This window comes from Acidovorax sp. DMC1 (genome assembly GCF_056314325.1).
The window spans coordinates 112960-170630 of the sequence record NZ_JBQUYO010000007.1 but is presented as its reverse complement, the minus strand read 5'-3'; the positions used below and the strand labels follow the sequence as shown (position 1 = coordinate 170630).

At 66.9% G+C, this 57671-nt stretch carries 47 protein-coding genes (2 of these 47 only partly in view); 23 read left to right on the top strand and 24 right to left on the bottom strand.

The window, feature by feature from the left end; translation table 11 throughout:
* Window positions 1-187, bottom strand: partial view of a sigma-54-dependent Fis family transcriptional regulator gene (locus ACT531_RS15625; protein ID WP_476017992.1) — the 5' end (the start) only. It extends 1772 nt beyond the left edge of the window; only the first 187 of its 1959 coding nucleotides appear in the window; the start codon lies at window positions 185-187; its stop codon lies beyond the left edge, outside the window.
* A 313-nt stretch (window positions 188-500) separates the two neighbouring features.
* Between ACT531_RS15625 and exaC the strand changes: the two genes are divergently transcribed.
* Together exaC and ACT531_RS15615 are read left to right on the top strand one after the other, a co-directional pair.
* Window positions 501-2024, top strand: a complete 1524-nt coding sequence (exaC, locus tag ACT531_RS15620) for an acetaldehyde dehydrogenase ExaC (RefSeq protein ID WP_476017991.1) — start codon at window positions 501-503, stop codon at window positions 2022-2024.
* 171 nt (window positions 2025-2195) lie between these two features.
* The gene (locus ACT531_RS15615) at window positions 2196-2573 is read left to right on the top strand and encodes a DUF779 domain-containing protein (protein ID WP_476017990.1); all 378 of its coding nucleotides are present in this window, start codon (window positions 2196-2198) and stop codon (window positions 2571-2573) included.
* A gap of 94 nt (window positions 2574-2667) precedes the next feature.
* Here the strand turns inward: ACT531_RS15615 and ACT531_RS15610 are convergent, their stop codons facing one another.
* Window positions 2668-4638, bottom strand: coding sequence for a methyl-accepting chemotaxis protein (locus tag ACT531_RS15610; RefSeq protein ID WP_476017989.1), 1971 nt, complete (start codon window positions 4636-4638; stop codon window positions 2668-2670).
* A 320-nt stretch (window positions 4639-4958) separates the two neighbouring features.
* Here ACT531_RS15610 and ACT531_RS15605 point away from each other — a divergent pair, with 320 nt between their 5' ends.
* Window positions 4959-5399, top strand: a complete 441-nt coding sequence (locus ACT531_RS15605; RefSeq protein ID WP_110960816.1) for an acyl-CoA thioesterase — start codon at window positions 4959-4961, stop codon at window positions 5397-5399.
* Complete coding sequence (locus tag ACT531_RS15600; protein WP_476017988.1) at window positions 5396-6367, top strand: EamA family transporter; 972 nt, start codon at window positions 5396-5398, stop codon at window positions 6365-6367. The genes ACT531_RS15605 and ACT531_RS15600 overlap by 4 nt, the downstream gene beginning before the upstream one ends.
* A 48-nt stretch (window positions 6368-6415) precedes the next feature.
* Here the strand turns inward: ACT531_RS15600 and ACT531_RS15595 are convergent, their stop codons facing one another.
* The 12 genes from ACT531_RS15595 to def all read right to left on the bottom strand — a co-directional run bounded on the left by ACT531_RS15595 (window position 6416) and on the right by def (window position 16511).
* Window positions 6416-7408 (bottom strand): M14 family metallopeptidase, encoded by a 993-nt coding sequence (locus ACT531_RS15595; RefSeq protein WP_476017987.1) that lies wholly within the window; start codon window positions 7406-7408, stop codon window positions 6416-6418.
* Complete coding sequence (locus tag ACT531_RS15590; protein WP_422848078.1) at window positions 7405-8379, bottom strand: Bug family tripartite tricarboxylate transporter substrate binding protein; 975 nt, start codon at window positions 8377-8379, stop codon at window positions 7405-7407. The genes ACT531_RS15595 and ACT531_RS15590 overlap by 4 nt, the downstream gene beginning before the upstream one ends.
* A gap of 166 nt (window positions 8380-8545) precedes the next feature.
* The gene (locus ACT531_RS15585) at window positions 8546-9442 is read right to left on the bottom strand and encodes a LysR family transcriptional regulator (RefSeq protein ID WP_015016230.1); all 897 of its coding nucleotides are present in this window, start codon (window positions 9440-9442) and stop codon (window positions 8546-8548) included.
* Between the two features lie 111 nt (window positions 9443-9553).
* Entirely contained in the window at window positions 9554-10378 is an 825-nt protein-coding gene (gene pyrF, locus ACT531_RS15580; RefSeq protein WP_015016231.1) for an orotidine-5'-phosphate decarboxylase, read from the bottom strand.
* Window positions 10379-10565: 187 nt separating this feature from the next.
* Window positions 10566-11123 carry a FlgO family outer membrane protein gene (locus ACT531_RS15575; RefSeq protein WP_209816857.1) on the bottom strand — a complete coding sequence of 186 codons (558 nt, stop codon included), beginning with the start codon at window positions 11121-11123 and terminating at the stop codon, window positions 10566-10568.
* Window positions 11120-11806: a hypothetical protein gene (locus ACT531_RS15570; protein WP_056742898.1), complete on the bottom strand. Its 687-nt coding sequence runs from the start codon at window positions 11804-11806 to the stop codon at window positions 11120-11122. Before ACT531_RS15570 ends, ACT531_RS15575 begins: the two co-directional genes overlap by 4 nt.
* Window positions 11807-12022: 216 nt before the next feature.
* On the bottom strand, window positions 12023-13222 hold the full coding sequence (locus ACT531_RS15565) for a phosphoglycerate kinase (protein ID WP_476017986.1): 1200 nt from the start codon (window positions 13220-13222) through the stop codon (window positions 12023-12025).
* 83 nt (window positions 13223-13305) lie between these two features.
* Window positions 13306-13641, bottom strand: coding sequence for an AzlD domain-containing protein (locus ACT531_RS15560; RefSeq protein ID WP_015016233.1), 336 nt, complete (start codon window positions 13639-13641; stop codon window positions 13306-13308).
* Window positions 13638-14411 (bottom strand): AzlC family ABC transporter permease, encoded by a 774-nt coding sequence (locus tag ACT531_RS15555; protein WP_476018073.1) that lies wholly within the window; start codon window positions 14409-14411, stop codon window positions 13638-13640. The genes ACT531_RS15560 and ACT531_RS15555 overlap by 4 nt, the downstream gene beginning before the upstream one ends.
* A 47-nt stretch (window positions 14412-14458) precedes the next feature.
* On the bottom strand, window positions 14459-15433 hold the full coding sequence (gene fmt, locus ACT531_RS15550) for a methionyl-tRNA formyltransferase (protein WP_476017985.1): 975 nt from the start codon (window positions 15431-15433) through the stop codon (window positions 14459-14461).
* A 62-nt stretch (window positions 15434-15495) separates the two neighbouring features.
* Complete coding sequence (locus tag ACT531_RS15545) at window positions 15496-16002, bottom strand: hypothetical protein (protein WP_476017984.1); 507 nt, start codon at window positions 16000-16002, stop codon at window positions 15496-15498.
* A complete protein-coding gene (gene def, locus ACT531_RS15540; protein ID WP_056067873.1) occupies window positions 16002-16511 on the bottom strand; it encodes a peptide deformylase in 510 nt (169 codons plus the stop codon). The genes ACT531_RS15545 and def overlap by 1 nt, the downstream gene beginning before the upstream one ends.
* A gap of 199 nt (window positions 16512-16710) precedes the next feature.
* On the opposite strand from def, the gene ACT531_RS15535 reads away from it, so the two are divergent.
* Window positions 16711-17913 (top strand): LysM peptidoglycan-binding domain-containing protein, encoded by a 1203-nt coding sequence (locus ACT531_RS15535; protein WP_476017983.1) that lies wholly within the window; start codon window positions 16711-16713, stop codon window positions 17911-17913.
* Window positions 17914-17992: 79 nt separating this feature from the next.
* Window positions 17993-19159, top strand: coding sequence for a DNA-processing protein DprA (gene dprA / locus ACT531_RS15530; RefSeq protein ID WP_476017982.1), 1167 nt, complete (start codon window positions 17993-17995; stop codon window positions 19157-19159).
* A gap of 127 nt (window positions 19160-19286) precedes the next feature.
* Here the strand turns inward: dprA and ACT531_RS15525 are convergent, their stop codons facing one another.
* From ACT531_RS15525 to ACT531_RS15505, 5 genes are all read right to left on the bottom strand, one after another.
* Complete coding sequence (locus ACT531_RS15525) at window positions 19287-21686, bottom strand: DUF1631 domain-containing protein (protein WP_476017981.1); 2400 nt, start codon at window positions 21684-21686, stop codon at window positions 19287-19289.
* A 17-nt stretch (window positions 21687-21703) separates the two neighbouring features.
* Window positions 21704-22654, bottom strand: a complete 951-nt coding sequence (secF, locus tag ACT531_RS15520) for a protein translocase subunit SecF (protein ID WP_056742880.1) — start codon at window positions 22652-22654, stop codon at window positions 21704-21706.
* Window positions 22655-22666: 12 nt separating this feature from the next.
* The gene (gene secD / locus ACT531_RS15515) at window positions 22667-24550 is read right to left on the bottom strand and encodes a protein translocase subunit SecD (protein WP_099731794.1); all 1884 of its coding nucleotides are present in this window, start codon (window positions 24548-24550) and stop codon (window positions 22667-22669) included.
* 106 nt (window positions 24551-24656) lie between these two features.
* Complete coding sequence (gene yajC, locus ACT531_RS15510; protein ID WP_015016243.1) at window positions 24657-24992, bottom strand: preprotein translocase subunit YajC; 336 nt, start codon at window positions 24990-24992, stop codon at window positions 24657-24659.
* Between the two features lie 299 nt (window positions 24993-25291).
* Window positions 25292-28861 carry an indolepyruvate ferredoxin oxidoreductase family protein gene (locus ACT531_RS15505; protein ID WP_476017980.1) on the bottom strand — a complete coding sequence of 1190 codons (3570 nt, stop codon included), beginning with the start codon at window positions 28859-28861 and terminating at the stop codon, window positions 25292-25294.
* A 188-nt stretch (window positions 28862-29049) separates the two neighbouring features.
* Here ACT531_RS15505 and ACT531_RS15500 point away from each other — a divergent pair, with 188 nt between their 5' ends.
* Window positions 29050-29532 (top strand): Lrp/AsnC family transcriptional regulator, encoded by a 483-nt coding sequence (locus ACT531_RS15500; RefSeq protein ID WP_015016245.1) that lies wholly within the window; start codon window positions 29050-29052, stop codon window positions 29530-29532.
* A gap of 80 nt (window positions 29533-29612) precedes the next feature.
* On the opposite strand, the gene mltA is transcribed toward ACT531_RS15500, so the two are convergent.
* A complete protein-coding gene (mltA, locus tag ACT531_RS15495; protein ID WP_476017979.1) occupies window positions 29613-30836 on the bottom strand; it encodes a murein transglycosylase A in 1224 nt (407 codons plus the stop codon).
* Here mltA and ACT531_RS15490 point away from each other — a divergent pair.
* Both ACT531_RS15490 and ACT531_RS15485 read left to right on the top strand, forming a co-directional pair.
* Window positions 30769-30915, top strand: coding sequence for a hypothetical protein (locus ACT531_RS15490; RefSeq protein ID WP_172727543.1), 147 nt, complete (start codon window positions 30769-30771; stop codon window positions 30913-30915). The two genes, mltA and ACT531_RS15490, sit on opposite strands and share 68 nt — an antisense overlap.
* 204 nt (window positions 30916-31119) lie before the next feature.
* A complete protein-coding gene (locus ACT531_RS15485) occupies window positions 31120-31770 on the top strand; it encodes a YiaD family glycine zipper/OmpA-like lipoprotein (RefSeq protein ID WP_015016248.1) in 651 nt (216 codons plus the stop codon).
* Window positions 31771-31805: 35 nt separating this feature from the next.
* Here the strand turns inward: ACT531_RS15485 and ACT531_RS15480 are convergent, their stop codons facing one another.
* From ACT531_RS15480 to ACT531_RS15465, 4 genes are all read right to left on the bottom strand, one after another.
* Window positions 31806-32435, bottom strand: coding sequence for a response regulator transcription factor (locus ACT531_RS15480; protein WP_110960800.1), 630 nt, complete (start codon window positions 32433-32435; stop codon window positions 31806-31808).
* An 85-nt stretch (window positions 32436-32520) separates the two neighbouring features.
* On the bottom strand, window positions 32521-34587 hold the full coding sequence (locus ACT531_RS15475; protein ID WP_476017978.1) for a two-component system sensor histidine kinase NtrB: 2067 nt from the start codon (window positions 34585-34587) through the stop codon (window positions 32521-32523).
* Window positions 34584-35399 (bottom strand): carbon-nitrogen hydrolase family protein, encoded by an 816-nt coding sequence (locus ACT531_RS15470; protein ID WP_476017977.1) that lies wholly within the window; start codon window positions 35397-35399, stop codon window positions 34584-34586. The genes ACT531_RS15475 and ACT531_RS15470 overlap by 4 nt, the downstream gene beginning before the upstream one ends.
* The gene (locus tag ACT531_RS15465) at window positions 35396-39553 is read right to left on the bottom strand and encodes a YhdP family protein (RefSeq protein ID WP_476017976.1); all 4158 of its coding nucleotides are present in this window, start codon (window positions 39551-39553) and stop codon (window positions 35396-35398) included. Before ACT531_RS15465 ends, ACT531_RS15470 begins: the two co-directional genes overlap by 4 nt.
* Window positions 39554-39696: 143 nt before the next feature.
* On the opposite strand from ACT531_RS15465, the gene glnE reads away from it, so the two are divergent.
* The 14 genes from glnE to ACT531_RS15395 all read left to right on the top strand — a co-directional run.
* A complete protein-coding gene (gene glnE, locus ACT531_RS15460; protein WP_476017975.1) occupies window positions 39697-42462 on the top strand; it encodes a bifunctional [glutamate--ammonia ligase]-adenylyl-L-tyrosine phosphorylase/[glutamate--ammonia-ligase] adenylyltransferase in 2766 nt (921 codons plus the stop codon).
* A 256-nt stretch (window positions 42463-42718) separates the two neighbouring features.
* A complete protein-coding gene (locus ACT531_RS15455; RefSeq protein WP_238990828.1) occupies window positions 42719-43402 on the top strand; it encodes a CerR family C-terminal domain-containing protein in 684 nt (227 codons plus the stop codon).
* Between the two features lie 7 nt (window positions 43403-43409).
* On the top strand, window positions 43410-44792 hold the full coding sequence (locus ACT531_RS15450) for an efflux transporter outer membrane subunit (RefSeq protein WP_476017974.1): 1383 nt from the start codon (window positions 43410-43412) through the stop codon (window positions 44790-44792).
* 110 nt (window positions 44793-44902) lie between these two features.
* A complete protein-coding gene (locus tag ACT531_RS15445; protein ID WP_476017973.1) occupies window positions 44903-46117 on the top strand; it encodes an efflux RND transporter periplasmic adaptor subunit in 1215 nt (404 codons plus the stop codon).
* 12 nt (window positions 46118-46129) lie between these two features.
* Window positions 46130-49264: an efflux RND transporter permease subunit gene (locus ACT531_RS15440; RefSeq protein WP_476017972.1), complete on the top strand. Its 3135-nt coding sequence runs from the start codon at window positions 46130-46132 to the stop codon at window positions 49262-49264.
* A 103-nt stretch (window positions 49265-49367) separates the two neighbouring features.
* On the top strand, window positions 49368-50579 hold the full coding sequence (locus ACT531_RS15435) for an HD-GYP domain-containing protein (RefSeq protein ID WP_209816838.1): 1212 nt from the start codon (window positions 49368-49370) through the stop codon (window positions 50577-50579).
* 333 nt (window positions 50580-50912) lie between these two features.
* A complete protein-coding gene (locus ACT531_RS15430; RefSeq protein WP_043565794.1) occupies window positions 50913-51497 on the top strand; it encodes a glutathione peroxidase in 585 nt (194 codons plus the stop codon).
* A gap of 244 nt (window positions 51498-51741) precedes the next feature.
* Window positions 51742-53052, top strand: coding sequence for an NAD(P)/FAD-dependent oxidoreductase (locus ACT531_RS15425; protein WP_476017971.1), 1311 nt, complete (start codon window positions 51742-51744; stop codon window positions 53050-53052).
* Window positions 53049-53852 (top strand): DUF1365 domain-containing protein, encoded by an 804-nt coding sequence (locus ACT531_RS15420; protein ID WP_476017970.1) that lies wholly within the window; start codon window positions 53049-53051, stop codon window positions 53850-53852. The genes ACT531_RS15425 and ACT531_RS15420 overlap by 4 nt, the downstream gene beginning before the upstream one ends.
* Before the next feature lie 23 nt (window positions 53853-53875).
* Window positions 53876-55099, top strand: a complete 1224-nt coding sequence (locus tag ACT531_RS15415) for a class I SAM-dependent methyltransferase (protein WP_476017969.1) — start codon at window positions 53876-53878, stop codon at window positions 55097-55099.
* Between the two features lie 50 nt (window positions 55100-55149).
* A complete protein-coding gene (locus ACT531_RS15410) occupies window positions 55150-55683 on the top strand; it encodes a chalcone isomerase family protein (protein WP_476018072.1) in 534 nt (177 codons plus the stop codon).
* On the top strand, window positions 55680-56972 hold the full coding sequence (locus ACT531_RS15405; RefSeq protein ID WP_476017968.1) for an MFS transporter: 1293 nt from the start codon (window positions 55680-55682) through the stop codon (window positions 56970-56972). Before ACT531_RS15410 ends, ACT531_RS15405 begins: the two co-directional genes overlap by 4 nt.
* Before the next feature lie 20 nt (window positions 56973-56992).
* Window positions 56993-57532, top strand: a complete 540-nt coding sequence (locus ACT531_RS15400; protein ID WP_210436207.1) for a DUF3833 domain-containing protein — start codon at window positions 56993-56995, stop codon at window positions 57530-57532.
* Window positions 57529-57671 carry the 5' portion of an SDR family NAD(P)-dependent oxidoreductase gene (locus tag ACT531_RS15395; protein WP_309828060.1) on the top strand. 640 nt of this gene lie beyond the right edge of the window, so 143 of the gene's 783 nt are visible here — the first part of the coding sequence; its start codon is at window positions 57529-57531; the stop codon falls past the right edge of the window. Before ACT531_RS15400 ends, ACT531_RS15395 begins: the two co-directional genes overlap by 4 nt.

Below are 57671 nucleotides of genomic sequence, written 5' to 3'. Positions count from 1 at the left end.
GGCGCAGCGTGCCGCTGCTGGGGTGGTCGATGGCGGGGGGCCGCCCGGTGGGCAGCAGGCCGGCCGCCATGCTGCGCGACCAGGAGCGCGCCAGGCGCTCGTCCACCAGGCCGCTGGGGCACTGGCCAGAGTCCAGCAGATGCTGGCGAGCCTGTCGCAGGGCGACGGGGGAGGTGTTGGGGCGCACGCTTTGTCTCCGTGCGGGCTCAGGGCGGCCCGCTTGTGGTGTGTGGACCAGTATGGCGGGCTCGACGGCGCGGGGCAAGGGTGTGGGCGCAAGCGGGGCGCCAACTGTTCCATTTCGTGACAGGTGTCGCGGCCCGGGACACCCGGGCGCGGGCGGTTGCGACAGGTATCCGCACTGGGCGGCCGAAAAAATCCAATGAAATCAACACTTCGCGCGCCGTGGCCTGCTGGCATGTGTTTTGAGTAAGGGGTTGGCATCGGACAGGCGCTACAGAGCCCGCCCGATGCACACAACCATCGCAGGAGACAACACCATGACCGTTTACGCAGCCCCCGGCGCCGCTGGCGCGAAGATCACCTACAAGCCCCATTACGACAACTTCATCGGCGGCAAATTCGTGCCGCCCGTCAAGGGCCAGTACTTTGATGTCATCACGCCCGTGAGCGGCAAGGTCTACACCCAGGCCGCGCGCTCCACGGCCGAAGACATCGAGCTGGCCCTGGACGCCGCCCACGCCGCCGCCGACAGCTGGGGCAAGACCGATGCCGCCACGCGCGCCAACATCCTGCTCAAGATCGCCAACCGCATCGAAGAAAACCTGGAGCGCCTGGCCTACGCCGAAACCGTGGACAACGGCAAGGCCATCCGCGAGACGCTGAACGCCGACATTCCGCTCACCGTGGACCACTTCCGCTACTTTGCGGGCTGCGTGCGGGCGCAAGAAGGCGCCCTCTCCAACATCGACGAGAACACCGTGGCGTATCACATCCAGGAGCCGCTGGGCGTGGTGGGCCAGATCATTCCGTGGAACTTCCCCATCCTGATGGCCGCGTGGAAGCTGGCGCCCGCGCTGGGTGCTGGCAACTGCGTGGTGCTCAAGCCCGCAGAGTCCACCCCCATCTCCATCCTCATCCTGGTGGAGCTGATTGCCGACCTGCTGCCGCCCGGCGTGCTCAACATCATCAACGGCTTTGGCCGCGAGGCAGGCATGCCGCTCGCGCAGAGCAAGCGCATTGCAAAAATAGCGTTCACCGGCTCCACCAGCACCGGCCGCGTGATCGCGCAGGCCGCTGCCAACAACCTGATCCCGGCCACGCTGGAGCTGGGCGGCAAGAGCCCCAACATCTTCTTTGCCGACGTGATGGACAAGGACGATGCGTTTCTGGACAAGGCGATTGAAGGCCTGGTGCTGTTTGCATTCAACCAAGGCGAGGTCTGCACCTGCCCTTCGCGCGCGCTGATCCAGGAAAGCATCTACGACAAGTTCATGGAGCGTGTGCTCAAGCGCGTGGCCGCCATCAAGCACCAGAACCCGCTGGATACCGACAGCATGATGGGCGCGCAGGCCAGCAAGGAGCAGCTCACCAAGATCCTGAGCTACCTGGACCTGGGCAAGCAGGAAGGCGCCGAGGTGCTGGCCGGTGGCGGCCAGGCCCACCTGGGTGGCGACCTGGAAGGCGGCTACTACGTGCAGCCCACGCTGTTCAAGGGCCACAACAAGATGCGCATCTTCCAGGAAGAAATCTTCGGCCCCGTGCTGGCCGTGACCACCTTCAAGGACGAAGCCGAAGCCCTGGCCATTGCCAACGACACGCTGTATGGCCTGGGTGCCGGCGTGTGGAGCCGCAACGGCAACGTGGCCTACCGCATGGGCCGCGCCATCAAGGCAGGCCGCGTGTGGACCAACTGCTACCACGCCTACCCGGCGCACGCAGCGTTTGGTGGCTACAAGGAATCGGGCATTGGTCGTGAGACGCACAAGATGATGCTGGACCACTACCAGCAAACGAAAAATCTGCTGGTTTCGTATTCGGAAAACAAGCTCGGATTCTTCTGATGCAGGTCTGCGCACGTTGGCAGCCCCGAACCGTTCGGGCTGAGCCTGTCGAAGCCCTGCGCCGCGCTTCGACAGGCTCAGCGTGAACGGGCGGGATGATGGAGACAGGAAGGCAAAGGGGGCTGGCGACAGATCCCCTTTTTGCCTCCTGCCGAGACAAGGAGACACCCCATGGTCCAAAAAGTCATCGCCACCCCCGCCGCGCTGGAGTTGGTGGCCTTTCTGCAAGCAAAGCATGGCCCTGCGCTCATGTTCCACCAGAGTGGCGGCTGCTGCGACAACAGCGCCGCCAACTGCTACCTGCCCGGCGAGATCACCATGGGCGCAGGCGACGTGTACCTGGGCGACATCGGTGGCTGCCCGTTCTACATCGGGCGCGCGCAGTACGAGACCTGGAAGCACACGCAGCTCATCATCGATGTGATCGAGGGCACGGGCGGCACGTTTTCGCTGGAGGGACCGGAGGGCAAGGCCTTCCACACACGCTCGCGGGTGTTCACCGACGCCGAGCTGGACGAACTGGGCATTGCGCACGGGCCTGCGGCCTGAACGCCCCGGGGGTTCTGCATCGACCCTTGAGCCCCCTTGATGACCTTTTCGAGGCTCCAGGGGCAGGGAGCGATAGTGCAACATGCCGTTTCAGCTATTGAATTCGCAGCATTCCTGCTGCGCTACGTCCACCCGCTTCGTCGCCCAGGCGGAACACCGACACCACCTGCACCAGGTCTTCGGCCTGGTTCTTGAGGCTGCTGGCGGCGGCGGCCATCTCTTCGACCAGCGCCGCGTTCTGCTGGGTCACCTGGTCCATCTGCGTGACGGCCTCGCCCACCTGGGCCACGCCCAGCGATTGCTCGTGGCTCGCGGCGCTGATCTCGCCCACGATGTCGGTCACGCGGCGGATGGCGCCCACCACCTCGCTCATCGTGGCGCCGGCGCGGTCCACCAGGGCGCTGCCCTGGGCCACGCGCTCCACGCTGGCGCTGATGAGCGTCTTGATCTCGCGCGCGGCCTCGGCACTGCGCCCGGCCAGGCTGCGCACCTCGCTCGCCACCACCGCAAAGCCCCGGCCTTGCTCGCCCGCGCGGGCCGCCTCCACCGCGGCGTTCAGCGCGAGGATGTTGGTCTGGAACGCGATGGAGTCGATCACGCCGATGATGTCGGAGATCTTCTGCGACGAGGCGTTGATGCCGTGCATGGTGTCCACTACCTGCGCCACCACTTCTCCGCCCTGCACGGCCACGGTGCTGGCATTGGCGGCCAGCTGGCTGGCCTGCTGGGCACTGTCGGCGTTCTGGCGCACGGTGGCGTTGAGCTGCTCCATGGACGCGGCGGTTTCTTCCAGCGCGCTGGCCTGGCTTTCGGTGCGGGCCGACAGGTCGGTGTTGCCCTGGGCAATCTGCACGCTGGCGGTGGCCACACTTTCTGACCCGCTGCGCACGTTGCGCACCACCTGCGTGAGTTGTGTGCGCATCTGCTGCAACGCCTCCAGCAACTGGCCCACCTCGTTGGTGCCATGGGCAATGGGGGCGCCGCTCAGGTCGCCCTGCGCCACGGCGCGTGACAGCGCCACGGCCTGCGACAGCGGCCCGGTCATGGAGCGCACGAACACCAGCGCCATCGCACTGGTGGCCGACAGCGTGAGCACCAGGGCCAGCGCCACCCACAGCAGGTTGCGCTGCAGCCCTGCCACGCGCGCCTGCAGCGCCTGGTCCAGGCTCGCCATCGACAGGTTGTTGAGTGCGTTCAGCGCCTCGATGGTGCGGGTGAACGCGTCAAAGTAATCCTTGGACGGCAGCTGCAGCTCCGTGGCGTTGAGGATGTCGCGCTCCACCATCTGTAGCGACTGCTGGATCTGCCCTTGCACGGCCTGCGCGCTGCTGCCCAGCGCGCGCTGCAGCTCGGCATTGCCCTGCAAGGCGCGGTCCAGCCCCCGGAAGGTGTCGCCCTGCAGCTCGGCCACGCGCTGCTGCAGCACCAGCAGCTGGCCCTTGCCCTGGGGCGTCAACTCGCGCTTGCCCAAGGCGCTGGCGCCCTGGGCGCGCAGCATGCCCAGCTTTTCGCCCAGCATGGGTGCCTGCGCCAGCGAGGCCTGCACCAGCGCGTGGGTGTCGGCCTTGGGGTCGATCTGCAGGCCATAGGCATGCACCAGCGACTCATTGAGCTGCAGCAGCGTTGCGATGAGCTGGGTATGCTGCGCGGTGCTTTGCGCCTGTTCGATGCTGCGCGCGGCCACGGCCTGCTCCAGCGTGCGCCAGGTCTGCTGCGCCTGGGTCCAGGCCGCCATCTGCGCGGCGGGCACCTTGGCGGCGGCAAAGCGGGTGCTCACGTCGTCCAGCGCGGTGTTGACCGCATCGCGCGCGGCAGGGCGGCGCGCGGCCAGCGACTCGTCGCCGCCCAGCATGCCCACTGACAAGCCCCGGTGCACCTGCATGCGCTGCACCAGCAGCGTGAGCGCCTGGGCGGGGGCCACGCCCTGCGCCTCCAGGCGCGCGTGGTCGATGGCGTGGAGGGAGTCGCGCACCACCAGATACGTGGGCAGGGCGCTCATCATGAGCCCGATGGTCCCCAGGATGAGGAATTTTTCGAGCAGGTTCAACCGGTGAAGCAATGACATGGCAATGGACGCAGGCCACACGGCGTGCGCTTTAGAGTAGGCCCCAGGGGCGGGTGTCGGCACCGCCGACTGGAGGGCGGCCCCTGTGAACCTGAGGACGATCGCATGGGGAAATCGTCCACCGGCACCGAGGGCCAAACGGAATGGTTCTCAATGTAGGGACGCGTTTGCAGTAGGGTTTTGACTCAGGTCAAGTGACGCAGAGCTTCGCCCACGCGGCCGCATCGCGAGCGCTGGGCTGCGTTCGGAGGCGGGTGGAGGCTGCGGCAGCCGGGGCGCTGGAGAATAATGAACGCATCCCCTTCCTTTGGAGCCCCGGCATGCACTCAACCACCCTGCGCTTCCTGGCGTCCCAGACCACGCTGCCCCAGGCAGGCCGCATCCCCGGCGGCACGGTGCTGCGCTGGGTGGACGAAGCCGGGTTTGCCTGCGCCAGCGCCTGGGCCAAGGGCGCCTGCATCACCGAGTTTGTAGGCGGCGCCCACTTTGTGCGCGCCATCCGCCCAGGGGACCTGGTGGAGGTGCACGCGCGCCTGGCCTACACCACCGACACCAGCATGTGCCTGGCCGTGGAGGTGCGCAGCGGCGCCGTACACGGCGCACCGCTGGAGGACGTGGTGCACTGCGTGGCCGTGTACACCGCCGTGGATGCCAGCGACCAGCCGCGCACCGTGGACAAATGGAGCCCCGAGACCCCCGGTGACATTGCGCTGGCCCAGCGCGTGAAGGCGCACATCGACGCAGCGCGCGCGGCGCAATGAGCGACGCTGCACAGGCCGCATCCGCCACCAGCCCGCTGCGTGCGCGCGACCTGCTCGCAGCGCTGGTGGTGGTGATCCTCTGGGGTGTGAACTTTGTGGCGATGAAGTGGGGGCTGCGCAGCTTCAGCCCCTTCCAGCTGGGCGCCGCGCGCTACCTGTGTGCAGCGCTGCCGCTGGTGCTGCTGGTGCGCCCGCCGCGCATGCACTGGCGCTGGGTGCTGCTGTTCGGCTTGTTCCAGGGCGTGGGGCAGTTCGGCTTTTTGTTCATGGGGCTCAAGGTGGGCATGACGGCCGGGCTGGCCAGCGTGCTGCTGCAAACCCAGGTGTTCTTCACGGCGCTGCTGGGCTTTGCGCTGTTGCGCGAGCGGCCGGGGCTGCCGCTGCGCGTGGGCATGGGGCTGGCCGCGCTGGGGCTGGTGTGTTTTGCGATGAACTATGTGGGCCCGGGCTCCGGCGTGGGGGTCGCGGCGGCCACCACGCTGGCGGGCCTGCTGCTCACGCTATGTGGCGCGGCGATGTGGGCGTCGTCCAACATCGTGGCGCGGCTGGCACAGCAGCACAGCCCGGGGTTTGATCCGTTGGCCTTTGTGATCTGGAGCAGCCTGGTGCCGGTGCTGCCCTTCGTGGCACTGTCTGCCCTGTTCGACCCCGACGCCGCACGCTGGCTGCAGTGGCAGACGCTGGCCAACGTGCCGCTGCTGTCGTGGGCCGCCGTGGCCTACCTGGGCTGGGCGGCCACCATCGTGGGCTACGCGCTGTGGACCAACCTGCTGCAGCGCTACCCCGCCAACCGCGTTGCGCCCTTCAGTCTGGCGGTGCCGGTGGTGGGCCTCACCGCAGGCTGGCTGCTGCTGGACGAGGGCGTGGCGCCCTGGCAGTGGGCAGGCATTGCGCTGGTGGTGGCCGCGCTGGCCTGTGTGGTGCTGGGGCCCCGGCTACAAGCCAAAATGGCCAGTAGCGCTAGTTGAATATGCTTTAGCAGCTATCGACTAGATAGCAAACAACGACAGCACTGCCTACAGCAGCCGGCGCCGCGCAAAGCGCACCACGGTCACCCCGGCACGTGCCTGGCGCACCGAGGGCATCACCAGCACGCAGTCGTCGTACGGAGTGACCACCGGCACGCCGTCGTTGTCACCAATCACCGTGCCCGCCTTCTCGAACACTTCGAGGCCCGTGTACGGCGCCACAAACCGGAAGGCGCTGCTGGTGGCGACCACGGGGCCGGTCACCTCCAGCGCCCACTGGTGCGGTGCGTCGGGCAGGCGCCAGCCAGGCAGCTGCTGCGCCAGCGCGTCGGCGCTCAGAGCGCCAGATTGTTCGATGAAGCGCACGCACTGGTCCTGCGCCACGGCGCGGCTGGCCGGGTCGCCATGGAAGCCACATTCGATGAGCAGCGAGCGGGTGCCGTTGTCGTCCAGGTCGCCAAACCGGCCGTAGTCGCGCATGCGCACGCCGTCCTTGTGGCCGGCGTCCACCACGATGTGCTCGGGCGAGCGCATGGCACGCGCCAGCGCCAGGTTGCGCGGCTGGATGCCGGTGAGCAGCAGCGGCGCCGAGGGCTCGTGCATGGAATGGATGTCGAGCAGCCAGTCGGCCTGCGCCACCCACGGGCGCAGCGCGGCGGCGCGGCGGCGCTCGTTGGTGTCTGCCGCGTCGATGCGCTCGTCCAGCCACTGTCGGTTGAGGTCTTCGTCGGTGAAGCGCGAGGCGTCGTGGTTGCCAGGGTCAAAGCGGTCGAAGGCATCCAGGTTGCAGAACGCGAGCGTGAGCGTGCCCTGCTGCGGGCGCACACCGGCGTCGAGCAGGCCTTTGAGCGCCCAGGCACCGCACAGCTCGTTGCCGTGCACCAGGGCGCTGACCATCACGCGGCGGCCGGGTCGGCCTGAGTCGAAGTGCCACACGCCTTCGGTGCCGGTGTTGCCGGCACGCCAGGCGCTGATGTCGGGGGCAGGCAGCGCAAACACCAGGGGTTGCAAGGACGTGGGAGAGAGGGGGCTGCTGCTCATTCTTCGATCTTGGCGAATTCAACAATCTTTTTGTATTTGGCCACTTCCGTGACCAGGAACTGGTCGATGTTCACGGTGGGCGAGGCCACGGTGGAGCCACTGGCTTCCATCTTCTTGCGGAAGTCCGGCGATTGCAGGCTATCGGCCAGCGCCTTCTTGAGCTTGTCGGTCACGGGCTTGGGCAGGTTGGCAGGCCCCATGAGCGCAAACCACACGCTGATGTCCACGTTCTTGTACTGCGGCGACTCGGCCAGCGCCGGGATGTCGGGCGTGGTGGCCGAGCGCTTGGCCTCGGTGGTGCCCAGCGCAATCACCTTGCCGCTCTTGATGTGCGGCAGGCCGCTGGAGAGCACGAACACGCCGTACTCCAGGTTGTTGCCCATGAGGTCGCTGGTGAGCGGCGCCACGCCCCGGTAGGGGATGTGCGTCATGAACAGCTTGCCCTGCTCCTTCACGGCCTCGCCCGCCAGGTGCAGCGCCGTGCCCACGCCCGAGCTGCCGTAGCTGAACTTGCCGGGGTTCTTGGATACCTTCTGCGTGAACTCCGCCATGTTCTTGACGCCCGCACCGGTGGAGGCCACCAGCACCAGCGGCTGGGAGGCAATGAGACCGATGGCGGTGAAGTCCTTGATGTCGTACTTGACCTTCTTGGTCACGAGTTTGTTGATCGCGATCTCGTTGTTGGCGCCCACCAGCAGGGTGTAGCCGTCGGGCGCCGCGTTGGCCACCTTCTGCGCACCGATCGCGCCACCGGCGCCACCCAGGTTCTCGATCACCACCGGCACGCCGAGCTTGTTGCCCAGCTCGGTGGCCACGGTGCGTGCGGTCAGGTCGGTACTGCCGCCGGGCGGGTAGCCCACCACGATGGTGATGGGCTTGCTGGGGTAGGCGTCTTGCGCGATGGCAGGGGCAGCAAGGACGGCCAGGCCGCACAGCAGTGCAACACGGCGCAGGGGATGGACGGTGGTCATGGCGGGACTCCTTGGCAAAGGCGGGGGTGGTTGGAGGCGATTGGTATGAACTGGATTGTGAAAAGCCAGCCCCAGGCTGTTGGTGCCAAAACGGCACCAGGCCGTGCCGATTCACAATATCCGACACGGGGAAACCCGCAGGCCAGCCACAGCGGACGCAGGCGTATCAGCGCTGCGCCAGCGCCTTCCACAGCGCCTCGGCCAGCGGCCCCAGGCGGCGCTTGGGGCGGTACAGGCGCACGTCAAACCGCACCTCCATGCGGGCGTCTCCCGCGAGTGCCAGCCGCTGGGCCTTGCAGTCGGCAAACACCATGGACCAGGGCAGCCACGCAACGCCCAGGCCTTTTTGCACGTATTCGTAGTGGGCGTCGGCCGAGTCGCACTCCACCACGCGCTGCAGCCGGGGCGCATGGGGGTTGTGCGCCAGGTGGTCTTCCACCAGCCGCCCCAGGGCCAGCTGGGGGGCGTAGGCCAGGTAGGGCACCCGCGTGGCATCCGGCCCGAACCGGTGCAACGCCTGCCCCTGCGCCGTGGCGCGCGACACAGGCACCAGCCGGTCGGAGGCCACCGTGAGGTGCGTGAACTGGCGCGCATCGAGCCGGATGGCGAGAGTGGGGTGGTGGTACACGAGCGAGAAGTCGGCCTCGTTGCGCTCCAGCATGCCCACGGTGTCGGCCAGGGCCCGGGTGCGGATGCACAGCTCTCCGCCCTGCAAAATGGGCTGCAGGCGCACCAGCCAGTCGGCCACCACGGTGCGCGCCAAGGTGCGGCCCGTGGCCAGGGTCACGGTGCGGGCCTGGCGCCCAGCCAAACTTTGCAGCTCTTCGTGCGACTGCGTGAGGTTGCGCACCATTTGCCCGGCGGTGTCCAGAAAACTTTGACCGGCGGGTGTGAGGGTGACGGGGCCTCCGCCCCGCTCCACCAGCGGCGTGCCCGCCCAGGCCTCCAGCGCGCGGATGCGGCGGCCAAACGCGGGGTGAGTGACATGCCGCAGCTCGGCGGCACGAGTGAAGCTGCGCTCCTGCGCCAGCACGATGAAGTCTTCCAGCCATTTCAACTGCATCGTCGGCTCCTGGAGGGACGGCTGTCAGGCGGGTGGCAATCGGTGGTGCCGAGGTCGCGCCAGCACTGTACTGTCAGGGGGCTGCGCGCGAGGGCTGGAGTGGTGGGGAACTCAGCCCCGGGCAGCTTCCAGAACGCCCCGGGTGCGTGTGGCTTCGGCACGCGCAGCCGCAGCAAAGTCCTCGCCTTTAGACGCGTAAAGAATGGCCCGCGACGAGTTCACGATGATCGGCCCGTCGTTGCGCAGCCCGGCGCGCACGGTAGCGGCGGCGTCACCGCCCTGGGCTCCCACGCCCGGGATCAGCAGCGGCAGCGTGGGCGCGATGGCGCGCACGCGCTCGATCTCTTGTGGGTAGGTGGCGCCCACCACCAGGCCGAGCTGGCCGTTCTTGTTCCAGGGGCCTTGCGCCAGGCGCGCCACATGTTCGTACAGAAGCGGCTGGCCCTCGACGCTGGCCAGGCGCTGGGTCTGCAGATCGTCACCACCAGGGTTGGACGTGCGGCAGAGCAAAAACGCGCCCTTGCCGTGGTACGCCAGATAGGGCTCGATGGAGTCGAAGCCCATGAAGGGCGACAGCGTGACGGCATCAGCGCCGTAGCGCTCGAAGGCCTCCTTGGCGTACTGCTCGGCGGTGGAGCCGATGTCGCCGCGCTTGGCGTCCAGGATCACCGGCACCTGCGGCGCGTTGGCGCGCATGTGCTGCATCAGGCGTTCGAGCTGGTCCTCGGCACCGTGCGCGGCAAAGTAGGCGATCTGCGGCTTGAAGGCACACACCAGGTCGGCCGTGGCGTCCACGATGGCGGCGCAAAAGTCATAGATCTTGCGCGGGTCGCCCTGCATGCCCGCAGGGAAGCGGGTGGGTTCGGGGTCCAGGCCCACGCACAGCAGGGAGTTGTTCTGCGCCGTGGCGTCGCGCAGCATGTCGGTGAAGTTCATGGGGCGTGATTTTAGGTGGGTGGGCGCGGAAGGCCTCTGCCCATGGCCGCGATCATCTGGCGGAGGCAGCATGAGACGCAGGCTGTGGCCGACCTGACCGGTTGCAGCGGGCAATAAAAAAGGCCGTCGAGACGGCCTTTTTGGGTTGGCTTGGAGACTTCAGCAAGCCTCTGGCGACAACGAGCGATTAGCGTGGCACAGCCAGCAGGCGTTGCACGTCGCGGTCGTTGGGCAGCGCGTAGTCGTAGCCGCGCACGATGCGGCTGTCTTCCGTGCGCACCAGCTTCAGGCTCACGTAGGTGTAGTTGGCAGCCGCCGAGTAGGTACCCACCAGCACCAGCGAGGCGTTGTGGTTGCGGGCAATGTCCTTGATCTCGCGCGACAGCAGCAGTTCGCCCTGGCCTTCGCGCACAAACACGTCGCCGCGCAGCTTGATTTCCTTCACGTTGAAACCGCTGGCCGCCATGCTGGTGGCGTACTGCTCGGACAGCGTGCGGCCCAGGGGGGCAGCGCGGCTCAAGTCGTTCACATTGACCACGGTCGCCACGAGCACAGGGCCTGCGCCCAGCGCGTTCATGTCAAAGCCGGTGGTCAGCTTGGCCACCGCATCGCGGCTGGTCTGGATGAACTGGCTGCTGGCGGCTTCCTGGTAGGTGGGCTCGACGCGCACAGGCGCGGCGTTGTTGGCGCAACCGGCCAGCACGGCACCGGCCAGCACCGTCAGAAGAAGTGCAGGGGTTTTCATTGCGAGACAACCTTCATGTTGACGTTCTTGTACGAGGGGCGCGTGAACAATGGGGTGTCAGCGTTTTCCAGGTAGTACACGTCGGTCTTGCGAGCCAGGTACTGGCCGCCGCGCGTGACGGTGGTGGTCAGGATCAGCTCGGTGTTGGTCGGGCCGCCGGAGTTGATGCTGTTGGCGTAATCAGCAGCGAGGGTCAGACCGAGGCCTGCAGCCAGCTGGGCGTCGATGTGCTCATGGCGCAGGCCGTAGGCAGCAAACAGGCCAGCAGCCAGCATGGTGAACTGGCCAGGGATGAAGTGCGGACGGTCGCTGTTGTGGCGCACGACCTGGATACCGTAGGAGACTTCCAGCGCCTGGCCCAGGTTCTGCTGCACCACGGCGCCGTTCTGGACCAGCTTGGTGATCAGGAACTCGCGGAAGGCGGTTTCAAACTGCGTAGCGTTGGCAGGCAGGGAAACGTGCAGAGGGGTGTTGGGGGCCACGCCGGCTTTGTCCAGGGTGCTCAGCGTCTGGTTGACCACATCGCGCGACACCAGATCCCAGTGGCCAGCGGAGCGGACTTTGGGCTGCGAGGTGTACTCGAAATTTTCCGCGACGGGAATAGGCGCCCTCTGTGCGCACCCCACCAAAGTTGCCACAGCGCCAGCCAGCACGGCCAAGCTGATTGCCTTTGAAAACGACATGATTCCCTCCTACGGACTGAATTTGCGAGGATCCGAACAGATGCGACCCGCACGATTGAAAAATAATTCTGGGCGGTATCCTCAACAAAAACAAGAAAAAATTACGCTAACTACGCTCCGGCGTACACAGTTCGTTGTTTTTGGTCACAGTTGTGTGCCGATGCAAGGCGTGTAAGCAGGCAGAGCCACCTGTGCAGCGGCCCGCCTTGCATTTGCTTACACGGAAACGGCTGCGCGCTGCTCCAGGATGTCGAAAGCGGGCAGCTTTTTGCCTTCCAGCACTTCCAGGAAAGCGCCGCCGCCGGTGGAGATGTAACCCACCTGTTTGTCGATGCCGTACTTGGCAATGGCGGCCAGCGTGTCGCCGCCACCCGCGATGCTGAAGGCCGAGGATTCAGCAATCGCCTTGGCGAGTTGCTTGGTCCCGTTTTCAAAGGCGGCAAACTCGAACACGCCCACGGGGCCATTCCAGACAATGGTGCCTGCAGACTTGAGCTGGGCGGCGAGGCGGGCTGCCGTCTCGGGGCCGATGTCCAGGATCATGTCGTCAGCCGCCACATCGGTGGCCGCCTTCACGGTGGCGGGCGCATCGGCGGCAAAGGTCTTGGCCACGACCACGTCGGTAGGAATCGGCACCTCGGCGCCCCGCGCCTTCATGGCAGCCATCACGGCCTTGGCGGCGTCCAGCAGGTCGGGCTCGGCCAGGCTCTTGCCGATGGGCAGACCCGCCGCCAGCATGAAGGTGTTGGCAATGCCGCCCCCCACGATGAGCTGGTCCACCTTGTCGGCCAGGCTTTGCAGGATGGTGAGCTTGGTGGACACCTTGGAGCCCGCCACGATGGCGGCCAGGGGGCGCTGGGGCTGGGCCAGCGCCTTGGTCAGGGCATCAATCTCGGCCGACAGCAACGGGCCGGCGCAGGCGATGGGCGCAAACTGGGCGATGCCGTAGGTCGTGCCTTCGGCGCGGTGGGCGGTGCCAAATGCGTCGTTCACGAAGATGTCGCACAGCGCGGCCATCTTGCGGGCCAGCTCTTCCTTGTTCTTCTTCTCGCCCACGTTCAGGCGGCAGTTTTCCAGCAGCACGATCTGGCCGGGGGTCACTTGCACGCCGTCCACCCAGTTGGCAACCAGCGGAACATCACGGCCCATCAGCTCGGCCATGCGCTTTGCAACAGGGGCCAACGAATCTTCGGGCTTGAACTCGCCTTCGGTCGGGCGGCCCAGGTGGCTGGTCACCATGACAGCGGCACCGGCGTCCAGGGCCATGCGGATGGCGGGAATGGAGGCGCGGATGCGGGTGTCTTCGGTGATGTTGCCGGCATCGTCTTGCGGCACGTTCAGGTCGGCGCGGATGAAAACGCGCTGGTTACGGGCCTTGCCCTGGGCGCACAGATCGGAAAAGCGAAGGATGTTCATGGAGGGAGGTTTCCTGGAGGGGCCGGTGGATCAGGGGCGCCATTTTAGGCGGCCGTGCTGACGCGGCCCGGCGCCGCCAGCACCTACCAGCCCCAGCCGATGTGCAGTGGCAGGTATACCGCCATACCCACCAAAATGGTGCCCAGAATGCCCCGGCGCCAGAAGTAATACGCGCTGGCGAACAGCACGGCTGGCAGGCGGGCGTCCATGAAGGTGTCGATCAACTCACCCTGCACCATGAGGATCTCGGGCGCGATGACGGCGGTGAGCGCGGCCAGCGGGGCATATTTGAGGCCCCGCTTGAGCCAGTCGGGCAGGGGCAGCTCACGCTCAGGGATCATGAAGAAAGAGCGCGACACCACCGTGATCACTGCCAGACCCACAGTGGCCAGCACGGGATAGATCCAGGACCAGCTCATGGATGGCGCTCCTCGCGCAGCGGCACCACGTCGCCCGCCTCGACATGCTCGCGCTCTTCCGGCGGCATGACGCTGTCGGCAGGCACCAGCAGCAGCTCAGGCTGGCGACGGCGGCGGTCCACCGCCTCCATCAGCAGTCCCGCCGCCACGGCGGCAGCCAGCGCCACCAGGATGTTGAGCTTGAGCGGCAAGGCAAACGCGGCAATCGCGGCAGTGGCCGCAACGCCCGTGGCGAGCCAGGTGGCCCGGTCGAACAGCAGGGACAACAACACGCCCAGCAATGCCAGCACCCCCGCAAAACCCAGTCCCCAGGACAGGGGCACGGCGTTGGCCAGCAGGATGCCGGCGATGGACGGCACCTGCCATGCCAGCCAGTTGGTGGAGGCAGCGCCCCAGAAGTACGGCACCTGCTCCGGCGCCGGTCGGGGTTCCGGGAAGCGCTTCATGAACGCCACGTAGATCACATCCCCGCTGAAATACCCCACGGCCAGGCGCTGGCGCAGCGGCAGGTGCGCAAAGTAGCTGCGCCACATGCTGCTGAAGATCACAAACCGCAGGTTGACGCAAGCGGCCGTGAGCCATACCACCCACAGCGGCGCGCCCACGGAGAGCAGCGGAATCACGGCAAGCTGAGCACTGCCGGCGTACACCAGCACCGACATGAACACCGCCATGCCGACCGACATGCCACTCTTGACCATGGCCACCCCGGTGACCAACCCCCAGGCGGCGATGCCCAGCGACGTGCCCGCCATGTCGATGGCTGCCATGCGGAAGGAGGGGTGGCGCAGTGTCCAGCCCAGGGCAGCAGACACGCTCATGCAGGGTTGGCGCCCAGCACCATGCCTGGCTGCAGGTCAAAACCGCGCAAGAAATCAGCGGCCGCCAGCCGCTTGCCACCCGCTCGCTGCAAGGTGGTCAGGCGCAAGGCCGTGCCGCCACCGCATGCGACAGTCACTCCGGCGCCATCTGCAGCCAAAATCTGCCCGGGGCGCTGGTCGGATATGCCTTGAATGCTATCAATTGCATAGCTCCAGATTTTAATCGTCTCGCCCTTGCATTCGGTACTGGCCCCGGGGAAGGGATCGAACGCGCGAATGCGCTGGCCAATGACTGCGGCGGGCAGTGTCCAGTCGATGGTGCTCTCGGCCTTTTCGATCTTGTGGGCATAGGTGATGCCGTCCGCCGGTTGCGGCACGGCAGTGAGGCCCCCACAGGCGGCCAGCTCCAGGGCCTCGACGATTATGCGTCCGCCCAGCGTGGCCAGGCGGTCGTGCAAGGTGGCCGTGGTGTCGCCCGGGGCGATGGGCAGGCGCTCGGTGAGCAGCATGTCGCCCGTGTCCAGCCCGGCGTCCATCTGCATGATGGTGACGCCTGTTTCCGCATCGCCTGCCTCGATGGCGCGGTGGATGGGGGCGGCGCCACGCCAGCGCGGCAGCAGGCTCGCGTGGATGTTCAGGCAGCCCAGACGGGGCAGATCCAGGGTCCACTGCGGCAGGATCAGTCCGTAGGCGGCCACGACCATCACATCGGCCTGCGCGGCCAGCAGGGCTTCGCGCGCAGCGGCGGCATCGTCGGGGTACTTGCCATCCAGGCGCAGGCTGCGGGGCTGGGCGACGGCAATGCCATGCTCCAGCGCGCATTGTTTGACGGGCGACGCCTGCAGCTTCATGCCACGGCCTGCAGGGCGATCCGGTTGCGTCAGGACCAGTGGAACGGTGAAGCCTGCAGACAACAGCCGCTCCAGGGCCACACGGGCGAATTCGGGGGTACCAGCAAAAATGACTCTCATGAAAGCAGATAGCGGCTCAGGTGAGCGCGGGACTCAGTGGCCCAGCGGGACCACCCATCCAGTCAATCGCGCGCGTTGTCAAAATTCGGCAGTTCATCGGTGAACAACACCTGGCGCACCACCCCTTGGCGATCCAGGTGCACATGGGCCTGTCGCAGGTCCGAGTTCTGCCGGAAGCGGTAGGTCCAGATATCACCATCAAAGCGCGCCACCTGCTCGACACGCAAGGGCATTCCGAAGGTGTTTTGCAAGTCGGCACGGGTCCAGGTGCCCACGGGCAGGTTCTCGAATCGCTGCTGCGTGAGCACCTGCTCGTTGCGCACCAGCCGGCCGCTGGCGTCAAAGTCGAGGTTGTAGGCAGCAAACCCGGCGGGAAGTTCCGAATACAGCAAGCGCTCGCCAGAGGGCAGCGCAATCGTGGCCGTGGGCGGGCCCAAGCGGGCGACCACTTCGGCCCGCAATGCGCCCGGCTGTTCACGGGCCGGTAATGCGCAGGCCACCAACTGACCAACCAGCGCAGCCAGCGCCAGCACTCTGACGCCCCGGCGGACGCAGAGCGCTGCACGCATCACCCGCGCGCCTCCCGCTGCTGCTTGACCATCTTGGTTTTGATGCGGTTGCGCTTGAGGGGGGAGAGGTATTCCACAAACACCTTGCCCATGAGGTGGTCCATCTCGTGCTGAATACAGACCGCCAGCAGTCCATCGGCCTCGATCACACGGGACTGGCCCTGGGCGTCCAGCGCCCGCACATGCACGGCATCAAACCGCTCCACCCCGTCATAAATGCCAGGCACCGACAGGCAGCCTTCTTCGTTCAGGTGCTTTTCGGCGCTGGTCCAGACCAGCTCGGGGTTGATCAGCACCAGGGGCTGATCGCGCTCCTCCGACACATCGATGACCACCAGCCGCTCATGCACGTCCACCTGGGTGGCCGCCAGGCCAATACCGTGCGCGTCGTACATCGTGGCCAGCATGTCGGCCACCAGCGTGCGGATGCGGTCGTCCACCGCCTGGACGGGGCGGGCGACCTTGTGAAGCCGGGGGTCCGGGTAACAGAGAATGGGAAGGATTGCCATGGCTGCAGGTAAGAGATGTCGCTATTTTCGCCACTTTTGCGGCCTACTGCCGCCCTGCGAGCCAATAATCGTTGCCGAATCAAGGGCTTGAGCAGAGAATCTAAGAAGCTTTGTAACGTATTTGCCCGGCCGCACGCCTGCTTTGTGCGCCGAGGTGCCAGCGAGGGGGCGTTTCCCAATGCATGAGAAAAGGAACAACATGACGGCATTCACCAGCGTGCGGCGGACCGCCCTGGGCGCGCTCACCATCATTGCTGGCGCCCTGCTGGTCATGCCGGCCCAGGCGCAAAACTACCCCATCTCCAGCGGCCAGCGCGCCACGGCCCAGCAAGTGTCCGAGCGGGGAGTTCCCCTGGAAGAGCTTGCCCCCAACGCCCCCGACACCTACACCGTCAAGCGGGGCGACACGCTGTGGGGCATATCGGGCATGTACCTCAAGCGCCCCTGGCGTTGGCCCGAGCTCTGGGGCATGAACCTCAAGGCCATCCCCAACCCGCACCTGATCTTCCCGGGCCAGACGCTGTACCTCATCAAGGAAGGCGGCTACGCCCGCCTGAGCACCAGCCGCTCGAACGAACCCGAAACCGTGCGCATCTCGCCCCGTACGCGCAGCGACAGTCTGGCCGATTCCGCGCTGCCCACACTCAAGCAGCACCTCATCGAGCCGTTCCTGGTCGAGCCGCTCGTGGTGGACGAACAAGTGCTGCTGAGCGCCCCACGCGTGATCGCAACCACGGAAGAGCGCGTGCTGATGGCAGCGGGTGACCGTGTTTATGTGCGCGGAGACGCCGCGTCGCCCATGCTGGCAGAGGCGGGCGAACCCCGGTACTACCGCGTGTTCCGCAATGCCGTGGCGCTCAAGGACCCCGTCACGGCCGAAGTGCTGGGATACGAAGCCCAGTACCTGGGCAAAGCGGAACTGGTGCGTGGCGAGTCGTTCGAAGAAATTCCAAACGGCAAGGGTGGATACACAGCGGAATACATCCCCGCCACCGTGGATCTGTCGGCCACCAAGGAGGAAGTCCGCGCGGGCGACCGCCTGCTGCCCGCACCCGCCCGCCCGTTCCTGAGCTACACCCCCCGCGCCCCCGGGGTGGAGGTGGATGCCCGTGTGGTATCCATTTATGGCAGCTCGGCGGTGGCCTACGCGGCCCAGAATCAGGTGGTGGCCATCAACATGGGTTCGCAGGACGGACTGGAGCCCGGCCATGTGCTCAGCCTACTCACCAAGGGCGACCGCATCAAGGACATGACCGACAGCAACAAGGCGATGGTCAAGCTGCCCAGTGAAGTCAACGGCACCGCCATGGTGTTCCGCACCTTCGAGCGCGTGTCCTATGTGCTGCTGCTGGAAATCCGCAACGGCGTGCGCGTCGGCGACCGCTTGGTCAACCCCAAGTAACGCGGAGGGCCGGCAGCACGTATCGCCGCGCGGGGTTCCTGCGCTGCGGTAGTCACGTTGCCGCGCCGTACTGGCATCCATGGACCACGACGAGCTCGGCGCCTGGCTGCGGCTGACCTTGACACCGGGCATCGGCAACGGTGCTGCACGGCGCCTCTTGGCACGCTTTGGCTTGCCCCAAGCCATCTTTCAGCAGACTGAAGCTGCGCTGCAACTCTGCGTGCCCGCCGCGCAGGCCAAGGCGTTGCGCGAGATTCCGCAGGGTTGGGAAGCCCTGTGGCAAACCACCGCCCAATGGCTTGCCAACGCTGCGCCACAAGGTCCGGCACGCGCCATCGTGAGCCTGGGCGACCTGCGCTATCCCCAGGCCCTGCTGGACACGGAAGACCCGCCGCTGCTGCTGTACCTCATGGGCCCGGCGTCGCTGCTGGAGCACCAGCCCTTTCCCAGTGACCGCTGCCTCGCCATGGTTGGCAGCCGCAACCCCACGGCCCAAGGCGCAGAAAACGCCCGCCTTTTTGCCCGCGCGTTGTGTGGCGCTGGCTTGACCATCGTGTCGGGGCTGGCGCTGGGTGTGGACGCAGCGGCGCATGAAGGGGCACTGGAAGCGGCGACCAGCGCTGGCACCATGGCGGCCACCATCGCCGTGGTGGGCACCGGGCTTGACCGCGTGTATCCGCGAAAGAACCTGGACTTGGCCCATCGCATTGCCGCGCACGGACTGATCGTCAGCGAATACCCCCTGGGCACGCCGCCGCTGCCTGGCAATTTCCCCAAACGCAACCGCATCATTTCGGGCCTCTCGCAGGGCACGCTGGTCGTGGAAGCCGCCCTGGCATCGGGCTCCCTGATCACTGCCCGCATGGCCGCCGAACAGGGTCGCGAAGTGTTTGCCATCCCAGGCTCCATCCACGCACCACAGTCGCGCGGCTGCCATGCGCTGATCCGTCAAGGCGCCAAGCTGGTGGAGTCGGCCCAGGACGTGCTGGAAGAGCTCAAAATCCCCGCCACCACCGTGCCCGGTCTAGCCCACGAAGGCGTAAACGCCCCGGGAGCAGCCGCATCGGATGAGACAGAAGACCCCGTGCTGGCCGCCTTGGGCTATGACCCCATGGGGCTGGATGCTCTGATCGCCCGCACGGGCATGGACGCATCGACGTTGCAGGTGGCCCTGCTGGAACTGGAGCTCGACGGTCGCATTGCACGGTTGCCTGGCGGCTTGTTCCAGCGGGTCGGCCGGGGCTAACCGATCGGGCCCGGGATCACCGGCAGCCAAACCGGCGCAAACGATGCCGGCGCACGTCCCGGTTGCGCTCCCACGCGATCCCCAGCGAGATCGTCAGCAGGCTCCAAGCACTTGCCTGTAGGGCTCATCAGTCCAGCAATCGTTCCGGGTTGGCATCCAGCTTAGCCAGGGCATCGCGCGTGGCGCGCAAGGTGAGGCCTTCCTCATCCTGCGCCACCAGCAGACCGGCCTGCAGGTACGCGGCCAGGCGGCGCAACTGGATCAGGTAGCTGCTGCCATCCACGGCGGCAAAAAGATGCAACTGCTTGCGCTGACTTTGCCAAGCGTATTGCACCTGAGCCGATGCACCGTTGTGGTCCAGGGTGTACCAGGTGCCCGGCTGCAAGTCCTGCGCCCAGGCCACCATTGCATCGTCCACCGGAGCACCGTTGTCGGCAATCACGTGGATGGACGAGGCATCGATGCCCAGCATCATCTCGATGTTGTCCGCATTGAGCGGCATGTCACCCAGCGTGGCGTCACTGATGAAATCTTCCAGGTTGGCCAGGCGCTTGGCCATGGCGTCGATGTGGGCCTGCGGGATGGATGCGGTCTTGGACAGGAAGGCGTCGGCCAGGGTGTCCGTCAACACCTTGACCTGCGCATCCTGCGCCTCGCCATTCACCCCCAGCAGGGACAGGCCCTGCCGCAGGCGCTGCAGCAGCGCGGGCAGGTTCTGGATGACCTGGGCCCGGTCGCTGCGATTGGGTTTGGCGCTGGCGGCCCAGACGAGGTCTGCTGCCGTGCGCTTGAAGGCCACCGTGTCGGCATGTTGAGGGCCATCGCGCACGGCCGACAGCGCCAGCACCTCGGCCCAGGTCTTGAACAGGAACTCGCGGATCTCGTCGCGCACTGGCATGTCGCGCAACATGGTGCGCAGCTCGATGGTGTACTGGATCGCCAGCGTTTCCCGTTGCTCGACCTGCTGGGCGACGCTCACCAGGCGCGAGGTGACCTGCTTTTCGGTCAGGAACTTGGCCAGGAATTTCTCGAACTCGTCATAGACGAGCTGGAAGACGCGGCGTCCGGTCTCGGGGTACTGCTCGATCACCTGCACCACACGGCGAATCTCGGCTTCCAACGCGCTGCCATTGATGCTGGTCGCGTCAAACCCGAGTACACAGGCACCCATGCGGTCGATCAGCTTGCGGGCGGGATGGTCGAGATTGCTGAAAAATTCGGGCTCAGCCAAGGCCACACGCAGCACCGGCACCTGCAGCCGGGCAAACCACACCCGCACGGCGGGCGGTATCCGGTCCTCTGCGAGGATGCTCTGGAACATCAACGCCACCACCTCGATGATGGCCTTTTCGCCCGAAGTGGTCGCTTTCTTCTTGAGTTCGGTGGAGCGCTCCCGCACGGCGCCCACCAACTGGACCACGGCTGCAGGGCTGTAGTCTTCCATCAGCGTGGCCACGCCACTGTAGTAGGTGTCCGCATGCACGCGGTGCGCCGTGAGTGCATGGGCCAGCGCGGCCGAAGCGGGCGGCGCATTCACCATGTCAAAGCCGGTGGCGGGCTGCGTGAGCAGCCGTCGCAACTGCCCCATCACACCCTGCGCACGCTGGCGTGCCCGGGCGAGCGGCGTCATGCCCGTGGCAAAGGCCGTGGGCATTCCGTGTTGTGGCCGGGGGTAGCCGCCATGTCCGGGGGGCGGCATCTGCGTGCCCGGTGGCCCCATCGGCCGAGCCCCAGCGGGCATGCCGGGAGGCTGCTGCACTCCTCCGCGCGCGGCCATCATGGCCTGGCGGGTCTGCGCCAGGGCCTGCGAAGCCAGGCCCCCGGAGCCCGAATCGCCCCCGCCACTGCCCGTGGCGGTGCCCCCCTGCGTGCGGCGCACCTTGGATTTGAGATCGACCTGCGGCGTGATGCCCTGCTCTACGTAGAACACGTTGACCGCCTGGTAGTGCTTCTGAAGCAGGTTGGCCAGCTCGCGCTGCAGGGGGTCCACCACGGTTTGCAGGTCCGTGCGGGGTAGCCCTGCCTCCACCCATTGTTCCACCAGCAACAGGCATACGGTGTCGGGTCGCAGGATGTCGCTACTGTCCAGCTCCTGCCCTTCCAGCGACTGGGTGCGCTGGCGCAAGGTGTCGAACTGATGGCTGACCTGCTCATTCACCGTCAACGCCATGCGCGAGGCGAGGATCTTGTTCTCGACCACATCGTCGCTGAGCAGCTCGAACTGACTGAGCCCACCACCACCAGCCGCCAGCTGGCCACGTGTAGAGCTGACGTGGGGAGCCAGCGCCTCTTGCCAGGCCTTGCCGGCGCGCTCCGTCCATGCGGAATGTTTTTGCTGGTACTGCAGCCACGCATCCCGGCGCGACTGCATCTCGCGGGCTGTACCCGTCTGGTTCATCAACGCGGTGAGGAAGTCCTGGACGGTCTTGTCCAGATCCACCAACCCTCCACAGATCCCCTCTACAAACCGCTGGCGCGCCTGGCGGGCCAGGCGGCGTTGCGGAACAGAAGGGGGCGTGGTGTGCATGAACAGATATTAGCGGGTCAGACGGTAGCTCCGGCATGGGGATCATTGGGATCCCCCTCCTTTTTGGCGGGCTTGACGAGGTCTTCGCGCTTGACGCCCAGCCACATGGCAATAGCCGCCGCCACGAACACCGAGGAATAGATACCGAACAGGATACCGATGGTCAGCGCCAATGCAAAGTAGTGCAAGCTCGGGCCGCCAAAGAAGAACATCGACAGCACCATCGCCTCGGTGGAGGCGTGGGTGATGATGGTTCGGCTCATCGTGCTGGTGATGGCGTGGTCGATCACCTCGTGCGTGGTCATCTTGCGGTACTTGCGGAAGGCCTCGCGGATCCGGTCGAAGATCACGACCGATTCGTTCACCGAGTAACCCAGCACTGCGAGCACGCCGGCGAGCACCGACAGCGAGAACTCCCACTGGAAGAACGCAAAGAAGCCCAGGATGATCACCACGTCGTGCAGGTTGGCAATGATTGCAGCGACGCCGAATTTCCACTCAAAGCGGAAGGCCAGGTAGATCACGATGCCCACGACCACCATGGCCAGCGCCATCAGGCCGCCGTGCACCAGTTCCTCGCCCACCTGCGGGCCTACAAACTCGGTGCGACGCAAGGTCACTGCGGGGTCTGCAGCCTTCAAGGCGCCCAGCACCTGCTCGCTCTGCTGTGCGGACGTCACGCCCTTTTGCACGGGCAGGCGGATCATCACGTCACGCGAGGTGCCGAAATTCTGCACCTGCACGTCGGGGTAGCCCAGTGCGGCCACGGTGTCGCGGACCTTGGCCAGTTCGGCCGGCTGGCTGTAGGCCACTTCCATCACGGTGCCGCCCGTGAACTCCACCGACAGGTGCAGCCCACGCGTAAGCAGGAAGAACACCGCCAGAGCGAAAGTGATGAAGGAGATCGCGTTGAAGACCAACGCGTGCTTCATGAAAGGGATGTCTTTGCGGATACGGAAGAATTCCATGGTCTTCCTCCTTTAGTTCGTCTTGGCCACAGCACTATCGGACTCAGGCTTCCACACCTGACCGATGGCCACGCTCTTGAGCTTCTTCTTGCGGCCGTACCACAGGTTCACCAGGCCACGCGAGAAGAACACGGCCGAGAACATGCTGGTCAGGATGCCGATGCAGTGCACCACAGCAAAGCCACGCACCGGGCCGGAGCCAAACGCCAGCAGCGCCAGGCCCGCGATCAAGGTGGTCACGTTCGAGTCCAGGATGGTGGCCCAGGCACGCTCATACCCCGCGTGGATGGCCGCCTGGGGCGACACACCCTCGCGCAGCTCTTCGCGGATGCGCTCGTTGATCAGCACGTTGGAGTCAATCGCCACCCCCAGCGCCAGCGCCATGGCAGCAATGCCGGGCAGCGTGAGCGTGGCCTGCAGCATGGACAAGATGGCCAGCAGCAGCAGCACGTTCACCGCCAGCGAGACGGTGGAGAAAATGCCGAACAGTGCGTAGTAGATGCACATGAACACCGCAATGGCCACCATGCCCCAGACCACGCTGTGGATGCCGCGCTCGATGTTGTCGGCGCCCAGGCTCGGGCCGATGGTGTATTCCTCGATGATTTCCATGGGCGCGGCCAGCGAGCCGGCGCGCAGCAGCAGGGCGGTGTCATTGGCCTCGGCCGTGGTCATGCGGCCCGAGATCTGCACGCGGCCGCCACCGATTTCGGAGCGGATCACAGGTGCCGTAACCACCTCGCCCTTGCCCTTTTCGAACAGCACGATGGCCATGCGCTTGCCCACGTTTTCGCGCGTGATGTCCTTGAAGATGCGGGAGCCCTTGGCGTCCAGCGTCAGATTGACGGTGGGCTCTTGGGTCTGGCCGTCAAAGCCCGGCTGCGCATCGGTCAGGTTTTCGCCGGTCAGGATGACCTGCTTCTTGACGATGACGGGCTGGCCGTTGCGTTCCAGGTAGCGCTCGGAGCCGAAGGGCACGGGGCCACGGCCTGTCTCTGCCGAGCGGGCTTCGGTGCCTTCGTCCACCATGCGCACTTCCAGCGTGGCCGTGCGGCCCAGGATGTCCTTGGCCTTGGCGGTGTCCTGCACGCCGGGCAGCTGCACCACGATGCGGTCTAGGCCCTGCTGCTGGATCACGGGCTCGGCCACGCCCAGCTCGTTAATGCGATTGTGCAGCGTGACCATGTTCTGCTTGAGCGCCTGCTCCTGCACCCGGCGCGTGGCTTCGGGCTTGATCGATGCACGCAGCTTGAATTCGGTGCCTTCGGGCGTGGTAGTGACCTGCAGATCGGCGAACTGGTCGGCGATCAGGTTGCGCGCGGCCGTGGCCGTGGCTTCATCGCGCACCTTGATGTCGATGGATTGGCCGTCGCGGCTGATGCCGCCATGGCGGATGTTCTTGTCGCGCAGTGCCGTGCGGATGTCACCCGCATAGGACTCGGCCTTCTTGGTCAGCGCCGCCTGCATGTCCACCTGCAGCATGAAGTGCACGCCGCCGCGCAGGTCCAGCCCCAGGTACATCGGATTGGCGTGCAGGGCCTTGAGCCACAACGGCGAGCGCGACACCAGATTGAGGGCCACGATGTAGGAAGGATCGTTGGCGTCAGGCACCAGCGCCTTCTGGATGGCGTCCTTCGCCTTGAGCTGGGTGTCGGGCGTGTCGAAACGCGCGCGCACCGAGTTGCCCTCCAGCGCCACAAAGTCGGGCGTCACGCCAGCGGCCTTGAGGGCTTCTTCCACCCGCTGCTGCACGGCGGTGTCCACCTTGATGGTGGCCTTGGCCGACGACACCTGCACGGCAGGCGCCTCGCCAAAGAAATTGGGCAGGGTGTACAAGGCCCCTACCAGCAGCACGATCACCAGGATCGCGTACTTCCAGACCGGATAACGGTTCATGATCGCGCTCTCACCTCGGTTGTGCTGACGCCCTACGCGCCAGCGCCCCCTGCCCCCGCGCCCGGCCCAGCCGGGGCGCGCAGCGCCTCAGGGGGATGTTCACGGATTACTTGACGGAGCCCTTGGGCAACACCTGCACCACAGCGCTGCGCTGCATTTGCACTTCCACGCCGCTGGCGATCTCGATGTGCAGGAAACCTTCGGACAGGCGAGTGACCTTGCCGACGATGCCGCCGGCGGTCGCCACTTCATCACCCTTGGCGATGGCGTCGATCATGGCGCGGTGTTCTTTCTGACGCTTCATCTGGGGGCGGATCATGACGAAGTACAGCACCACAAACATGAGCACCAGGGGCAGCATGCCGGTCAGGGAGGACATGATGTCACCGCCGCCAGCGGCTGCGGCAGGTGCGGTTTGGGCGAAAGCGGAAGAAATAAACACGGACTGGACTCCACAACGGATGGTCAAAATTCACACAACCCGCCCACACCACACGCCAAAGCGCCTGCGGGGGCAGAACAGGGCATTGTATGCGGCGCCTTGAGCGCCGCCCAAGGGGGAAGACCCAAGCGCGCAGCGGGTGTTTGCCACCTGCGGGCCCCACAAGGGCCTGCCAGCGGAAATACAGGCCAAAACCGGGTGATGCGCTAGGGATTCATGCCTCGATAGCTACACTATTAATAGCAAAAGCCCGCACAGCGGCGGGCTTTTGTGGGAGACACTGACGGCAGAAGGACCTATCAGGCGACCTGACGCTGGGCCGGGGCGCCCGTGCGCCACTGGGCCATCAGGCCGTCCCACTTGGGACGCGCCGCCTTCAGGTGCCGTTCCTTCACGTGGCCGTAACCACGGATCTCTTCGGGAATGCGGGCAATTTCCACCGCCAAGGCCAGGTTGTCAGCGTTCAGGCGGGCCAGCAGCTCGTCGACGCAGGCACGGTATTCGCCGATCAGTGCACGCTCCATGCGGCGCTCCTCGGTCTTGCCGAAGATGTCCAGTGCCGTGCCGCGCAGGCCTTTCATCTTGGCCAGCAGGCCGAAGGCGCTGCGCATCCAAGGGCCAAACGGCTGCTTCACCAGCTCGCCCTTGTCGTTCTTCTTGGCGGTCAGGGGCGGTGCCAGGTGGTGCACCAGCTTGTAATCGCCTTCGAACATGTTCGCGATCTTGTCCGTGAAGGCCTTGTCGGTGTGCAGGCGCGCCACTTCGTACTCGTCCTTGTAGGCCATGAGCTTGAACAGGTAGCGGGCCACGGCCTCGGACAACTTCGTGCTGGTGCCCAGCTTCGCTTCCGCTGCCTTCACCTTTTCGACGAAGGCCTGGTACTCAGAGGCGTAGGCCGCGTTCTGGTAACCGGTCAGGAACTCCACACGCTTAGCCACCATCTCGGCCAGCGAAGGCTTCTTGACGAACTGAATCACTTGCGCGGCCTGGAACAGCGCCTGCACGGCCGCGAGGTCGTGCGCGCAGCGGCGGCCCCATTCAAAGGCGGCCTTGTTGTTCTCGACCTGCACGCCGTTCAATTCCATGGCGCGCATCAGCGATGCGTAGGTGAGCGGCACGCGGCCCTTTTGCCAGGCGTAGCCCAGCATCAGCGGGTTGGTGTAGATGCTGTCGCCCAGCAACTGGGTGGCCACCTGCTCGGCATCAAAGCTGCCCACACCGCCTGCGCCCACGGCCGCGCTGATGGCCGCATCGCAGTTGCCGCCGGGGAACTGCCAGTCGGGGTTGTTCACAAACGCCGCCGTGGGCGTGCCGTGCGTGTTCAGCGCCACAAAAGTGCGGCCGGGCTGCATGACGGCCAGGGTGTACTTGTGCGCAGCCACGATGGAATCGCAGCCGATCACCAGGTCGGCCTTGGCGGTATCGACCTTGGTGGTGTAGATGGCGTCGGGCCGGTTGGCGATCTGGATATGGCTCCAGGTGGCGCCGCCCTTCTGGGCCAAACCACCGGCGTCTTGCGTGATCACGCCCTTGCCGTCCAGGTGCGCGGCCATGCCCAGCAGCGAGCCGATGGTGATCACGCCCGTGCCGCCCACGCCCCCCACCACGATGCCCCAGGCGGTTTCGGCCACAGGCAGCACAGGCTCAGGAATGGACGGCAGCGCCGACAGGTCGCCCTTCTTTTCCTTCTTGGGCTTTTTCAGCTGGCCGCCTTCCACCGTTACAAAGCTGGGGCAGAAGCCGTTGACGCACGAGTAGTCCTTGTTGCAGGTGCTCTGGTTGATGCGGCGCTTGCGGCCGAATTCCGTCTCCACCGGCTCCACGCTCAGGCAGTTCGACTTGGTCGAGCAGTCGCCGCAGCCCTCGCACACCAACTCGTTGATCACCACGGTCTTGTCGGGCGTGGCCAGCTTGCCGCGCTTGCGACGGCGGCGCTTTTCCGTCGCGCAGGTCTGGTCGTAAATGATGGCCGTGCAGCCCTTGATCTCGCGGAACTGGCGCTGGATGGTGTCCAGCTCGTCGCGGTGGTGCACCGTCACGCCGTCGGCCAGCGCAACGCCGTCGTACTTGTGCGGCTCGTCCGTCACGATCACGAGCTTGGCCACGCCTTCGGCCTTCAGGCTGTTCATGATCTGCAGCACGCTGTGCCCCTCGGGCCGCTCACCCACGGTCTGGCCGCCAGTCATGGCCACCGCATCGTTGTAGAGCACCTTGTAGGTGATGTTCACCCCCGCCGCAATGCTCTGGCGGATGGCCAGCAGGCCGCTGTGGAAGTAGGTGCCGTCGCCCAGGTTGGCAAAGATGTGCGCGTCGGTGGTAAAGGGCTGCTGACCGACCCAGGTCACGCCCTCGCCACCCATCTGCGTGAAGGTGCTGGTGCGGCGGTCGGGCATCCAGTTGACCATGTAGTGGCAGCCAATGCCCGCCACAGCGCGCGAGCCCTCGGGCACGCGGGTGCTGGTGTTGTGGGGGCAGCCGCTGCAGAACCAGGGGGCGCGTTCGCCCGTGTCCACCTTCAGCTCCGCCATCGCGCGCTCGCTGGCCTCGATGATGGCCAGGCGCGCTTCCATGCGGGCCACGATGTCAGAGGGTACGCCCAGCTTCTTCAGGCGCTTGGCAATGGCCTTGGCGATGATGGCAGGAGTGAGGTCGGCCTTGGCGCGCAGCAACCAGTTCTGGCTGGGGTTGGGCATGCTCCATTCGCCGCCCGTGGCGTCGCCTTCGGGCTCGTCGAATTTGCCCAGCACGTTGGGGCGCACATCGGGGCGCCAGTTGTACAGCTCTTCCTTGAGCTGGTATTCGATGACCTGGCGTTTCTCTTCCACCACCAGAATCTCTTGCAGGCCTTGCGCAAAGTCGCGGGTGATGGTGGCTTCGAGCGGCCACACCACATTGACCTTGTGCACGCGGATGCCCAGCTGGCGGCAAGTGTCGTCATCGAGGCCCAGATCCACCAGCGCCTGCCGGGTGTCGTTGTAGGCCTTGCCGCTGGCGATGATGCCGAAGCGGTCTTGCTTGCCTTCGATGACGTTGTAATTGAGCTTGTTGGCGCGGATGTACGCCAGGGCCGCGTACCACTTGTAGTCCATCAGGCGCGCTTCCTGCTCCAGCGGCGCGTCGGGCCAGCGGATGTGCAGGCCGCCGGGCGGCATCACAAAGTCCTCGGGCAGGATGATCTTCACGCGATCGGGGTCGATGTTGATGCTGCTGGACGACTCCACCACCTCCTGGATGGTCTTCATGCCCGACCACACGCCCGAAAAGCGGCTCATGGCAAACGCGTGCAAGCCCATGTCCAAAATTTCTTGCACGCTGCTCGGGAAGAACACCGGTGTGCCGCAGGCCTTGAAGATGTGGTCGCTCTGGTGCGCGGCCGTGCTGCTCTTGCTGATGTGGTCGTCGCCGGCAATGGCGATCACGCCGCCGTGTTTGGCGGTGCCGGCCATGTTGGCATGCTTGAACACGTCGGAGCAGCGATCCACACCCGGGCCCTTGCCGTACCAGATGCCGAAGACGCCGTCGAACTTCTTGCTTTGCGGGTACAGATCGAGCTGCTGCGTGCCCCACACCGCGGTGGCGCCCAGTTCTTCGTTCACACCGGGCTGGAAGACGATGTTGTTGGCTGCCAGGTGCTTCTTGGCCGCCCACAGTGCCTGGTCATACGTGCCCAGGGGCGAGCCCCGGTAGCCGCTGATGAAGCCCGCCGTGTTGAGCCCCGCCGCCGCATCGCGCTGGCGCTGCAGCATGGGCAGGCGCACCAGGGCTTGCACACCGCTCATGAAGGCGCGGCCTTCGCCCAGGGTGTATTTGTCGTCCAGAGTGACCGTCTCTAGCGCTTTGCGGATGGACTCGGGCAGGGGGGCGTTCATGGCTATGTCTCCAATGGCTTTTGTGGGGTCCGCGCCTTGTGGGCACGCTGGGGGAGCACCATGCAGCCCGTTTAGGGCTGCGGCACTAATCTGCGGATAAGTGTATGTCTGCGCCGCTGATATGTCTTTGCGTTCTGTGCCGTGTTTAGGCTATTCTGAGAAAGAATCTTTCTCTTTTCAGCCGCTTTGTGAACACTCTCGACAAATTCGATATCGCCATCCTCAACGAGCTGCAGGCTGACGCCCGACTGACGAATGCCGAGCTGGCCCAGCGGGTGGGCCTGTCGGCCGCGCCCTGCTGGCGCCGCGTGCGGGCGCTGGAGGAGCAGGGCTTCATCAAGGGCTACCGCGCCGAGATCGACAGGCACAAGATCGGCCTCGGGGTGCTGGCCTTTGTGCGGCTGGATGCGGACCGCAGCACCGGCAACCTCACACGCAAGATGGAGGAGGCCATCCGCCAGATCCCCGAGGTTGTGTCCTGCCACTACATCAGCGGCACCGGCACCTTTGAGCTGCAGGTGGTGGCACGCGACCTGGACAGCTTCTCGCAATTTGCGCGCGACGTGCTGCTGAACCTGCCCAATGTGAAAGACATGCACACCAGCTTCTCACTGGGCGAGGTCAAGGCCAGCGGGGCGCTGCCGCTGACGCACCTGAGCCGCCCTCGCTGAGCGGCCTGCGCGCCGGATCACCTGGCGCGCTCAGCACGCTCCCATGGCAACGGCGGCGCCGCGCCGAAACCGCCTCGCAGTCAACGCGGCCACAACGCCCACAGGCGCAGGTTCTGCTTGAGCCGGCCTGCGATGTCGCCCGCCTCGGGCCCCCAGCCGGTGAAATAGTCCGCACGCACTGCGCCGAGGATGGCGCTGCCCGTGTCCTGCGCCAGCACCAGGCGGTTGAGCTGCACCTGCGGGCCGGACGAGGCCAGCCACACAGGGGTGCCGTAGGGAATGCTCTGCCGGTCCACCGCAATCGATCGGCCCGGCGTCAAAGGCACGCCCTGCGCACCACGCGGGCCAAAACCGGCGTCCAGCGGGTTCAGGGGTTCTTCGCGGAAGAACACGTAGCGAGGATTGCTCCACAGCAGCTCATTGGTGCGCTGAGGGTTGGCAGCCACCCAGGCGCGGATGCCGGGCCAGGTCGCATCGCGCGTCAGGCCCTGGTCCAGCAGCCAGCGGCCTACGCTCTGGTAAGGCTGGTCATTGGTGCCTGCGTAGGCCACCCGCACCAGCGAGACCGAGCCATCGGGCTCGGTGATGCGCAGACGGCCCGAGCCCTGGATGTGCAGCACCATGGACTCGATGGGATCACGCAGCCACGCAATGGCCCGGCCCGCCAGCGCGGCCTGGGCCTCGGGCAGCGTATCGATCTGCTGGCGCGTGTACCAGGGCTTGCGCGTCCCAAGGCTGGCGGGCACCCGGTAGATCGGCACCGTGAAGCCGTTGCCGGGCTGGCGGGCCGCATCCATCATGGGCTCGTAATAGGCCGTCAGCAGGCCATCGGGGTTGCCATCGGTGGCCTCGACGCGGTAGGGCTGCAGGCGCGCAATGAGCCAGGCGCGCTGCTCATCGGCCGTGGCAATGCTGAGTTGCCGCACCTCGCTGCATAGCGCCGTGAAAGGCGGCTGCGGCCGCTCGCAGCTCTTGATCCACGCGTTCCAGGCTTCGTGCAGCGCATCTTCGGTGAAGCCCGGCAGTTCGGCCCAGCGCACCGGAATCCATCGGCTTTTGGGTTGCGCCATGGGCGGTGGCAGGGGGCCGGTGTCCCCCGGCAGCACCACTGCACTTGGCGGCAGCGGCGCGGGAGTGCCCCCAGATCGTGCGGGGGCGGGGGCAGGGGGCGTGGAGCAGGCAGCCAGCGTTCCTACAATCAGCGCGGTCAATGCAACGCGCAGGAGTGTCAATTTCATGGGGCTGATTTTGCTTGAAGCGCTGCTGGCGCTGGTGGTCCTGGTGGCCATCGTGTGGTGGACCATGTTCTCGGGCCGCAAGGGGGGCGAACTCCAGGCTCCGCAGTCCTCGGACGACGACAAGCAGCCTCCCCCATCGCCTTGAGCCGCCGCTGAGCCCCCAGCGGGGACGACTCCGTCCTACAAGCGATGGGCCAGCGGGCTGATGGTGCACGCGCACCCCGGGCCCGACGATGGCGTGAGCCGGGTGATGGCACCGCGCCAATGCGCGGAACAGGGCAACACCCCGACAAGGCTGCGGGCGCGAAGCCCTCCCACCCGGTGCCACCGACCTTCAAGGAGCACACACATGCGCACACACATTCAACTTCTCGGCGCGGCTGCCGCCATCGTTCTGGTCACCGGATGCGCCAACATGGACGACACACAACGCCGCACGGCCACAGGCGCCGGCATCGGCGCCCTGGCGGGTGCGGTGATCGGTTCGGCCACTGGCGGCAGTGCCGGGACGGGCGCCGTGGTGGGTGCCGGGGTCGGGGCACTGGGCACCTACATCTGGTCTCAGAACATGGAGCGCCAGAAGCGCGAAATGGAACAAGCCACACAAGGCACCGGCATCGCCGTGACGCAGACGGCGGACAACCAGCTCAAGCTCAATATCCCCAGCGATATTTCTTTTGCTGTGGGCCGTTCGGACATCCAGCCCAACTTCGCGCCGGTGCTGGACCAGTTTGCTGCCGGCCTACGCAACAACCCCAACACCGACGTGCGCATCGTGGGGCACACGGACAGCACGGGCAGCGACGCCATCAACAACCCGCTGTCGATGGACCGCGCTGCGAGCACCCGCAGCTACCTCACGGCACGCGGCGTGGACGGCCGCCGCATCGTGATCGAAGGCATGGGCGAGCGCTACCCCATTGCCACCAACGACACTGCCGAAGGCCGTGCGCGCAACCGGCGGGTCGAGATTTTTGTGGGCGAGCGACCACGGGGTTGATCACCCCGGCACGAAACCTCGCCAAAGGGACGGGCTCACTGCCCCGCGCGCAGCAGGTTCGCCAGTTCCACGGCGGACTTGACCTGCATCTTGTCGAACACCCGTGAGCGGTGAACCTCGACCGTGCGCACGCTGATATCGAGCTGGTCAGCGATGAGCTTGTTGGGAAGACCGGCGACCACTAGGTCCATCACATCGCGCTCCCGCTCGGTCAACTCGCTCAGCCGCACCTGCAGGTCACTGCGCTCGCGCACCTGAGCCAGCCGCTCGGACGATTGGGCCAGCGCCTGTTCGATGCGGTCCACCAGCGCGTTGTCGGAGAACGGTTTCTCGCAAAAATCGAACGCCCCCCGCTTGACGGTGTCCACGGCGGTAGGCACGTCCGCATGGCCGGTGAGAAAGATCACCGGCATGGTGGCCAGGTCACCGCGCGCGGCCAGCACGTCAAACAGTGCCAGCCCGCTCATGCCAGGCATGCGCACATCCAGCAGCAGGCAACAGGGCTGGCGCTGGGGCGGCCGCTTTTGCAGCATGGCATCGAAGGCCTCGGCCGAATCAAAAGACTCGCTCGGCAGCCTGCGCGAGCGCAGCAGCCAGGCCAGCGCCTCGCGCACGCTGGCGTCATCGTCCACGATGTACACGGTGGCGTTGGTGATGGGCTCCATAAATCAGTTCTGTGGTCCATTGCAATATCTGTCACGCGCACACGATGAAACCGCCAGGGCTCGGCACAGTCCCATGCCATATGCCTCAGGACGTGGCGCCATTGTTCACAGGCAGCGTGAAGGTAAATACCGTACCACGGGGCTCATTCGGCGCAAATCCGAGGAAACCGCCGTGTTGTTCGATGACGGTGCGGCACATGCTCAGCCCCAGGCCCATGCCCTCGGGGCGGGTGGTGAAGAACGGGGTGAACAGCTTTTCTGCGACTTCGGGAGGAATCCCGGTTCCCACATCGGTGACGGCAAATTCAATCCAGCCATTGTGCGGGTTGGAGGCTGCGCGCCGCACCCGGATATCCAGCACACGATTGCGCACCCCAGGGTCATCCATGGCTTGCATGGCATTGCGCGCGAGGTTCAGAAGCACCTGCTCCACCATGGTGCGGTCGCACAGCGCGGGCGCCAGGCCGGGCTCGATGGATGTGTTCACGCGCACCCCCAGCTTGCGGGCCTGCAGGCTCACCAGCGGCAGGATGGCATCAAGCAATTGCTGCGCATGCACGGCCTCGCGGGCCTGGTCGCGGCGCCGCACAAAGTCGTGCACGCTCTTGATCACGCGGCCCGCCCGCTCGGCCTGTCGGGCGATCTGGCGCATGGCCATGCGCACATCCTCCAGGGCATCGTGTTCGGGGGTGGACGCACCGGCACTGGCTCCGACACTGGCGGGCGTGGCATGTTCCAGCAGGTTGATAGAGCCGTTGGCGTAGCTGGAGATGGCGGCCAGCGGCTGGTTGAGTTCGTGGCTGAGCAACGAGGCCATCTCGCCGACCGTGGCCAGCCGTGCCGTGGCCTGCAGACGCTCCTGCGAGGCACGGGACAGCTCCTCGACCCGGCGCTGCTCGCTGATGTCCAGGAACGCGCTCATCCAGCCCGTGTGCTGGCCTTGGGCATTGATGAGCGGCGCCTCGATGATCAGCACGGGAAACCGCGTGCCGTCCTTGCGCATGAACTCGGACTCGAAGCCCTCGCGCGGCGGCATGGTGCCTGCAAAGCGGATGGCCTGGCGCTGGCGGTATTCCTCCACACGCTCGGGTGGCCAGTAGGGTGCAGACATGCTCAGACCCAGCAGCTCCTGCGGGCTGAAACCCACCATCTCGCAAAAGGCCGGGTTGACGTAGGTGATGCGCCCCTCCAGGTCGCGCGCGCGCAGCCCGGTCACCAGCGAGTCCTCCATCGCCTTGCGAAAAGCCAGCGCATCGGCCAGGTCGCGCTCCGCGCGCAGGCGGCGGCGGTTGTCGCGCACCAGCACCACCATCACCGTCACCAGCGCAATCGACATGGCCGTCACCAGGGCCGTCAGCACATTGGGAAACAGGCTGGGAGCGCTGTGCCAGCTGTCCATGCGCAGCACCAGCGTGCTGCCCGGCAAGTCCAGCAGGTGCTGCGCCGAAAACATGCGCGACCCCCGGCGCGCCGCGCCCAGCACCGCCAGCCGGGTGCCGTCGGCCTCGGTGAAGGAGGCTTCCTGGCTGCGCGTGAGGTTGTGCCCCACCAGATTCGCCAGGATGTCCTGCAGCGCATAGGTCGCGACGAGATACCCCAGGGTGCGGCCGCTGGCCGATAGCGGAACACACAGCTCCATCATCTCCGAGCCCAGGCCGTCGCCATGGGGTTGGAAGTAGCTGCTGGAATACGCCGGCCCCCCCAGGCGACGCGCGTTGGCGCAGGCGATGGTGAGATCCGACTGGCCGCTGTCGCGCAGCCGCATGTCCCAGGCCACCGGGCGGTAGGGCGACTGCACGTGGGTGCGCATGCGCAGGTTGGCATCGCGCAACTCAATGCGCACCAGCTCGCGCCGGTTGCGCAGCAGGTCGGACGCCTCGACCTCCCAGGCGAGGTGGCTCGGGTTGTCACTGGGCAGGGCCTGCAGGCTTTGCAGGTTGTGCGTCAGCGCGGTGCGGATGTCCGAGACTGCATCGGCCGTGTCGCGCTCCAGGCGCGTCTGCACCTGGCTGGCTTCGTACCGCCCGGCCAGCCACACCATGGTGGCCAGCATGGAGACCACGAGCAGCACCAGCGCGGTCCATAACGACCAGCGCCGCCAGGCGCCGCGCCAGCGCTGCAGCAGGGTGCGTTTGACGGGGGTGGGTTTCACAGCACGCGGTGGGTCAATGCGGGCAGCTGGGCGCGCACGGCACTCAGGCGCTGCGCGTCCAACTCACCGGCCACCACGCCAGCACCCTGATCGCGCTGCGCGAGGATGCTGCCCCAGGGGTCCACCAGCATGCTGTGGCCCCAGGTGTGGCGACCGTTGGCGTGCACGCCGCCTTGGGCGGGGGCCAGCACATAGGCCAGGTTTTCTACCGCGCGGGCACGCAGCAACACCTCCCAGTGCGCCTGGCCCGTGGTGTGCGTGAAGGCGCTGGGCACCAGCAGCAGGTCGGCCCCCGCTCGGGCATGCGCGCGGTACAGCTCCGGAAAGCGCAGGTCGTAACACACGGACAACCCCACGCGCCAGCGCTGACCACTGCGGGCTTGCAAGTCAAACTGCACCGGGGTATCGCCAGCGTCGATGACCCGGCCTTCGTCGTACTGTTCAGCGCCGTTGCTGAAGCGAAAGAGGTGGATCTTGTCGTAGCGCGCAACGCAGGCACCCGTCGGGTCAAAGACCAGCGTGGTATTCCGCACCCGGTCCGGCACATCGGTGGCCATTGGCAGGGTGCCCCCCACAATCCATATCTGCAGCGCGCGTGCGGTGTCGGCCAGAAACTGCTGGATCACTCCAGAACCAGCGGTCTCGCGCAGGGCGAGCTTGTCCGTGTCCCTGTGCCCCATCAGGCAAAAATACTCCGGCAGCACCGCCAGCTCGGCGCCGCCCTGCGCGGCATGCTCCAGCAGCGCGCGTGCCGCGCGCAGGTTGTCGTCCAGCGAGGTGCCAGACACCATCTGGATGACAGCGACTTTCATGAAGGTTCTCCGGTCTTGGGGGGCGGGCTGACGCGGGGCGTCGCCTCGGTGGCAGGGCTGGCTTCGCGCCCGCGCCGCGCGACGCGCACCACCCGGGGGTCAGTCCAGGTGCCATCAATGCGGAACTCCTGCGTGGCCGCCTCGATGAGCGGGCCGCGCAAAAACACCTGGGCCAAAAAGCTGCCCAAGCCAATCACCGGGTTGATGGCCGTGGCCACGAGCGAGGCGGTCATGGCATTGATCTCGGGCACCACCACCACACGCAGGTCCTGCGTTTCCTGGTCGATGTTGGCGCTGCCTTCCATCAGCACGGCTGCGTTGACGCCCTTCATCTGCAGGTTGTTGGTGGTGGCCACGCCGCGCTCGATGCGCACATCGCCCCGCACAAAATCGAATGCAAAACCTTCGCTGAACACATCGCGAAAATCGAGAGTCAGCCGGCGCGGCAGCGACTGCAAACTGAGCACGCCCAGCAGCTTGGCCAGCCCGGGATCGGCCTTGAGAAACTGGCCGGATTCGACATTCAGGTTGATCTGCCCCGTCATGCTGCGGTAGTCGGGGCTGAAGGGCGCGCCAATCCAGCCCACCTGCCCTTCCATGCGGCCCTTGCCACGCCGCACCACGTTGGCCATGCCCAGGCGGGCCAGCAGATCGCCCGAATCGCGAATATCGAGCTTGAAGCTCAGCACCGTACGCCGCTCTGCAGAGCGGGGGCCGGCCGCAGCGGCGTTGAGCACTGCCCAGTTGCCACTGGCGGTGAACGCGGCCTCGGGCGCGGTGATGTTGAACTTGGACAGGCGCCACTCACGCAACACGCCCTCACCGCCCCGGTTCTGGGCCTCCATCTCCACCCGCCCCAGCCGCTTGCCCCGCAGCTCAAAGTCGTCCACCACAATGTCCAGCGCGGGCAAGTTGCCCGGTTGCTCGTTGAGCAGCTCTTCGACCTGGGTCACATCACTTTGCGGCATGTTCACCCGCGACAGGCGGGCAAACAAGCGGCCGTTGCTGAACTCGGGCGACCCAGGCTGGCGATATTCCAGATAGCCATTGAGTTCGGTGGCATCGAGGTTGGCACGCCAGGTGGTGCCCTCCCGCAGCGCGCCTGCCACCACGTTGTGCAAGGTGCGGCCTTGCAGAGTGAGTTCCCGCGCACGCAGCGCCAGCGTGGTGGGCAGATAGTCCTGCGCCATAGCCTGCCCCGCCGGTGCGGCGGTCGCTCCAGCGCTGCGCGCGGTGGACTCGGCGGCAGTGGCCCGGATGAGCACATCGTCCCACGCATCCACGTCCAGCTTGCCCTGATTGATGTTGGCGGCCACACCTTGTGCAGGCATGGGGGCGAACTCGCCATTGCTCAGGCCCACACCGATGGCGCCGCGCAGCACGCGGGGCTGGGGGCCGCTCAGGTCGCGCACATAGGTGGCCGAACCGAGCGCGCCCAGGTCGAGCGTGATCTGGTCCCGCAGCGGGGGAGCATTGCTGCCGTTGCCGTTGTTGTTCGCCAAGCCCACCAGCGATTCGCGCGCTACCTGGTTGTCGAAACGCAGGGGCAGGCTGCTATCCGCAGCCTTGCCCAGCGGGGGCGGCAAGGCCAGGGCCAGGCCCTGCAGGCTGGTGTTCACCTGCAGCTCAGGCACCCCGCGTCGAAACGACAGGGCCAGTGTGTACGGTGTGCTGCCGGTGGCCCGCCGCGCCAGTTGCGACAACATGCCCAGCTGCGGGGTTTGCTGCAGCCCCTCGGCCGTGGCGGTGCCCTGGGCACGGATCTGCACCGCCGACTCGGTGGCCGGGGCATTGGCCGCCAGCGCGCGCATGCCGCCTTCCAGCCGCACGGGTCCGCCCAGCGCCTGGGCCTGCACATTGGACAGCGAAAACCCGGTCTCGCTGAACTGCACCGCGCCCCGCACGCGGGTGAGTGCAGGGGTGTCGGGGGTGATGCGCAGCTCGTTGCCCGCCAGCGTGACGCTGCCCTGCACCTTGGATTTGTTGATGTCGCTGATGGGCAGGCTCAACCGCAGCTGGAAGTCGGCGTTGCCCGTGCCGCTAGCCTGCTCCAGCGCATTGCCCGTCATACGGCCCAGCGGCGAGGTGGTCATGAGCGTGAGCAGCTCGGCCAGCGGGCCGCGCGCATCGGCACTCACGCCGACCACGGTATGCGCCAGATCTGGAATGCGTGCCTCGACCTTGGACAGGCGCAAGCCCTTGCTACCCGCAAAGCCGCCGCTGGCGCCGCGCACCTGCATGGACGAGCGTTCAAAAATCAGCTCGCCCCCCAGATCGGTCAGCGCAGGCCAGGGCAGGGTGCCTGCGGGTTGCAGCGCGGTGGGTACGTAGGCGTAGGTGACGTCCTTGACGCGCGCCGCAATGCGGAACTCGCCCTGCTTGGGGTCATTGAAAGGCAGGTCGTGCAGATCGCCCTTGACGCGGAACTGCACATTGCTGGCGCTGCCGGCGACCACCGCATCGCGCACGTAGTGGCGGGATTCGGCGGGAATCGACAGGGGCAGGTAGCGGTGCACCCGGGTGCCGTCAGCGCGGTGCAGCGTGCCGGTGAGGTCCAGCACCCCCGGAAAACGCGACCGGTGGGGCGCCTTGGAGGGGTCGCTGGTATGCCAGGTGGCACGGGCATCTCCCTGCGCGTCGGCATTGGCAAACTGCACATCGTTGGCCTGCACGGCGATGCGGCCACCGTCCACCTGCCAGCGCACGTCGGCACTGAGCCGGTCGAGCGGCAGGACGGGCTCCTCAAAAACCCCCGGCAGCACCAGCGCCCCCGACGCCATGGTCAGCGCCGCCTTGCCCCCTGCCTGGGTCATGTCGATGTCCACGTTGGCGCCCCGCAGGCCCAGGTGGGCGGGGGTTGCGCCATCAGTGGCACCGGCCAGCGCCAGCCCCTGGATGCGCCCCTTGACCTGGTACTGCTGCAGCGCATCCAGCGGTCCCTTCCAGGAGGCCTGGATCTCGTCCACCAGCCCCTGGGGCGTGTAGTTGCGCAAGGCGTCGTGGGCGGCCGCTCCGAGCGGCAGACGGCTGGCCACCTGCGCCAGGGCCGCCAAGTCCAGCCGGTCGGCCCGTAATTCGCCTTGCGCCGGGGCCTTGCCGTTGGCATCGGTGTGCACCAGCCGCAAGTTGCCGCCGGGCCAGGTCAGGCCGTCGTCGGTCTGGAACTGCAGCGCCTGCGTCGAGAATTCAAACCCGCCGGTGAGCCGACGCCCCCCCAGCCGGCCCTGGATGGAAGGTAGAACCAGCGGGCGCAGATCGGCCGCCAGCGTGGTGTTCACATCGGCCAGAGCCAGGTCGGCCGTGACGCCCACCACCTGCCCGCTGCGCACATCGGCCCAGGCCCGCAGCGCACCCCGGCCCTGCGCCACCTCGATGCCCACATCGGCATGGTGCCGCAGGTGCGACACATCGACCCGCGTGAAGTGGGCAAACACCTGGCCGCTCCAGTGCTTCCAGTTGCCATCGCGGGCGCGCAGCAGCGGCGCGCGAAACAGACCGACCAGACTGAAACGGTCGCCCCATTCCGGCGGCGGTGTGGCATCCACCCGAAGGTTGTGGTGCCAGTTGCCGTTGCGCAAAACCAGGTCCACCTTTTCCAGCGCCAGCTCGGGGGCGCCGCGCTGCTCGTCGGTCCAGCGCACCGTGCCACCCTTGATATAGACCTCGCCCTGCGAGAACAACCAGTCGGCCGCCGCGCTGCTATCGCCCTGGTTCTGGGCAAACTCCAGCCCCGCCACATAGATGCGCCCGTCGCTGGCCCGGCGCACATCCAGGTCCGGGCCTTCGATGTAAAGCTGCTCGAACCCCCACTGCAGCAGCGAACGGGGCGACAGCGCCACCACCACCCGAGGCAGGCGCAACGCGGTACGGCCTGCCGTATCCAGCAGCGCGACGTCAGACAGCTCGATGGACGGGATCAACCCCTCGGTGCGGGCCACGATGGCGCCGATCTGCACGGGAACCCCCAATACCCGTGCGGCCTGCGCCTGCAACTGTGGGCGGAAATCACCGATTCGCGGCACAATCCAGCCATGAAGAGCCCCCCATGCGATGGTCAGCAGCAGCCAGAACGCGAGCAACAAGCCCAGCGACCACCGCGCAAAACCTGCAACTATTTTCAGCAGGCGTGAGGGGTGCGAGGTGGGATCGATCATGGTGAGATGGAAAGTGGCAGGAATTATGACCCGCAGCCCTGGCGTGGGTTCACTCGTGACCCGAGTGCCCAGTGAGCTTTTGTATGCCGTCGGGCCCGCACACCAGCACCCCGCTCCCCTTCCAACATCCGGCTGTGGCTGCCATGCATCCCTCTCTGTCTGACCCCCGCTGCCACCAGCCCCTGCCCGAGGGCCCCCTGGCCGAACATTCCCGCTTCTACCAGCGCCTGCACCGCCGCTACGCCAACGACCTGCCCCTGCTGCCCCCGGGCATCCCGGTGCTGGCGACCATGGAACAGGCCTACGACGCCCTGTGCGCACGTGGCTGCGATACCGGCACCGCGCTGCGCGTGCTGCGCCAGCTGGTCATGGAACGCCTGATCCAGCTGGACTGCGAGGCGCAGACACCCCTGGCCGACATCACCCGGGCCGTGACCGAACTGGCCGAACTGGCCCTGGACCGCGCCTGCCAGCAGGCGCGCCGCGAGCTGGACGAACGCCACGGCGCACCGCGCGGCCCGCAGGGCCAGCCCGTGCAGCTGTGGATCATCGGCATGGGCAAGCTGGGCGCCCGCGAGCTCAATGTCTCCAGCGACATCGACCTCATCTATGTGTATGAGCACGATGGCGAAACTGCCGGCATGCCCGATGGCCGGGGCCGCATCTCCAACCACGAATACTTTGCGCGCGCCGTCAAGGCCATCTACAGCCTGGTGGGCGACACCACCGAGCATGGCTTTGTCTTCCGGGTGGACCTTGCCCTGCGGCCCAACGGCAACTCCGGCCCTGCGTCGGTGTCCCTGGCCGCGCTGGAGGAATACCTGCAGGTGCAGGGCCGCGAGTGGGAACGTTTTGCCTGGCTCAAGAGCCGCGTGGTGGCCCCGCGCGACTGCATTGGCCGCCCCGAGGTGCAAGCCCTGCGCGGCGTGGTGCTGCCGTTTGTGTTCCGCCGCTACCTGGACTACAGCGTGTTCGACGCGCTGCGTTCGCTGCACAGCCAGATCCGGGACCATGCGTCCAAACGCAGCGCCGGACACCCTGAGCGCGCCAACGACGTCAAGCTCTCGCGCGGCGGCATCCGCGAGATCGAATTCACCGTGCAGCTGCTGCAGGTGGTGCGCGGCGGGCAGTTCCCCGAGCTGCGCCGCCGCCCTACGCTGGATGCGCTGCAGCGCCTGGCCCACGCGGGCCTGATGCCCCAGGAGACCGCCGACGCGCTGGCCCGGGCCTATGTGTTTTTGCGCCGGGTGGAGCACCGCATCCAGTACCTGGACGACCAGCAGACCCACGTGCTGCCCACGCGCGATGACGACCTGGCCTGGATCGCCAGCACCCTGGGCTACAAGGACTGCTGCGCCTTCCTGCACGAGCTGGACGCACACCGTGAGCTGGTGGCCCAGGAGTTCGACACCCTGCTGGGAGGCAACGGCAAAAAGCAATGCAGCGGCGGCGGCTGTGGCGGCCCCCGGGCAGCGGCACCGCCGCCCCCGGAACTGGAAGGCCTGCTGGAGCAGCTGCCACCGGGCTTTCGCGAGCGTGTGGCTGAATGGCGCAACCACCCGCGCGTGGCCGGGCTGCGTGACGAGGCGCGGGCCCGCCTGTTCCGCCTGGTGCAGCGCACGGCCCAGTGGCTCAAGGAAGGACGCGTCACCGAAGAGGCCACCGTGCGCCTGGCCAACTGGCTGGAACCGCTGCTGCGGCGCGAAAGCTATCTGGCGCTGCTGCTGGAACGGCCCTCGGTGCACGAGCAGCTGCTGCACCTGCTGGGCGCGGCTAAGTGGCCTGCGCGTTACCTGCTGCAGCACCCTGGCGTGATCGACGAACTGGTGGGCGACTCACTGTTGTCCGAACGTTTTGTGGTGGCCGACTTTGAACGCGAGCTGGGCATGCGCCTGGCGTCGCTGCGCTCTACCGGCGAGGACGACGACGAAACCCTGCTCAACCTGCTGCGCCGCGCGCAGCATGCAGAGACCTTCCGCACCCTGGCCCGCGACGTGGAGCGCCGCATCACCGTCGAGCAGGTGGCCGACGACCTGAGCGCGCTGGCCGACAGCGTCCTGCGCATCACCAGCCAGTGGTGCTGGAGCCGCCTCAAGAACCGCCACCGCGACGAGCCCCAGTTCGCCATCATTGGCTACGGCAAGCTGGGCGGCAAGGAGCTGGGCTACGGCAGCGACCTGGACATCGTCTTTGTATTTGATGACGACGACGAACGCGCCCCCGAGGTGTATGCGGCCTTTGTGCGCAAGCTCATCAACTGGCTGACCGTCAAGACGGGCGAGGGCGACCTGTACGAGATCGACACGGCCCTGCGGCCCAACGGCAACTCGGGCCTTCTGGTCACGAGCTTTGAAGCCTATGCCAACTACCAGCAGCAACGCGGCAGCAACACCGCCTGGACCTGGGAACACCAGGCCATGACCCGTGCGCGCTTCGTGATGGGCAGCGAGGCCTTGCGCGAGCGCTTCGACGCCGTGCGTGAGGCCGTGATCACCTCCGCCCGCGACCCGCTGGCGTTGAAGGACGAGATCGTGACCATGCGCGAGCGGGTGCGCTCGGCTCACCCCACGCCAGCCGGCCGCTTTGACGTGAAGCACAGCCCGGGCGGCATGGTGGACGCCGAGTTTGCCGTGCAGTACCTGGTGCTGTCGCAGTCTGCGGCCCACCCCGAGTTGCGCGGCAACCTGGGCAACATTGCGCTGCTGCAGCGTGCCGAGCAAGTGGGCCTGCTGCCTGCCGGTGTGGGCCACGCAGCCGCCGACGCGTACCGCGAACTGCGCCGGGTGCAGCACGTGGCGCGCCTGGACGAGGCGCCCACCCAGGTCACGCCCCCCGCACTGCAGACAGAGCGCGATGCCGTGCTGGCGCTGTGGACAGCGGTCTTCGGCTCTGCCGCCGCATCGGCCTGATCGACGGGCGCACAGCGCAGGGGACGGCCGACTTCTGGAGGGGTCGCCTTCCCCCTCCACACCCTATATTCGGATGGTGCAAAACCTCCATCCGATCTGCCCAGCCCCCGCTCCAAACAGCCGCTCCGCACTGGCAGAGGCAAAGCCGAAACACCTCCGACATTTTCTGAAACAAAAATTTAATCAATCGTTTGATTAAATAGTGCTGTAATCCGGCTCCATGCCAGATTCAGCTTCCAGGTCGCCCCGGCCTTCCATGCCCCCACCACCGCCGACGGAAGGACCGCAGGCCCGTGCACGACTGCTGCACGCAGCGTTGCGCCTCTTTGCCGAAAACGGCTTTGCCAAGGCATCCATCCGCGACATTGCCCAGGCGGCGGGGGTCAACCCGGCCTCCATCAGCTACTACTTTGGCGACAAGAACGGGCTGTACCGTGCGGCGTTCACCGAACCCATGGGCAGTCCCATCGCCGTGGATGCCTGGCCGGACACCTTGCCCGCGTTCATCGAGCTGCTGATCCAGAGTTTCATGCAACCCTTGCACGAAGGCGATCTGGTCGAGCTGTGCATGCGCTTGCACTTTCGCGAAATGCTGGACCCGACCGGGCTGTGGCAGCAGGAGCTGGAGTGCGAGATCAAGCCCGCGCACGCCGCGCTCGTGGGTCTGCTGTGCAAGGAGTTCGGCCTGAAAACCGCCGATGACGACGTACACCGTCTTGCCATGGCCATCACCGCCCTGGCGCTGCAGTACTACGTGGGCCGCGACGTGGTGCAGGCGGTGCGCCCCGGACTCACCGCCACGCCACGGGGGCTGGCCGCCACCACATCACGGCTGGTGGACTTTGCCCAGTTCATGGTGGACGGGGAGCGCCAGCGCCGCGCTACGGCCCGCGCTGCTGCGTCCGCCAAAAAAACCTCCTCTTCCCGTACCCCAGAGTGACTTGCACATGCGACTGATCTCACACAAACCCCTGTGGCTGGCGCTGGTCCTGCCACTGGTGGCCTGCTCCACCACCGCACCCCCAGCGCAGGTCGCAACACCCGTGCCCATGGGCTGGCAGGCACCCTTGCCGCACCAGGGTTCCCTCACGGACATGGCCCGCTGGTGGACCCAGCTGCAAGACCCGCTGCTGGTCGAGCTGATCGACGCCGCCCAGGCCGTGAGCCCGGGCATCGCGCAGGCCCAGTCGCGCATTGCGCAGGCCCGCGCCACGCAAGTCGGTAGCCGGGCGGCCTTGCTGCCCGCGCTTGACGCTCAGGCCAGCGCCAGCCGGGGCTTCAATGACCAGTTGGCCCGCGTGGCCACCACATCGCAGGCCGGACTGCAGGCGAGCTGGGAGCTGGACCTGTTTGGCGCCAACCGCGCCGCCAAAACTGCGGCCGATGAGCGGCTGGCGGGCGCACAGGCCCTGTGGCACGAGGCGCGTGTGAGCGTGGCGGCCGAAGTAGCACAGCAGACCAGCAGCATCCGCACCTGCCTGGCCCAGCAGCAGGTGGCCGAGCGCGACGCGCAGTCCCGTGGTGAAACGTCCCGCCTGTCCCAGCTGAGTGAGCGCGCGGGCTTCACGGCGCCCGCCACGGCCGCACTGGCCCGTGCCAGCGCCGCCGAGGCCCAGGCCCGTGCGTCACAGCAGCGCATGCAATGCGATGTGGAAGTCAAGGCCCTGGTGGCGCTCACCGGCTGGGAAGAACCCACCCTGCGCACCCGGCTGGCCCAGCCGGTGGCTGCGGCCCCGGACACGCTGTTTACCGTGGACGCACTGCCCGCCCAGGTGCTGGCCCAGCGCCCCGACGTGTACAACGCTGAGCGCGAAGTAGCGGCTGCCAGTGCCGACGTCGCCAGCGCCCAGGCCCAGCGCTACCCACGCCTGACCCTCAGCGGCAGCGTGGGCGCGGCCCAGGTGCGCACGGGGGGCGTGACCACGGACCTGAACACCTGGACCATCGGCCCGCTGGCGCTCAGCGTTCCCCTCTTTGACGGTGGCCGGCGTGCCGCGCAGACCGATGCAGCGCAGGCCCGCTACGACGAGGCCGCGTCGCAGTACCGCGCCAAGGTGCGCCAGGCCGTGAGCGAGGTCGAGCAGGCCCTGGTGCGCCTGCAAAGCACGGCCGAGCGCAGTGCCAGCGCGCGCACTGCCGCCGACGGCTACCGCGCATCGTTCGACGCGACCGAGGCGCGCTGGCGCGGAGGCCTGGCCAGCCTGGTCGAGCTGGAAGATGCCCGGCGCACAGCGCTGGCCGCCGACAACGCGTTGATCGCGCTGCAGCACGAGCGCCAGACCGCCTGGATTGCGCTGTACCGCGCCGCTGGCGGCGGCTGGAAGCTATGAGACACCCCCTGAGGCGCTTTGCGCCTCTCCTGCGCATCGCCGGTTTCAAGCGCAGTGGACGACGCCCAACACCATGCACAGCGGATATGAATTTTTCAGGACAGATGCACATGCAACACTCCTCCTTCTCCTTCAAGTTTTCCCCCACCGCCTTCGCCGTGATTACCGCCTGCGTGCTGGCCACGGGCGGTGCGCTGGTTTTCTCGGGTGCATCGCGTGCCGCCGATGAACCTAAGGCGGGCCAGCCCCGGCCTGCGCTCACCGTCAGCACGGCGCAACCGCAGCGCATGCAGGTGCCGCTGCGCCTGGCCGCCAACGGCAACATCGCGGCCTGGCAAGAGGCGAGCATTGGGGCCGAGAGCAACGGCCTGCGCCTGACCGAGGTGCGTGTGAACGTGGGCGATGTGGTCAAGGCCGGGCAGGTGCTGGCCACCTTCTCGGCCGACACGGTGCTGGCCGATGTGGCCCAGAGCCGCGCCAGCCTGCTCGAAGCCCAGGCCAATGCGGCCGAGGCCGCCGCCAATGCCGACCGCGCCCGCTCGTTGCAAGCCACGGGCGCACTCAGCCAGCAGCAGATCCAGCAGTTCACCACGGCCGAGCAAACCGCCCAGGCCCGCGTGGAAGCGGCCAAGGCCGCGCTGAACGCGCAGCAGCTGCGCCTCAAATACACGCAGGTGGTGGCGCCTGACAGCGGCGTGATCTCGGCCCGCACGGCCACCGTGGGCGCGGTGGTGGGGGCAGGTACGGAGCTGTTCCGCATGGTGCGCAAGGGCCGCCTGGAGTGGCGCGCCGAGGTCACGTCCACCGAGCTGCGGCGCATCCAGCCCGGGGCCAAGGTCAGCGTCACCGCCGCCAGCGGCGCCGTGGCCGAGGGCTCCGTGCGCATGGTCGCACCCACGGTGGACCCGCAAACGCGCAATGCGCTGGTCTACGTGGACCTGCCCGCCAACACCGACTTCCGTGCCGGGATGTTTGCGCGGGGCGAGTTCGCACTGGGCAGCAGCGACGCACTCACCGTGCCGCAAGAGGCGCTGGTGGTGCGCGACGGGTTCTCGTACGTGTTTGTGGTGGGCGGAGACCAGCGCGTGCAGATGCGCAAGGTCCAGACCGGCCGTCGCGTGGCCGACCGGGTCGAGGTGCTGTCGGGCCTGGACGCTGGAGCCCCCGTCGCTGTGCGCGGTGCGGGCTTTTTGAACGATGGCGACCTGGTGCGCGTGGCGGCCCCTGCGGCGGCGCCAGCGGCTGGCAAGCAGTCCTCCAGCCTGCATTTCATACAAAAAGTGCCTGTAGCGCTAGTGGATCATGCGCAAGCAGCTATCAACTAAGGAGCATTCCACATGAATGTATCCACCTGGTCCATCAAGAACCCCATACCGGCGCTGATGCTGTTTGTGCTGCTGACCTTCGGCGGCCTGCTGTCCTTCAACGCCATGAAGGTGCAGAACTTTCCCGACATCGACCTGCCCACGATCTCCGTGACCGTGGCGCTGCCCGGCGCCTCGCCCGCGCAGCTGGAGAACGACGTGGCGCGCAAGATCGAGAACAGCATCGCCACGCTGCAGGGCCTCAAGCACATCTACACCAAGGTGCAGGACGGCGGCGCCACCATCACCGCCGAGTTCCGGCTGGAGAAGCCCACGCAGGAGGCGCTGGACGACGTGCGCTCCGCCGTGGCCCGTGTGCGCGGCGACCTGCCGGGTGACGTGCGCGACCCCATCGTGACCAAGATGGACCTCGCCGCGCAGCCCGTGCTGGCCTTCACCATCGCGTCGGCCCGCATGGACGACGAGGCGCTGTCCTGGTTTGTGGACGACGCCGTGGCCAAGAAGCTGCTCACCGTGCGCGGCGTGGGCGCCGTCAACCGCGTGGGTGGTGTGCAGCGCGAGGTGCATGTGGCACTCGACCCGGTCAAGCTGCAGTCCCTGGGCGCCACGGCGGCCGATGTGTCGCGCCAGCTGCGGCTGGTGCAGACGGAGAGTGCCGGCGGCCGCACCGACCTGGGCGGCAGCGAGCAGCCGGTGCGCACGCTGGCCACGGTGCAGTCGGCGCAGGAGCTGGCGGGCCTGACGCTGGCACTGTCGGACGGCCGCCACGTGCGGCTGGACCAGGTGGCCACGGTGACAGACACCATCGCCGAACCCCGCGCGCTGGCCCTGCTCAACGGCAAGCCGGTGGTGGGTTTTGAGGTGGCGCGCAGCAAGGGTGCCAGCGAAGTCGAAGTGGGCGCTGCCGTGCAGGCGGCCCTGCAGGAGATGCGCGCGCAGCACCCCGACCTGGAAATCACCGAGGCCTTCAACTTCGTGCAGCCGGTGCAGGAGGAATACGACGGCTCCATGCACCTGCTGTACGAGGGCGCGCTGCTGGCCGTGCTGGTGGTGTGGCTGTTCCTGCGCGACTGGCGAGCCACGTTTGTGTCGGCCGTGGCGCTGCCGCTGTCGGTGATCCCGGCGTTCATCGGCATGTACTGGCTGGGCTTCTCAATCAACGTGATCACGCTGCTGGCGCTGTCGCTGGTGGTGGGCATTTTGGTGGACGACGCCATCGTGGAGGTCGAAAACATCGTGCGCCACCTGCGCATGGGCAAGACGCCCTACCAGGCGGCCATGGAGGCGGCCGACGAGATTGGCCTGGCCGTGATCGCCACCACCTTCACGCTCATTGCTGTGTTTTTGCCCACGGCGTTCATGAGCGGCATTGCGGGCAAGTTCTTCAAGCAGTTTGGCTGGACAGCGTCGCTCGCGGTGTTTGCCAGCCTGGTGGTGGCCCGCCTGCTCACGCCCATGATGGCGGCCTACATACTGAAGCCCATCGTGGGTGACCACAAGGAGCCGCGCTGGATGACGGTGTACCTGCGCTGGGCTGCGTGGTGCATCAAGCACCGGTGGATGACCTTCATCGCCACAGCCGCGTTTTTCATTGGCTCGCTGGCGCTGATCCCGCTGCTGCCCACGGGCTTCATCCCGCCGGACGACAACTCGCAGACGCAGGTGTACCTGGAGCTACCGCCCGGTGCCACGCTGGCGCAGACGCGTGCCGTGGCCGAAGACGCGCGCCAGCGCATCGCCCAGGTGGAGCATGTGCAAAGCGTGTACACCACCATTGGCGGCGGCTCGGCCGGCACCGACCCCTTCATGGGCGGCGCCAGTACCGAAACGCGCAAGGCCACGCTGACCATCTTGCTGTCCCCGCGCGGCGACCGGCCGCGCAAGCAGGGCATCGAGAACAAGATCCGCGCCGCGCTGGAGACGCTGCCCGGCGTGCGCAGCAAGGTGGGCCTGGGTGGCTCGGGCGAGAAGTACGTGCTGGTGCTCACGGGCGACGACCCGCAGGCGCTGACCACGGCCGCCTTGGCGGTCGAGAAAGACCTGCGCACCATTCCGGGCCTCGGCAGCATCTCGTCCACCGCCAGCCTGGTGCGGTCCGAGATCGCCGTGCGCCCCGACTTTGCCCGCGCCGCCGACCTGGGCGTGACCAGCAGCGCCATCGCTGAAACCCTGCGCATTGCCACGGTGGGTGACTACGACGTGTCGCTGCCCAAGCTCAACCTGGCTGCGCGCCAGGTGCCCATCGTCGTCAAGCTGCAGGACGATGCGCGCAAGGACCTGTCACTGCTGGAGCGTCTGCCCGTGCCCGGCGCCAAGGGCCCGGTGATGCTGGGCCAGGTGGCCACGCTGGAGTTCAGCGGCGGCCCGGCCGTGGTGGACCGCTATGACCGCGCACGCAATGTGAACTTCGAGATCGAACTCTCGGGCCAGCCGCTGGGCGACGTGACCAAGGCGGTGGAGGCGCTGCCCTCCATCCAGAACCTGCCGGCCGGTGTGCGCCAGATCACGATTGGTGACGCCGAAATGATGGGCGAGCTGTTTGCCAGCTTCGGCCTGGCCATGCTCACCGGCGTGCTGTGCATCTACATCGTCCTGGTGCTGCTGTTCAAGGACTTCCTGCACCCGGTGACCATCCTGGCGGCGCTGCCGCTGTCGCTGGGCGGCGCGTTTGTGGGACTGCTGATCGCGCAAAAGAGCTTCTCGATGCCCTCGCTCATCGGGCTGATCATGCTCATGGGCATTGCCACCAAGAACTCCATCCTGCTGGTGGAATACGCCATCCTGGCGCGGCGCGAGCACGGCATGACGCGTTTTGAGGCGCTGATCGACGCCTGCCACAAGCGCGCACGGCCCATCATCATGACCACGCTGGCCATGGGCGCGGGCATGCTGCCCATCGCCATCGGCCTGGGGGCTGCGGACGCGAGCTTTCGCTCGCCGATGGCGGTGGCGGTGATTGGCGGGCTCATCACCTCCACGCTGCTGAGCCTCTTGGTGATTCCGGCGGTGTTCACCGGGGTGGATGACCTGGGACGGGGGTTTGGGCGGCTGGCCCGCCGCCTGCGCGGGGGGCGCCATGCCCCGGGCGCACCGGCGGCCCCCGCAGCCACGGCCACGGCGCCCTCAGCACCGCACTCCGCCCCCTGACGCCAGCACTTGGCGCCCCCGGCGTGAGCCCAAAAAGCAGGGCAATCACGGGGGTTGCGCGGGCTTTGGCGGGGGGTAGCCGTCGGATAATGCAACGCGCACCATGAACCTCGTCAGCCTCAACATCGAATCCATCCAGCTGGGCCACCCCTTGCCTTTTGTGCTGCGGGGGGCCGATGGCGTGTTGCTGGCGCAAAAAGGCTATGTGATCCGCACCCGCGACGAGCTGGCCAAGCTGGTCGAACGGGGCCGCGAGCTGTGCGTGGATACCGACGAATCCGGCGGCAGCCACCGCGCCTACCTGGCGCAGCTGCAGCGCATGCTGATCGCCGACACCAACCTGGGCGAGATCGCCGCCATGAAGATGACGGCGGGCGAGCAGGCCGCCGCTGCAGCCGCCGCGCGTGCAGGCAAGACCCTGCCCGACTGGCCCGAGCTGCAGTTGCGCGCCACGCAGCTGCTGCGCGCTCCGTCGCCCAGCGACTTCGGCGGGCGCTTCCAGGCGCTGCACGACGAGCTGGCGCGCCATTGCGAACAAACCCCCGACGCCACCTTGCTGGGCCTGATTTACCTCTCGGCCCAGGAAACGCGCATGTACAGCGCCACCCACTCCATGCTGGTCAGCTGCGTGTGCATGGTGGTCGCCCGCGAGATGCTGCGCTGGCCCAGCAGCCGCGTGCAGCAACTGGGGCACGCGGCGCTGAGCATGAACATCGCCATGACCGAGCTGCAGGACCAGCTGGTGCTGCAGACCCAACCCCTCACCGCGACCCAGATCGCGGCCGTGGAAGACCACGCGGCGCGGTCCGAGGCGCTGCTGCGCCACCTGGGCGTGGCCGACCCGGTGTGGCTGGAGGCCGTGCGCTGCCACCACCACCGCACGCCCGGGCCGCTGTCCAAGAAGACCGAAGCCCAGCAGATGGCGCGCCTGCTGCAGCGTGCCGACATTTTTGGCGCCCGCCTGGCTCCCCGTGCGGCGCGGCTGCCCATGCCCGTCACCGCCGCCATGCAGGCCAGCTACTACGACGAAGAACACCAGGTGGACGAGGCCGGCGCCGCCCTCGTCAAAACGCTGGGGGTCTACCCCCCCGGTGCCTTTGTGCGCCTGGCCAGCCGTGAAGTGGGCGTGGTCATCCGCCGGGGCACCACCGCCACCACCCCCCGCGTGGCCGTGGTGACCAACCGCGACGGCATGGCCACGGGCGAACCCATCCCCCGCGACACGGGCATGCCGCCCTGGAAGGTCACCGGCGTGGTGGCGTTCAAGGACGTACGCGTCAACCTGTCGCTGGACCGCCTGCTGCAGATGGTCTGACGGCCTGGAGGGCGCTGCATGCCCCCGGTTCCAAGCGCCGCCGCTGTCTGCGGCGGGCCACAGTTTCCCCTGATACCAACAGGGAGCGCCGGCCCATGCCCGCCCCCAACCGCCTAGCACTGGGACTGCGCCGTATCCCCTTCTTTCCCTGCCCAGCCATGGGCTGGCGCCGGTGGCACTGCGCGGCCGCTTTTTGCCCCCGCGTCCCGTTTCCTACCGAAATCTGAATCCAAACGCGTGCGCGCCACGTAAACCATGCAGTACAAATAAAAACTCATGTGGACAAAAAATGATGAAATGGTTAAATTGGCCGTACTCACTGCCCAAAGTCCTATGAACCGCCTTACAAGACTCCTCTCGACCGCCGCCGCCCTGGGGGCCTGGCTGTTGCTGGCGCCCGCCGCCCAGGCGGCCGACGCGCCTGCCGGGTGCCCGGCCACGCTGCAGCACACCTTCCCGCGCCTGCAGGACGAAAAGCCCCAGTCGCTGTGCCAATACAGCGGCAAGGTGGTTCTGGTGGTCAACACGGCCAGCTTCTGTGGCTTTACCGGCCAGTACAAGGGGCTGGAAGAGCTGTATGCCCGCTACAAGGACAAGGGGCTGGTGGTGCTGGGCTTCCCGTCCAACGACTTTGCCCAGGAAAAAGGCAGCAACAAGGAAATCGCCGACTTCTGCGAAAACACCTTCGGGGTGAAATTTCCGATGTTTGCCAAGAGCAGCGTCAAAGGACCGGAGGCCTCGCCGCTGTACCAGCAGCTGGCCCAGCTGTCGGGCACGGCGCCCCGCTGGAACTTCCACAAGTACCTGCTGGGCCGCGACGGCAAGCTGGTGGATAACTACTCCAGCCTGACCGGGCCGGATAACAAGGGCCTGGTGCGTGCCATCGAACAGCAGCTCGCCCTACCTACTCCCCGGTAAGCGCCATGACTTCTTTACATTTCTTGAAAAAAAATACAGGCGCCCTCTGGAACTTCGCCGGAGCGGCCCCACTCTATCCATTGCGCAAGACGATTGCGCGGCGTACAGTTTTAACGTTGCGAAGCCTTTCGGGCCCCTGGGTTCCGACTGACCTCCTGGAGCGCTTCTCCTCCCTCCCTCTCTTATTCGTTTCGGGACGCTTCGCAACCTTTTTATTCCAGGCGCCGGCCAGAGGGGGCCGGCCATGAAAATCGCCATCGTCGGCTCCGGCATCTCCGGGCTCTCCGTCGCGCACCAGTTGCGCGGCCAGGCGGACATCACCCTGTTTGAGGCGGGCGACTACTTTGGTGGGCACACCCACACCGTCGATGTCACCTTGCCCGATGCGTCGGGCACCCCCGTCGCCCACGGCGTGGACACCGGGTTTCTGGTGTTCAACGAGCGCACCTACCCCAACCTGATCCGCCTGCTGGCCGAGCTGGGCGTGGAGACGGCCAAATCCGACATGTCGTTCTCGGTGCAGGTGCCCGCAGCCCTCGGCGGTGGCCGCGCGCTGGAATGGAGCGGCACCAACCTCAGCACCGTGTTTGCCCAGCGCTCCAACCTGGTCAACCCGCGCTTTCTGGGCATGCTGCGCGACCTGCTGCGCTTCAACAAGCTGTGCACGCGCATTGCCGAAAAGCAGGCCGAGGCCGCGCTGATGCAGCCCCTGGGAGACTTCCTTCGCGAGCACCGCTTTGGCGACGCGTTCCGCGACTGGTACTTCTTGCCCATGCTGGGCTGCATCTGGAGCTGCCCCACGGACCAGATGCTGAAGTTCCCCGTGGCCACCATGATCCGGTTCTGCCACAACCATGGCCTGATCCAGGTGAGCAACCGGCCGCAGTGGTGGACGGTGTCCGGCGGCGCGCGCCACTACGTGGACAAGATCGTGGCGGGCATTGCCGACAAGCGCCTGAACACGCCCGTGCGCCGCATTGAGCGTGATGCCGCCGGTGTGCGCGTGGTGACTGCAGACCGCACCGAACACTTTGACAAGGTGGTGCTGGCCACACACTCCGACCAGTCCCTCGCGCTGCTGGCCCAGCCCACGACGCAGGAGCGCGCCGTGCTCGGCGCCATCCGCTACCAGGCCAACCGCGCAGTGTTGCACACCGATACGTCCGTGCTGCCCCAGCGCCGTGCCGCCTGGGCCGCGTGGAACTATGAGCGCGCCCAACAGCGCAGCCGCGAGTCGGCCCGCGTGTGCCTGCACTACCTCATCAACCAGCTGCAGCCCGTGCCCTTTGCGCAGCCCGTGGTCGTTTCGCTCAACCCAGTGCGTGACATTGCGCCCGACCACGTGATCGGCAGCTACGAATACGCCCACCCGGTGTTCGACATGGCCGCCATTCGCGCGCAGCAGCAGGTGAGCAAGCTGCAAGGGCAGCAGCACACCTGGTTCTGCGGCGCCTGGACGGGCTACGGCTTCCATGAGGACGGCCTCAAATCCGGCCTGGCCGTGGCCGAGCAATTGAGGGCAGCCCTGCCAGCCCCCTTGGCGGAGGCCGCGTGAGCCACGCCCCGGCCCCATCCGCAGCGCCCCTCATCGGCTTCGGCCAGGTGCGCCACACGCGGCTGCGGCCCCGGCGGCATGCGTTTGCCTACCCCACGTTTTTCCTGATGCTGCCGATGCGCAGCCTGAGCGGCACACACACGCCGCTGGCGGTGAACCGCGGCGGTGCCATCAGTTTTCATGACGTGGACCATGGCGACGGCCGCAACGCCGCGCAGGGCGGTGCGCTGGCCTGGCTGGACGAGCTGCTGCACACCGAAGGCATCACCGACGCCACGGGCGAGGTCTGGCTGCACTGCTACCCGCGCGTGCTGGGCTACACCTTCAAGCCCGTGAGCTTCTGGTATTGCCACCGTGCAGACGGCCACCTGCGCGCCATCGTGGTCGAGGTGAACAACACCTTTGGCGAGCGCCACTGCTACCTGCTGGACACGCCGCAGTACGGCGTGGAACAGCAGGCGCGCAAGGTGTTCCATGTGTCTCCCTTTTGCGAGGTGAGCGGCGGCTATCGCTTCCGCTTCATGCGCACCGAGGCCAGTACCAAGGCCGGTGCACAAGATGCGGGCCGCACCGTGGTGCGCATCGACCACGACGACGACACCGGCCCCCTCATCCAGACCAGCGTGAGCGGCACCCTGCAGGCCATCACCCCAGAGACCCTGCGCCAGGCACTGTGGGGCTACCCCGCCATGACGCTGGCCATCATCGCCCGCATTCACTGGCACGCGCTGCAGCTGTGGCTCAAGCGCGTGCGTTTCCACCGCAAGCCCGAGGCGCCCGCCGCCGCTGTGACCCGTTGATTTCCATGACGAACGAGACCGCCATGAACTCCACCACCGCCCCCCGCTCTGCCCAAGCCCTGCCCGCAGGCACCCCTGCTGCCGCCCGCACGGCGCTCAAGCTGCTGCACAAGCTGCAGCACGGTCACCTCACGGTGCAGCTGCCCGACGGCACCCTGCAGCACTTCGGCCACGGGAACGGCCCCTCGGCCGCGATCACGCTCAAGAACTGGAACGTGTGCAGCGCCGCCCTCAAGTCGGGCGACATCGGCTTTGCCGAGAGCTACATAGCGGGCGACTGGACCACGCCGCACCTGACCGACCTGCTCAAGCTCTTCATCGCCAATCGCCAGCAGGTCGAAGGCGTGATCTACGGCACCTGGGCGGGCCGCCTGCTGTACCGCATCAAGCATTTGCTCAACCGCAACACCCGCGCCAACAGCCAGAAGAACATCCACGCCCACTACGACCTGGGCAATGCGTTCTACGAACTCTGGCTGGACGACACGATGAACTATTCGTCCGCCTGGTTCGAGGGCGATGCGGGCGGCGACATGCGCAAGGCCCAGCACGCCAAAGTGCGCCGCGCGTTGCGCATGGCCGGCGTGCAGGCGGGCGACCGCGTGCTGGAGATCGGCTGCGGCTGGGGCGCGCTGGCCGAGATGGCGACCGTCGAATTCGGCGCCCGCCTGACGGGGGTGACGCTGTCCACCGAGCAGCTCGCGTTTGCGCAAAAGCGCATGGCGCAGCAGGGGGTGGCTGAGCGTGCCGACCTGCGCCTGCAGGACTACCGCGACATCCAGGACGGCCCGTACGACGCCATCTGCTCCATCGAGATGGTCGAGGCCGTGGGCCGCGAATACTGGCCCACCTACTTCCAGTCGGTGAACCGGCTGCTCAAGCCCGGCGGCAAGGCCTGCATCCAGAGCATCGTCATCGACGACAGCCTGTTCGACCGCTACATCAGTTCCACCGACTTCATCCAGCAATACATCTTCCCCGGCGGCTGCCTGCCCTGCCCGCGCGAGTTCCGCCGCGAAGCCGAGGCCGCAGGCCTGCGCGTGGTCGACGAGTTTGCGTTTGGCCAGGACTACGCCGAAACCCTCAAGCGGTGGCGCGAGCGCTTCCTCGCGCAGCGCACGCAGATTCTGCAGCTGGGCTTTGACGAGCGCTTCATGCACATCTGGGAGTTCTATCTGGCGTATTGCGAGGCGGCGTTTGCGATGAGCAACATCGACCTGGTGCAGTACACCCTGGCCAAGGACTGATGACTGCTATGAAAAATATAGCTGCCACCGCAATATTCACTAGCGCATTGATGGCTTTTGGCCCTCAAACCGCGCTGGCGCAGGTTGCAGAGGCCAGCGCAGCCGCAGCAGCCCCGCTGTCGGGGGCCCGCCTGGTGGGCCAGGGCGTGCTGCGGTTTCTGGGGTTTGATATCTACCGTGCGCGGCTATGGGTGCAGCCCGGTTTTGATGCCGACAACTACGCCGCCCACCCCCTGGCGCTGGAGCTGACCTACCACCGCGATTTTTCGGCCGAGGCCATTGCCAAGCGCTCCATCGAAGAGATGCGCCGCGTGGGCAGCTTCACGCCGCAGCAGGCCGCGCGCTGGCAGCAGGCACTGACCGCCGCGCTGCCGGATGTGAAGGCCGGCGACCGGCTGCTGGGCCTGTACCAGCCCGGCGCGGGCGCCGTATTCAAGATGGGCGGGCGGGTGGTTGGCGAAGTGCCTGACGCCGAGTTCTCGCGCCTGTTCTTCGGCATCTGGCTGTCGCCACAGACCTCCGAGCCCGGACTGCGGCAAGAGCTGATCGCCGCCACCCGCACAGCGGGCCAAGGGCAGCAATGACCACCACCCCGCCCATTCGCGCTGGCCAAGGCTTGGCTTATGGGCTGCTGGGCCTGCCGCTGGCGTTCGTCGCACTGCCGCTGTATGTGCTGCTGCCCAACCACTACGCCCGCGAGTTCGGCATGCCACTGGCCACGCTGGGGTCGGTGCTGCTGGCGGCAAGGCTGTTGGATGCGGTGTCCGACCCGCTGCTGGGCCGCCTGTCGGACTACCTTTTTGGCCGCTCGGTGCGCGCCGTGCTGGCGGTGGGCGCGGTGTCTGCCGTGGTGCTGGCACTGGGGCTGACCAGCCTGTTCTTCCCGCAGGTGCGCGGGGCCGACGCGCTCATCGCCTGGGCGCTGGTGGCGCTGCTCATCACCTACACCGCCTACAGCCAGTTGGGGATTGCGCATCAGTCCTGGGGCGCGCGGCTGGGCGGCGACGAGCTGCAGCGCGGCCGCATCGTGGCCTGGCGCGAGGGCGCAGCGCTGGTGGGAGTAGTCACCGCCTCGGTGCTGCCCGCACTGCTGGGCCTGCCAGTCATGCTCAGCGTGTTTGCACTCACCTTGCTGCTGGGCTGGTGGGCGTGGACGCGCGCGCCGCGCCCCACAGGCCACGCGGGCGCCGTGGCCGGCGTGTACCGCCCGCCCCAACGTGCCAGCCTGTGGCGGCCCTGGGGGCGGCCCGCCTTCCGCCGCTTGCTGGCGGTGTTCATGCTCAACGGCATTGCCAGCGCCATCCCCGCCACGCTGGTACTGTTCTTCATTCAGGACCGCCTGCAGGCCCCGCCCGCGCAGGAGCCGATGTTCCTGGCCGCTTATTTCGTCTGCGCGGCGCTGTCCATCCCGCTGTGGCTGCGCGCCGTGGCGCGCTGGGGTCTGGCGCGCACCTGGCTGGCCGGCATGCTGCTGGCGATTGCGGTGTTTGTGTGGACGGCGTTCCTGGGTGCGGGCGATGTGGTGCCATTCCTCATCGTCTGTGCGCTGTCGGGCGTGGCCCTGGGCACCGACCTGGCCCTGCCCAGCGCCCTGCTGGCGGGCGTGATTGCCGCCGAGGGCGACAGCGGCCAGCACGAGGGCGCTTACTTTGGCTGGTGGAACTTTGCCACCAAGCTCAACCTGGCGCTGGCCGCAGGCCTGGCGCTGCCGCTGCTAGGCTGGTGGGGCTACACGCCAGGCACACGCAGCGACGACGGCCTGCACACCCTGGGGCTGGCCTACGCCGTGCTGCCCTGCGCGCTCAAGCTGCTGGCAGCGGCGGCGCTGTATTGGCTGGTGCTTCGGCCTGCGCGCGGCGCGGCCAGTGCCTGATTTTTCAAGGGATGCCCAACATGCAAAGACGCCTTCTCCTCTCCGCCGCCGTGGCCGCACCTGTGGTCTTGTCCGGCTGCGCCAGCCAGAACCTCGATGGCTACGCCAGCGAAAAACCGGTGCTGGACCTGGCCCAGTACTTCAACGGCAAGATCGACGCCTACGGAATCTTCCAGGACCGCAGCGGGCAGATCGTCAAACGCTTCACCGTGGTGATGGACTGCAGCTGGAAGGGCAACGAGGGCGTGCTGGACGAAGCCTTCACCTATTCCGACGGCACCACGCAGCGCCGCATCTGGCGCCTGACCAAACATGCCGACGGCCGCTACACCGGCACCGCCGACGATGTGGTGGGCACGGCCAACGGGCAGACGCGCGGCAACGCCTTCCGCTGGAACTACACGCTGGCCCTGCCCGTGGACGGCAAGGTCTACAACGTGGACCTGGACGACTGGATGTACCTCATCGATGATCGCGTGATGCTCAACCGCGCCACCATGAGCAAGTTCGGCGTGCGGCTTGGCGAGATCACCTTGTCCTTCACCAAGCGCGCACCATGAAACTCAACCCTCCCTTGCGCGACTGGAAGGGTCGCCGGGCCTGGCTCATCGGAGCCAGCAGCGGCATTGGCCGGGCCACGGCGGCAGCGCTGCATGCGCGCGGCGCGCAAGTCATCGTCTCGGCCCGGAGCAGCGATGC

Coding starts and splice junctions, on each gene's coding strand:
- exaC (WP_476017991.1), top strand. CDS start 501: ATGACCGTTTACGCAGCCCCCGGCGCCGCTGGCGCGAAGATCACCTAC.
- ACT531_RS15615 (WP_476017990.1), top strand. CDS start 2,196: ATGGTCCAAAAAGTCATCGCCACCCCCGCCGCGCTGGAGTTGGTGGCC.
- ACT531_RS15610 (WP_476017989.1), bottom strand. CDS start 4,638: ATGTCATTGCTTCACCGGTTGAACCTGCTCGAAAAATTCCTCATCCTG.
- ACT531_RS15605 (WP_110960816.1), top strand. CDS start 4,959: ATGCACTCAACCACCCTGCGCTTCCTGGCGTCCCAGACCACGCTGCCC.
- ACT531_RS15600 (WP_476017988.1), top strand. CDS start 5,396: ATGAGCGACGCTGCACAGGCCGCATCCGCCACCAGCCCGCTGCGTGCG.
- ACT531_RS15595 (WP_476017987.1), bottom strand. CDS start 7,408: ATGAGCAGCAGCCCCCTCTCTCCCACGTCCTTGCAACCCCTGGTGTTT.
- ACT531_RS15590 (WP_422848078.1), bottom strand. CDS start 8,379: ATGACCACCGTCCATCCCCTGCGCCGTGTTGCACTGCTGTGCGGCCTG.
- ACT531_RS15585 (WP_015016230.1), bottom strand. CDS start 9,442: ATGCAGTTGAAATGGCTGGAAGACTTCATCGTGCTGGCGCAGGAGCGC.
- pyrF (WP_015016231.1), bottom strand. CDS start 10,378: ATGAACTTCACCGACATGCTGCGCGACGCCACGGCGCAGAACAACTCC.
- ACT531_RS15575 (WP_209816857.1), bottom strand. CDS start 11,123: ATGAAAACCCCTGCACTTCTTCTGACGGTGCTGGCCGGTGCCGTGCTG.
- ACT531_RS15570 (WP_056742898.1), bottom strand. CDS start 11,806: ATGTCGTTTTCAAAGGCAATCAGCTTGGCCGTGCTGGCTGGCGCTGTG.
- ACT531_RS15565 (WP_476017986.1), bottom strand. CDS start 13,222: ATGAACATCCTTCGCTTTTCCGATCTGTGCGCCCAGGGCAAGGCCCGT.
- ACT531_RS15560 (WP_015016233.1), bottom strand. CDS start 13,641: ATGAGCTGGTCCTGGATCTATCCCGTGCTGGCCACTGTGGGTCTGGCA.
- ACT531_RS15555 (WP_476018073.1), bottom strand. CDS start 14,411: ATGGCAGCCATCGACATGGCGGGCACGTCGCTGGGCATCGCCGCCTGG.
- fmt (WP_476017985.1), bottom strand. CDS start 15,433: ATGAGAGTCATTTTTGCTGGTACCCCCGAATTCGCCCGTGTGGCCCTG.
- ACT531_RS15545 (WP_476017984.1), bottom strand. CDS start 16,002: ATGCGTGCAGCGCTCTGCGTCCGCCGGGGCGTCAGAGTGCTGGCGCTG.
- def (WP_056067873.1), bottom strand. CDS start 16,511: ATGGCAATCCTTCCCATTCTCTGTTACCCGGACCCCCGGCTTCACAAG.
- ACT531_RS15535 (WP_476017983.1), top strand. CDS start 16,711: ATGACGGCATTCACCAGCGTGCGGCGGACCGCCCTGGGCGCGCTCACC.
- dprA (WP_476017982.1), top strand. CDS start 17,993: ATGGACCACGACGAGCTCGGCGCCTGGCTGCGGCTGACCTTGACACCG.
- ACT531_RS15525 (WP_476017981.1), bottom strand. CDS start 21,686: ATGCACACCACGCCCCCTTCTGTTCCGCAACGCCGCCTGGCCCGCCAG.
- secF (WP_056742880.1), bottom strand. CDS start 22,654: ATGGAATTCTTCCGTATCCGCAAAGACATCCCTTTCATGAAGCACGCG.
- secD (WP_099731794.1), bottom strand. CDS start 24,550: ATGAACCGTTATCCGGTCTGGAAGTACGCGATCCTGGTGATCGTGCTG.
- ACT531_RS15505 (WP_476017980.1), bottom strand. CDS start 28,861: ATGAACGCCCCCCTGCCCGAGTCCATCCGCAAAGCGCTAGAGACGGTC.
- ACT531_RS15490 (WP_172727543.1), top strand. CDS start 30,769: ATGGGGCTGATTTTGCTTGAAGCGCTGCTGGCGCTGGTGGTCCTGGTG.
- mltA (WP_476017979.1), bottom strand. CDS start 30,836: ATGGTCCACCACACGATGGCCACCAGGACCACCAGCGCCAGCAGCGCT.
- ACT531_RS15485 (WP_015016248.1), top strand. CDS start 31,120: ATGCGCACACACATTCAACTTCTCGGCGCGGCTGCCGCCATCGTTCTG.
- ACT531_RS15480 (WP_110960800.1), bottom strand. CDS start 32,435: ATGGAGCCCATCACCAACGCCACCGTGTACATCGTGGACGATGACGCC.
- ACT531_RS15470 (WP_476017977.1), bottom strand. CDS start 35,399: ATGAAAGTCGCTGTCATCCAGATGGTGTCTGGCACCTCGCTGGACGAC.
- ACT531_RS15465 (WP_476017976.1), bottom strand. CDS start 39,553: ATGATCGATCCCACCTCGCACCCCTCACGCCTGCTGAAAATAGTTGCA.
- glnE (WP_476017975.1), top strand. CDS start 39,697: ATGCATCCCTCTCTGTCTGACCCCCGCTGCCACCAGCCCCTGCCCGAG.
- ACT531_RS15455 (WP_238990828.1), top strand. CDS start 42,719: ATGCCCCCACCACCGCCGACGGAAGGACCGCAGGCCCGTGCACGACTG.
- ACT531_RS15450 (WP_476017974.1), top strand. CDS start 43,410: ATGCGACTGATCTCACACAAACCCCTGTGGCTGGCGCTGGTCCTGCCA.
- ACT531_RS15445 (WP_476017973.1), top strand. CDS start 44,903: ATGCAACACTCCTCCTTCTCCTTCAAGTTTTCCCCCACCGCCTTCGCC.
- ACT531_RS15440 (WP_476017972.1), top strand. CDS start 46,130: ATGAATGTATCCACCTGGTCCATCAAGAACCCCATACCGGCGCTGATG.
- ACT531_RS15435 (WP_209816838.1), top strand. CDS start 49,368: ATGAACCTCGTCAGCCTCAACATCGAATCCATCCAGCTGGGCCACCCC.
- ACT531_RS15430 (WP_043565794.1), top strand. CDS start 50,913: ATGAACCGCCTTACAAGACTCCTCTCGACCGCCGCCGCCCTGGGGGCC.
- ACT531_RS15425 (WP_476017971.1), top strand. CDS start 51,742: ATGAAAATCGCCATCGTCGGCTCCGGCATCTCCGGGCTCTCCGTCGCG.
- ACT531_RS15415 (WP_476017969.1), top strand. CDS start 53,876: ATGAACTCCACCACCGCCCCCCGCTCTGCCCAAGCCCTGCCCGCAGGC.
- ACT531_RS15410 (WP_476018072.1), top strand. CDS start 55,150: ATGGCTTTTGGCCCTCAAACCGCGCTGGCGCAGGTTGCAGAGGCCAGC.
- ACT531_RS15405 (WP_476017968.1), top strand. CDS start 55,680: ATGACCACCACCCCGCCCATTCGCGCTGGCCAAGGCTTGGCTTATGGG.
- ACT531_RS15400 (WP_210436207.1), top strand. CDS start 56,993: ATGCAAAGACGCCTTCTCCTCTCCGCCGCCGTGGCCGCACCTGTGGTC.